This window comes from Streptacidiphilus pinicola, assembly GCF_003258295.1.
GTDB classification, from domain to species: domain Bacteria; phylum Actinomycetota; class Actinomycetes; order Streptomycetales; family Streptomycetaceae; genus Streptacidiphilus; species Streptacidiphilus pinicola.
The window spans coordinates 32,374-88,963 of the sequence record NZ_QKYN01000114.1 but is presented as its reverse complement, the minus strand read 5'-3'; the positions used below and the strand labels follow the sequence as shown (position 1 = coordinate 88,963).

General features: G+C 70.3%; 56 protein-coding genes and 2 pseudogenes (1 of these 58 cut by a window edge). 29 read left to right on the top strand and 29 right to left on the bottom strand.

Going from position 1 to position 56,590, the window contains the following annotated elements; all coding sequences use genetic code 11:
• A protein-coding gene (locus tag DN069_RS27790) for a hypothetical protein (RefSeq protein ID WP_111505490.1) crosses the window boundary here: on the top strand, positions 1-57 show its end. 249 nt of this gene lie to the left of the window's left edge; 57 of the gene's 306 nt are visible here — the last part of the coding sequence; the start codon falls outside the window, past its left edge; the stop codon is at positions 55-57.
• Between the two features lie 44 nt (positions 58-101).
• On the opposite strand, the gene DN069_RS27785 is transcribed toward DN069_RS27790, so the two are convergent.
• Positions 102-593: a Zn-ribbon domain-containing OB-fold protein gene (locus DN069_RS27785; protein ID WP_111505488.1), complete on the bottom strand. Its 492-nt coding sequence runs from the start codon at positions 591-593 to the stop codon at positions 102-104.
• Between the two features lie 228 nt (positions 594-821).
• On the opposite strand from DN069_RS27785, the gene DN069_RS27780 reads away from it, so the two are divergent.
• The 6 genes from DN069_RS27780 (at position 822) to DN069_RS27755 (ending at position 10,106) form a co-directional block, all read left to right on the top strand.
• Entirely contained in the window at positions 822-2,309 is a 1,488-nt protein-coding gene (locus DN069_RS27780) for an NAD(P)H-quinone dehydrogenase (protein WP_111505486.1), read from the top strand.
• Between the two features lie 239 nt (positions 2,310-2,548).
• Positions 2,549-5,068, top strand: coding sequence for a SpoIIE family protein phosphatase (locus DN069_RS27775; RefSeq protein ID WP_111505484.1), 2,520 nt, complete (start codon positions 2,549-2,551; stop codon positions 5,066-5,068).
• Between the two features lie 522 nt (positions 5,069-5,590).
• The gene (gene tal / locus DN069_RS27770; protein WP_165845662.1) at positions 5,591-6,742 is read left to right on the top strand and encodes a transaldolase; all 1,152 of its coding nucleotides are present in this window, start codon (positions 5,591-5,593) and stop codon (positions 6,740-6,742) included.
• Positions 6,743-6,826: 84 nt separating this feature from the next.
• Positions 6,827-7,411: a hypothetical protein gene (locus DN069_RS27765; RefSeq protein WP_111505480.1), complete on the top strand. Its 585-nt coding sequence runs from the start codon at positions 6,827-6,829 to the stop codon at positions 7,409-7,411.
• A gap of 47 nt (positions 7,412-7,458) precedes the next feature.
• Positions 7,459-9,759 carry an FdhF/YdeP family oxidoreductase gene (locus DN069_RS27760; protein ID WP_111505478.1) on the top strand — a complete coding sequence of 767 codons (2,301 nt, stop codon included), beginning with the start codon at positions 7,459-7,461 and terminating at the stop codon, positions 9,757-9,759.
• 20 nt (positions 9,760-9,779) lie between these two features.
• Positions 9,780-10,106 carry a DUF3040 domain-containing protein gene (locus tag DN069_RS27755; RefSeq protein WP_111505476.1) on the top strand — a complete coding sequence of 109 codons (327 nt, stop codon included), beginning with the start codon at positions 9,780-9,782 and terminating at the stop codon, positions 10,104-10,106.
• Positions 10,107-10,434: 328 nt separating this feature from the next.
• Here the strand turns inward: DN069_RS27755 and DN069_RS27750 are convergent, their stop codons facing one another.
• Both DN069_RS27750 and DN069_RS27745 read right to left on the bottom strand, forming a co-directional pair.
• On the bottom strand, positions 10,435-11,415 hold the full coding sequence (locus tag DN069_RS27750; RefSeq protein WP_111505474.1) for an amidohydrolase family protein: 981 nt from the start codon (positions 11,413-11,415) through the stop codon (positions 10,435-10,437).
• Positions 11,416-11,456: 41 nt separating this feature from the next.
• Positions 11,457-12,158, bottom strand: coding sequence for an SDR family NAD(P)-dependent oxidoreductase (locus DN069_RS27745; protein WP_111505472.1), 702 nt, complete (start codon positions 12,156-12,158; stop codon positions 11,457-11,459).
• Positions 12,159-12,452: 294 nt separating this feature from the next.
• Here DN069_RS27745 and DN069_RS27740 point away from each other — a divergent pair, with 294 nt between their 5' ends.
• Positions 12,453-12,911, top strand: a complete 459-nt coding sequence (locus DN069_RS27740) for a MarR family winged helix-turn-helix transcriptional regulator (protein WP_111505470.1) — start codon at positions 12,453-12,455, stop codon at positions 12,909-12,911.
• Positions 12,912-12,996: 85 nt separating this feature from the next.
• On the top strand, positions 12,997-13,830 hold the full coding sequence (locus DN069_RS27735) for a 2,3,4,5-tetrahydropyridine-2,6-dicarboxylate N-succinyltransferase (RefSeq protein WP_111505468.1): 834 nt from the start codon (positions 12,997-12,999) through the stop codon (positions 13,828-13,830).
• A gap of 53 nt (positions 13,831-13,883) precedes the next feature.
• Here DN069_RS27735 and DN069_RS42940 read toward each other — a convergent pair.
• The 3 genes and pseudogenes from DN069_RS42940 to DN069_RS27720 form a co-directional block, all read right to left on the bottom strand.
• Positions 13,884-13,991, bottom strand: a pseudogene (locus DN069_RS42940) (DNA-binding response regulator); the annotation flags it as partial.
• A gap of 88 nt (positions 13,992-14,079) precedes the next feature.
• The gene (locus DN069_RS27725; RefSeq protein ID WP_111505466.1) at positions 14,080-14,460 is read right to left on the bottom strand and encodes a sensor histidine kinase; all 381 of its coding nucleotides are present in this window, start codon (positions 14,458-14,460) and stop codon (positions 14,080-14,082) included.
• A gap of 397 nt (positions 14,461-14,857) precedes the next feature.
• Entirely contained in the window at positions 14,858-15,055 is a 198-nt protein-coding gene (locus DN069_RS27720) for a hypothetical protein (protein WP_111505464.1), read from the bottom strand.
• Positions 15,056-15,129: 74 nt separating this feature from the next.
• Between DN069_RS27720 and DN069_RS40355 the strand changes: the two genes are divergently transcribed.
• Positions 15,130-15,276: a hypothetical protein gene (locus DN069_RS40355; RefSeq protein ID WP_165845661.1), complete on the top strand. Its 147-nt coding sequence runs from the start codon at positions 15,130-15,132 to the stop codon at positions 15,274-15,276.
• Between the two features lie 903 nt (positions 15,277-16,179).
• A complete protein-coding gene (locus DN069_RS40350) occupies positions 16,180-16,749 on the top strand; it encodes a bile acid:sodium symporter family protein (RefSeq protein WP_243639811.1) in 570 nt (189 codons plus the stop codon).
• A gap of 248 nt (positions 16,750-16,997) precedes the next feature.
• Here the strand turns inward: DN069_RS40350 and DN069_RS27710 are convergent, their stop codons facing one another.
• The 3 genes from DN069_RS27710 to DN069_RS27700 all read right to left on the bottom strand — a co-directional run bounded on the left by DN069_RS27710 (position 16,998) and on the right by DN069_RS27700 (position 19,954).
• Positions 16,998-17,717, bottom strand: coding sequence for an SDR family oxidoreductase (locus DN069_RS27710; RefSeq protein ID WP_243639805.1), 720 nt, complete (start codon positions 17,715-17,717; stop codon positions 16,998-17,000).
• Positions 17,718-17,737: 20 nt separating this feature from the next.
• Entirely contained in the window at positions 17,738-18,865 is a 1,128-nt protein-coding gene (locus DN069_RS27705; protein ID WP_111505458.1) for an MBL fold metallo-hydrolase, read from the bottom strand.
• A gap of 78 nt (positions 18,866-18,943) precedes the next feature.
• Positions 18,944-19,954, bottom strand: a complete 1,011-nt coding sequence (locus DN069_RS27700) for an AraC family transcriptional regulator (RefSeq protein WP_111505514.1) — start codon at positions 19,952-19,954, stop codon at positions 18,944-18,946.
• Between DN069_RS27700 and DN069_RS42935 the strand changes: the two genes are divergently transcribed.
• The 5 genes from DN069_RS42935 (at position 19,921) to DN069_RS27675 (ending at position 22,974) form a co-directional block, all read left to right on the top strand.
• Complete coding sequence (locus DN069_RS42935) at positions 19,921-20,445, top strand: cupin domain-containing protein (RefSeq protein ID WP_133260057.1); 525 nt, start codon at positions 19,921-19,923, stop codon at positions 20,443-20,445. The genes DN069_RS27700 and DN069_RS42935 overlap by 34 nt on opposite strands.
• A gap of 160 nt (positions 20,446-20,605) precedes the next feature.
• The gene (gene lgt / locus DN069_RS27690; RefSeq protein WP_111505456.1) at positions 20,606-21,502 is read left to right on the top strand and encodes a prolipoprotein diacylglyceryl transferase; all 897 of its coding nucleotides are present in this window, start codon (positions 20,606-20,608) and stop codon (positions 21,500-21,502) included.
• Entirely contained in the window at positions 21,499-22,359 is an 861-nt protein-coding gene (locus DN069_RS27685) for a phosphatase PAP2 family protein (protein WP_111505454.1), read from the top strand. Before lgt ends, DN069_RS27685 begins: the two co-directional genes overlap by 4 nt.
• Positions 22,356-22,553, top strand: a complete 198-nt coding sequence (locus DN069_RS27680; protein WP_111505452.1) for a hypothetical protein — start codon at positions 22,356-22,358, stop codon at positions 22,551-22,553. The genes DN069_RS27685 and DN069_RS27680 overlap by 4 nt, the downstream gene beginning before the upstream one ends.
• 211 nt (positions 22,554-22,764) lie before the next feature.
• Entirely contained in the window at positions 22,765-22,974 is a 210-nt protein-coding gene (locus DN069_RS27675) for a hypothetical protein (RefSeq protein ID WP_133260056.1), read from the top strand.
• A 42-nt stretch (positions 22,975-23,016) separates the two neighbouring features.
• Here the strand turns inward: DN069_RS27675 and DN069_RS41010 are convergent, their stop codons facing one another.
• The 3 genes from DN069_RS41010 to DN069_RS27660 form a co-directional block, all read right to left on the bottom strand.
• A complete protein-coding gene (locus DN069_RS41010; protein ID WP_243639804.1) occupies positions 23,017-23,418 on the bottom strand; it encodes a DUF202 domain-containing protein in 402 nt (133 codons plus the stop codon).
• Between the two features lie 204 nt (positions 23,419-23,622).
• Positions 23,623-24,042 (bottom strand): hypothetical protein, encoded by a 420-nt coding sequence (locus tag DN069_RS27665; protein ID WP_111505446.1) that lies wholly within the window; start codon positions 24,040-24,042, stop codon positions 23,623-23,625.
• A 154-nt stretch (positions 24,043-24,196) separates the two neighbouring features.
• On the bottom strand, positions 24,197-24,556 hold the full coding sequence (locus tag DN069_RS27660; protein ID WP_133260055.1) for a hypothetical protein: 360 nt from the start codon (positions 24,554-24,556) through the stop codon (positions 24,197-24,199).
• Between the two features lie 104 nt (positions 24,557-24,660).
• On the opposite strand from DN069_RS27660, the gene DN069_RS27655 reads away from it, so the two are divergent.
• The 5 genes and pseudogenes from DN069_RS27655 (at position 24,661) to DN069_RS40335 (ending at position 28,194) form a co-directional block, all read left to right on the top strand.
• The gene (locus DN069_RS27655) at positions 24,661-25,155 is read left to right on the top strand and encodes a MarR family winged helix-turn-helix transcriptional regulator (protein ID WP_111505442.1); all 495 of its coding nucleotides are present in this window, start codon (positions 24,661-24,663) and stop codon (positions 25,153-25,155) included.
• 96 nt (positions 25,156-25,251) lie between these two features.
• On the top strand, positions 25,252-27,066 hold the full coding sequence (locus tag DN069_RS27650) for a chloride channel protein (protein WP_207892284.1): 1,815 nt from the start codon (positions 25,252-25,254) through the stop codon (positions 27,064-27,066).
• Positions 27,067-27,177: 111 nt separating this feature from the next.
• The gene (locus DN069_RS27645; RefSeq protein WP_111505440.1) at positions 27,178-27,564 is read left to right on the top strand and encodes a nuclear transport factor 2-like protein; all 387 of its coding nucleotides are present in this window, start codon (positions 27,178-27,180) and stop codon (positions 27,562-27,564) included.
• A gap of 122 nt (positions 27,565-27,686) precedes the next feature.
• A pseudogene (locus tag DN069_RS42930) lies at positions 27,687-28,010 on the top strand (cytochrome c oxidase assembly protein); the annotation flags it as partial.
• A 22-nt stretch (positions 28,011-28,032) separates the two neighbouring features.
• Positions 28,033-28,194 carry a cytochrome c oxidase assembly protein gene (locus tag DN069_RS40335; protein ID WP_165845658.1) on the top strand — a complete coding sequence of 54 codons (162 nt, stop codon included), beginning with the start codon at positions 28,033-28,035 and terminating at the stop codon, positions 28,192-28,194.
• Between the two features lie 621 nt (positions 28,195-28,815).
• Here DN069_RS40335 and DN069_RS27625 read toward each other — a convergent pair.
• Positions 28,816-29,055, bottom strand: coding sequence for a hypothetical protein (locus tag DN069_RS27625; RefSeq protein ID WP_111505434.1), 240 nt, complete (start codon positions 29,053-29,055; stop codon positions 28,816-28,818).
• Positions 29,056-29,592: 537 nt separating this feature from the next.
• A complete protein-coding gene (locus DN069_RS27620) occupies positions 29,593-31,011 on the bottom strand; it encodes a hypothetical protein (RefSeq protein ID WP_111505432.1) in 1,419 nt (472 codons plus the stop codon).
• Between the two features lie 301 nt (positions 31,012-31,312).
• On the opposite strand from DN069_RS27620, the gene DN069_RS27615 reads away from it, so the two are divergent.
• A complete protein-coding gene (locus tag DN069_RS27615; RefSeq protein WP_165845657.1) occupies positions 31,313-33,388 on the top strand; it encodes an ATP-dependent nuclease in 2,076 nt (691 codons plus the stop codon).
• An 806-nt stretch (positions 33,389-34,194) separates the two neighbouring features.
• Here DN069_RS27615 and DN069_RS27605 read toward each other — a convergent pair.
• The 8 genes from DN069_RS27605 to DN069_RS27575 all read right to left on the bottom strand — a co-directional run bounded on the left by DN069_RS27605 (position 34,195) and on the right by DN069_RS27575 (position 42,505).
• Positions 34,195-35,286 (bottom strand): hypothetical protein, encoded by a 1,092-nt coding sequence (locus DN069_RS27605; protein WP_111505426.1) that lies wholly within the window; start codon positions 35,284-35,286, stop codon positions 34,195-34,197.
• Positions 35,283-35,927, bottom strand: a complete 645-nt coding sequence (locus DN069_RS27600) for a plasmid partition protein (protein ID WP_111505424.1) — start codon at positions 35,925-35,927, stop codon at positions 35,283-35,285. The genes DN069_RS27605 and DN069_RS27600 overlap by 4 nt, the downstream gene beginning before the upstream one ends.
• A 70-nt stretch (positions 35,928-35,997) precedes the next feature.
• Positions 35,998-36,567, bottom strand: coding sequence for a helix-turn-helix domain-containing protein (locus tag DN069_RS27595; protein WP_243639802.1), 570 nt, complete (start codon positions 36,565-36,567; stop codon positions 35,998-36,000).
• Complete coding sequence (locus DN069_RS27590) at positions 36,564-38,039, bottom strand: helix-turn-helix domain-containing protein (protein ID WP_243639800.1); 1,476 nt, start codon at positions 38,037-38,039, stop codon at positions 36,564-36,566. The genes DN069_RS27595 and DN069_RS27590 overlap by 4 nt, the downstream gene beginning before the upstream one ends.
• A gap of 1,049 nt (positions 38,040-39,088) precedes the next feature.
• Positions 39,089-40,672 (bottom strand): flavin-containing monooxygenase, encoded by a 1,584-nt coding sequence (locus DN069_RS27585; RefSeq protein ID WP_111505422.1) that lies wholly within the window; start codon positions 40,670-40,672, stop codon positions 39,089-39,091.
• On the bottom strand, positions 40,654-41,628 hold the full coding sequence (locus tag DN069_RS27580) for an alpha/beta hydrolase (RefSeq protein ID WP_207892283.1): 975 nt from the start codon (positions 41,626-41,628) through the stop codon (positions 40,654-40,656). Before DN069_RS27580 ends, DN069_RS27585 begins: the two co-directional genes overlap by 19 nt.
• 25 nt (positions 41,629-41,653) lie before the next feature.
• On the bottom strand, positions 41,654-41,800 hold the full coding sequence (locus DN069_RS41005) for a hypothetical protein (RefSeq protein WP_207892282.1): 147 nt from the start codon (positions 41,798-41,800) through the stop codon (positions 41,654-41,656).
• A gap of 51 nt (positions 41,801-41,851) precedes the next feature.
• The gene (locus tag DN069_RS27575; protein ID WP_279387935.1) at positions 41,852-42,505 is read right to left on the bottom strand and encodes an SDR family oxidoreductase; all 654 of its coding nucleotides are present in this window, start codon (positions 42,503-42,505) and stop codon (positions 41,852-41,854) included.
• A gap of 121 nt (positions 42,506-42,626) precedes the next feature.
• On the opposite strand from DN069_RS27575, the gene DN069_RS27570 reads away from it, so the two are divergent.
• Complete coding sequence (locus DN069_RS27570; RefSeq protein WP_133260053.1) at positions 42,627-43,256, top strand: TetR/AcrR family transcriptional regulator; 630 nt, start codon at positions 42,627-42,629, stop codon at positions 43,254-43,256.
• 154 nt (positions 43,257-43,410) lie between these two features.
• Positions 43,411-44,856, top strand: a complete 1,446-nt coding sequence (locus DN069_RS27565) for an MFS transporter (protein WP_111505418.1) — start codon at positions 43,411-43,413, stop codon at positions 44,854-44,856.
• Between the two features lie 68 nt (positions 44,857-44,924).
• Here DN069_RS27565 and mftE read toward each other — a convergent pair whose 3' ends face one another.
• From mftE to mftA, 5 genes are read right to left on the bottom strand one after another with little or no spacing between them, the layout of a single operon-like run.
• Positions 44,925-45,629 (bottom strand): mycofactocin biosynthesis peptidyl-dipeptidase MftE, encoded by a 705-nt coding sequence (mftE, locus tag DN069_RS27560; protein WP_111505416.1) that lies wholly within the window; start codon positions 45,627-45,629, stop codon positions 44,925-44,927.
• Entirely contained in the window at positions 45,629-46,822 is a 1,194-nt protein-coding gene (gene mftD / locus DN069_RS27555; RefSeq protein ID WP_111505414.1) for a pre-mycofactocin synthase MftD, read from the bottom strand. Before mftD ends, mftE begins: the two co-directional genes overlap by 1 nt.
• Positions 46,823-46,856: 34 nt before the next feature.
• Positions 46,857-48,077: a mycofactocin radical SAM maturase gene (mftC, locus tag DN069_RS27550; protein WP_111505412.1), complete on the bottom strand. Its 1,221-nt coding sequence runs from the start codon at positions 48,075-48,077 to the stop codon at positions 46,857-46,859.
• A 28-nt stretch (positions 48,078-48,105) separates the two neighbouring features.
• The gene (gene mftB / locus DN069_RS27545) at positions 48,106-48,396 is read right to left on the bottom strand and encodes a mycofactocin biosynthesis chaperone MftB (RefSeq protein ID WP_111505410.1); all 291 of its coding nucleotides are present in this window, start codon (positions 48,394-48,396) and stop codon (positions 48,106-48,108) included.
• A gap of 10 nt (positions 48,397-48,406) precedes the next feature.
• Entirely contained in the window at positions 48,407-48,538 is a 132-nt protein-coding gene (mftA, locus tag DN069_RS27540) for a mycofactocin precursor MftA (RefSeq protein ID WP_111505408.1), read from the bottom strand.
• 72 nt (positions 48,539-48,610) lie between these two features.
• On the opposite strand from mftA, the gene mftF reads away from it, so the two are divergent.
• Both mftF and mftG read left to right on the top strand, forming a co-directional pair.
• Positions 48,611-50,122 carry a mycofactocin biosynthesis glycosyltransferase MftF gene (mftF, locus tag DN069_RS27535; RefSeq protein ID WP_207892280.1) on the top strand — a complete coding sequence of 504 codons (1,512 nt, stop codon included), beginning with the start codon at positions 48,611-48,613 and terminating at the stop codon, positions 50,120-50,122.
• A gap of 2 nt (positions 50,123-50,124) precedes the next feature.
• Positions 50,125-51,687 carry a mycofactocin dehydrogenase MftG gene (gene mftG / locus DN069_RS27530; RefSeq protein ID WP_111505502.1) on the top strand — a complete coding sequence of 521 codons (1,563 nt, stop codon included), beginning with the start codon at positions 50,125-50,127 and terminating at the stop codon, positions 51,685-51,687.
• A 28-nt stretch (positions 51,688-51,715) separates the two neighbouring features.
• Here mftG and mftR read toward each other — a convergent pair whose 3' ends face one another.
• On the bottom strand, positions 51,716-52,297 hold the full coding sequence (gene mftR / locus DN069_RS27525) for a mycofactocin system transcriptional regulator (RefSeq protein WP_111505406.1): 582 nt from the start codon (positions 52,295-52,297) through the stop codon (positions 51,716-51,718).
• Positions 52,294-53,820: an APC family permease gene (locus DN069_RS27520; RefSeq protein WP_133260052.1), complete on the bottom strand. Its 1,527-nt coding sequence runs from the start codon at positions 53,818-53,820 to the stop codon at positions 52,294-52,296. Before DN069_RS27520 ends, mftR begins: the two co-directional genes overlap by 4 nt.
• A 554-nt stretch (positions 53,821-54,374) precedes the next feature.
• Between DN069_RS27520 and DN069_RS27515 the strand changes: the two genes are divergently transcribed.
• From DN069_RS27515 to DN069_RS27505, 3 genes are all read left to right on the top strand, one after another.
• On the top strand, positions 54,375-55,328 hold the full coding sequence (locus DN069_RS27515; protein WP_111505402.1) for a hypothetical protein: 954 nt from the start codon (positions 54,375-54,377) through the stop codon (positions 55,326-55,328).
• A gap of 147 nt (positions 55,329-55,475) precedes the next feature.
• Positions 55,476-55,934: an ATP-binding protein gene (locus tag DN069_RS27510; protein ID WP_243639799.1), complete on the top strand. Its 459-nt coding sequence runs from the start codon at positions 55,476-55,478 to the stop codon at positions 55,932-55,934.
• 131 nt (positions 55,935-56,065) lie between these two features.
• A complete protein-coding gene (locus DN069_RS27505; protein WP_111505398.1) occupies positions 56,066-56,509 on the top strand; it encodes an acyl-CoA thioesterase in 444 nt (147 codons plus the stop codon).
• Positions 56,510-56,590 lie beyond the last annotated feature (81 nt).

The following is a 56,590-nucleotide window of genomic DNA, read 5'->3' as shown; positions in this document are numbered from 1 at the left end:
CTCCCGCACGCACGCAACCGGCGGCCATCGCTCCCTCCTGCGGTCCGGGAGGAGTAGCCGCCGGTGCTGCCCGAGGACGGCAAATCCGCCCACGGCCCGGATCACGCAGCCGAAGTCGGACTGGGCGAGTCGAATTCTGCCTCGTCCTGGTCGGGGGAGTCGAAAGTGGCGGGTGAATCGGGTTCGAGGTTGAGGCGGAAGACCGGCAGGCGCTCGCCCGGCGTGTGTGTCCCGTGAAATCGCACTTTGACACCGACCTTGACGGAGGCGGACCGGGCGCCTTCGATCACCGCCATCACGCGCGGGCCCTCGTCGAGTTGGACCGTCGCGGCGTGACGGGGTGGTTCTTCGCCGCGTATGGAGCCGTGGCGGCGGTTCACCCGGCCCGTTCCGCGGCTCTGCTGCCACCGCAGGTCCGCACAGCCGCAGACAGGGCACAGCAACGCTGCGGGAAAGACCGGGATGGAACACCAGCAGCACCGCTGGAACGACAAAGCGTCCGATTCGGCAGGGGAGCGACGCGGTGAATCCGGCAGGGGCGGGACGCCGGCTTCGCTGCGCGGCGGGTTCGTCTCGGCGTGGCCGACGATCACGGGTCATCGCCTCCTGGTTCGACCGGAGAAGAGGGCCCCGGCGTTCACGATTTCGTTCTCTGCTCGCCGCGCACCGTACGCGCCTGCGTCAGTGGACCGCCAGAGGCGGCACGATTGTGCTCATTGTTGAGTTCCTGAATCCTTTCGCGCTTTCTGCTCGTTCTGCGCGGTTGATTCGGCCTATTTCAACGGACAGAAAATGAGTTAGCCTGCACCCTGCGCCATGCGATCGATTCGGGGCAGGAAAAGGCGCGCTTTTTCGCGTTCGGTCGGTGCAAGGGAGTGGAATTCGTGACTCGGATCGTGATCATCGGTGGTGGCCCCGGTGGGTACGAGGCGGCGCTCGTCGCCGCGCAGCTCGGTGCGGAGGTGGTGGTGGTCGACCGCGACGGCTTGGGGGGAGCGTCGGTGCTGGCCGACTGTGTGCCGTCCAAGACGCTGATCGCGACAGCCGAGTTGATGAGCACGTTCGGATCCTCCCGCGAAGAACTGGGTCCGGTCGGGACCAGCCCCCTGTCCCACGTCGGCGCCACCCGCGGGCAGGGCGTCGATCTCGCCGCGGTGAACCGCCGCGTCAAGCGGCTCGCGCTCGCCCAGTCCCACGACATCGCCGCCTCCGTCACCGCGGCCGGCGTCCGGATCGTCCGCGGTCGCGGACGGTTGCAGCCGGCACCGACGCCGGACGGCACCCATCGGGTGGCCGTTGCCGCGGCGGACGGGGTGACCGAGATCCTGCCCGCTGACGCCGTCCTGATCGCAACCGGTGCCCGCCCGCGCGCGATCCCCGAGGCACGTCCGGACGGCGAGCGGATCCTGAACTGGACGCAGGTCTACGACCTGGAGGAGTTGCCCGAGGAACTGATCGTGGTCGGCTCGGGCGTGACCGGGGCCGAGTTCGCCGGGGCCTACCAGGCGCTGGGCTCGAAGGTGACGCTGGTGTCCAGCCGTGATCGGGTGCTGCCGGGAGAGGATCCGGACGCCGCCGCGGTCCTCGAGAACGTCTTCCGGAGGCGTGGGATGAACGTCATGGCCCGCTCCCGGGCGACGGCCGCCCGGCGGGTGGGCGACCGGGTGGAGGTGACGCTGGCCGACGGCCGGGTGATCACCGGCACGCACTGCCTGATGGCGGTCGGATCGATCCCCAGCACCGCCGGTCTGGGGCTGGAGGCCGCGGGAGTCCAGATCGAGGAGTCGGGACACATCCGGACCGACTCGGTCTCACGCACCAGCGCGCCGGGCGTCTACGCGGCGGGGGACTGCACCGGGGTGCTCGCGCTCGCCTCGGTCGCCGCAATGCAGGGTCGGATCGCGATGCACCATTTCCTGGGGCACGCGGTGGCCCCGCTCAACCTCAAGGCGGTGTCCGCCAACGTGTTCACCGACCCGGAGATCGCCGCGGTCGGCTACAGCCAGGCCGATGTGGACAATGGCACCATCGACGCGCGAGCGATCACGCTGCCCCTCCCGCGCAATCCCCGGGCCAAGATGCAGAACATCCAGGACGGCTTCGTCAAGCTGTTCTGCCGTCCAGGCACCGGCATCGTCGTCGGCGGGATTGTCGTCGCACCACGGGCCGGCGAACTGATCCACCCCGTCTCGCTCGCGGTCGACAGCAGCCTCACCGTCGAGCAGGTCGCGAAGGCCTTCACGGTGTACCCGTCGCTGTCCGGGTCGATCGCCGAGGCGGCCCGGCAGCTGTCCGGACGAGGAGTGTGAGGACGGGCCGCCCCCGTGCGGCCCCACCATGACCGCTCACCCGCCCGGGTCCTGGACAGCCCCGGGCGGGTGAGTGACCGTACAAAACGGCGCCATCCGACACCGGGCAACACTCACGGTGGTGCCCGCCGGACGCGGCGAAACGCCTTCGTGCCCGAACAAATCGGGGCGGACGTAGAATTCGGCTAAGTGCGCGTCTGAAGTGCTGCCGCTCGGTGGTGGCGGAAGATGGGGCACGTATGGCGCTCGGACGCCGACAAGGCGGGATCGCGCGACGTGGCCTGCTCGGGCTGACAGCCCTCGCGGGAGCGCTGCTGGCCGTGCTGGTCGCGGTCGCTTTCGGAGTGCTGTTCTGGTCGGTCCACGACATGCGGCAGGCCAACCTGGCCGTCCGGCAGTCCGTAGCCGCGGAAAACCAGGCCCGTCTCGTCGACAACCTGGTCCTCGACGTCGAGACCTACCAGCGCGCCTACGTCATCAGCCACCTCGCAGTCTTCCTCCAACCGTGGCAGACCGCCCAGGGGCACTTCCCCGCGCAGGCCCAGGAACTCATCCAGATCAGTACCACGCCCGCCCAGCGGCAGCTGGCACAGCAGATCGCCCAGAGCGGCCGGTCCTACATCCACGACTACTCGATCCCCGTCGTCGCCCTGGCACAGAAGGGCGACCCGCGCGCCAGCAGCGCAGCGGTGACCCTCGACGGCAAGCGGCGCGTCGACGCGCTGCGGAGCCTGTTCGACACCTACACCACGACCGAGGGCGCCACCGTGACGGCACGTGAGGCCACCGCCGACTCCGACGCCGGTCACGCGACCGCCGCCGCCACTGTCGGCATCGCGGCGTCGGTCCTGCTCATCGCCGCCTACTCCGGATACATGACCCGCGTCATCGTCTGGCCGGTCCGCCGAGCGGCCCATCTGGCGACCCGCCTGGCCGAAGGCGATCTGTCCGCGCGGATGCCGCGCACCGGCGCGCTGGAGATCGGGCAGCTGGAATCGGCGTTCAACACCATGGCCGAATCCCTGCAGAACAGCATGGACCAGGCCGAGGAGGCGCACCGGAGGCTCCGGCTCCTCTACGACGCCGGCGTCGCCGTCGGCACGACCCTCGACGTCTCCCTGACCGCGCAGGAACTGGTAGCGGTCGCTGTCCCCAGGTTCGCCGACTTCGCCACCGTCGACCTCGCCGTGTCCGTCCTGCGCGGCGAGGAGCCGGCCGCCGCCGATGCAGCGCCGCTGCAGCGTGTGGCCCGGGAGGGAATCCGGGAGGACGACCCGCTCGACAGCGTCGGTTCCCTGATCCGGCCGGCGCTCCCCTTCCTGCGAGACCGCCTGTCCGGCTCGGGCGCGGCCCATGTCGCCGATCTGCGGGCTTCCGCCGAGTGGCGCGTCGCTAACCCTCAGGAAGCGAGCAGGATCCTCGACTACGGCATGAACTCGCTCATCATCGCGCCGCTGCTGGAGCAGGGCGTGCTGATGGGCACGGTCACCTTCTGGCGACACGGCACCAGCCGACCGTTCGGCAAGGAGGACGTCGCCGACGCGGAAGAGCTGGCGCAGAAGGCGGCCGTCGCCATCGACAACGCCCGCCGCTACACCCGGGAACGCGAGACAGCGCTGACCCTGCAGCGCAACCTGCTGCCCCAGCAGATGGCCGAACAGCCCGCCGTGGACATCGCCTACCGCTACCTCCCCACCGGCACACGCGTGGGAGTCGGCGGCGACTGGATCGACGTGATCCCGCTGTCCGGCACCCGGGTCGCCCTCGTCGTCGGCGACGTCGTGGGCCACGGCATCCACGCCTCGGCCACCATGGGCCGGCTCCGCACGGCGGTGCGGACCCTGGCCGACGTCGACCTGCCACCCGACGAACTGCTCACCCAACTCGACGACCTAGTCATCCACCTCCCCGGCGCCGACGAGGCGACCGTCGGCGAACAGGGAGCGACCTGCCTCTATGCGATCTACGACCCCACCTCCTGCCGCTGCGTCCTCGCCAGCGCCGGCCACCCGCAGCCCTTCGTCATCGCCCCCGACGGCGCGGTGACAGCGGTGCGAGGACACGTCGGCCCGCCACTCGGCGTCGGTGGCCTGCCGTTTGAGACCACCGAACTGGAACTGACCCCGGGCAGCACCCTGGCCCTGTACAGCGATGGCCTGGTCCACTCCCGTGAGCTCGACCTCGGGGAAGGCCTCGACCGGCTCCGCGAAGCCCTGGAATCGATTACCTCGCTCGGCCTCGACTCCCCGCAGTCGCTCGACCGCGCCTGCGGCGCCGTCCTGGACGCGGTACTCGCCGGCCCTCAGGCCGACGACGTCACTCTCCTGCTGGCCCGCACCCGCGCGCTCTCCAGCAACCAGGTCGCCACCTGGGACGTCCCCCCGGGGCCCGAGCACGTGGCACGCATCCGCGCACTGGCCACCGACCAGCTGGAGACATGGCAGCTGGACGAGGCCTCATTCGTCACCGAACTCGTCGTCAGCGAACTGGTCACCAACGCCATCCGCTACGGCACCCCGCCGATCCAGCTGCGGCTCATCCGCAACACGCCGATCGACGGTTCCACTGCGGGCGCACTCATCTGCGAGGTCTCCGACGGCAGCAACACCGCACCCCACATGCGCCGCGCCCGCACCTTCGACGAGGGCGGCCGCGGCCTGCTCCTGGTCGCCCAGCTCACCCAACGCTGGGGCACTCGGCACAGCACCGCCGGCAAAACCATCTGGTGCGAGCAGACCCTGCCCATCGCCGGCGCATGAGTCCACGGCCCGTCCCGCTGCGCGAACTGCCGGACCCGGAGATACACCAGGCCGATCGGGCTCCCGACGAACTGCCACGGATGCCGTGGCCGTCGGCTGGGCCGTCCGCGCGCCCTCGTCTCCATCCGCTGGCCCTACGGCGACGAGGGTGTGGCCCGTGGCCGGTTGCCACTTGGTGAGGGCTGGACTCGGCGGCGGACCAGTTCGTGCATGGTTGACCGACTCGCCCAACACACCTCGGAACGGATCAAGGTCTTCGACGTCATCGCCACGATCCCACCGCAGCACACACCCGCAGTCCACAGGCGATCACCGAAGTCGTTCGCAGCTCAGCGTGATGTGATCACTGCGAAGATCCGGATCGCGAACAACTGTGAGCATTCGCAAACAAGCGTGTGCAGTCACAGCCCCCGACGTTGGCGCCGTGTCCCGGACTTGCACGAACCCCTGCCTGAAGCAACACTTGTCTTAAGCAAGGCTTCGCAGGGTGGCTCCGCTGCCCTGTCCTCTGGGAGGTGGTCGATGACCGTCCCACTTGCAAGGCTGCGGGACGCGGGAGTAGCGGTGCGGCTCGACGCGATCGGACGCGGGAGTCTCGGCCGGTTCGCCGGCACTCATCAGGTGCAGGGTGCCAGGACGAACCCCGTCGTGCTCAAGGCGGCGGTCGAGTCGAGCGCCCTGTACGACCGGGAGATCGCGGAACTGGCGCTGACCGGTGTCGGGATCGGGGACGCGATGCGTTCACTGACCGCGTGCGACGCCCGCTGGGCCTGCGACGTGCTGCGTCCGGTGTTCGACGCGACCGGCGGGGTGGACGGGTGGGTGTCGATCGAGATCGACCCGCGCCTGGCCCACGACGAGGCCCGGATGCTTGCGGAGGCGCGGACGCTGTGGCGGCTGGTGGACCGCCCCAACCTGCTGACGCAGGTCCCCGCCACCGAGGCCGGGCTGAGAGCGGCCAGTGCCTGCCTCGCGGAGGGGATCTGCGTCGACGTGACCTGGATTTTCTCCCCGGGCGCCTACGCGCGGGTCAGGGACGCGTTCCTGACCGGTCTCGAACGGGCCGTCCGCAACGGGCGCGGCCCGGCGCGTATCGCGTCGCTGGCCTCGTACGAGGTCGCCCCCGTCGACACGGCCGTCGACGCCCGGCTCGACCAGTTGGGCACCTCGCGTGCCCGGCACCTTCTCGGCGATGCCGCCATCGCCGGTGCCCGCCTGGCCTACCAGGGTTTCGAGCGGATGCTCGCCGGCCCCCGTTGGAAGGCACTGGAGCAGGCGGGAGCGCGGCCGCAGCGTCTGGCCTGGACCTCCACGAGCATCGAGGACCCCGCCTACGAGGACACCCGCTACGTCGAGGGCCTGGTCGCCCCGGACACGGTGTGCACCATGTCGCAGGCGCTGCTGTACGCGGTCGCTGACCATGGCCTGGTCCCGCAGGACTCGGTCCACGGCCGCTACCCGGCCGCCCGCGAGGTCCTGGACGAACTCGACTCGGTGGCCGTCGACCACGGCGCCGTCACGCGTACCCTGCAGCGCCGTGCCCTGAGCGAGGCGGGCGCCCGCTGGGCCTCCCTGGCGGAGCTGGTCGGCACCCTCATGAACGGCCAGGTCGCCCGCCACAGCGCGGGCACACCCACCCGCGTGGGCACTGCCACCGGCGAGTCCTCCGTCTGACGAGGCGCCCGCCGGCGCACCAACTCAAGATCGGGGCCGGCCGACCGATCGGCCGGGTCGGCCCCCTGTTCCAGGAGGGCGATCATGCTGACGTTCGCCACCTCGGTCTACCCGCCGCTGGCACTCGGCTTCTTCGGCCTGGGCACCGGCTACCTCATCTACGGACCCCACGAGCTGTTCGGCTATCCCGGCAAGAGCGAACGGGCCGACCGCGCGCTCGGCGTCTGGGGCGTGTGGATGCCCGGCTTCTGCCAACTGCTCACCGGGCTGATCCTGTTCATCGGCCTGACCTGGTTCCAGGTCTTCGCGAAATCCCCGCCGCTCTACATGGCAGCGCTCGCGTTCTCCGCCTATGGCATCCACTGGTTCGCCATAGGGATGAACAAGTACCGCGACAGCGACCCGCACACCAACGCCGGCATGTCGGTCGCCTACATGGTCATCTCCGCCATGGGCGCCACCGTGTTCTTCAAGGTCGCGGACTGGCCGGTCGGCCTGCTGTTCCTCGGGCTGTTCGCGATCTACCTCAGCGACTTCTTCGCCTCCATCGGCGTGGCGCTGGGCAAGCGGGCGCTGGGCTTGTTCCACCTGGTCACGGGCGCGTGGCTGATGTACCTCACCTACGCCGTGGCCGTCGACTTCTCCCTCGGCTACCACTGGCGCGTCTGACCCGCCTGGGCGGGTAAGAGACATCTCAGAGCATCAAGGAGGCGGCCATGGCCGAGCACGAGCGGTCGGGGGAGCCCCAGGGGCCGCGGACCGGCGCTCCGGAGAAGTCCAGCGTCGGTGTCCACGGCATCACCGAGACGGTGAAGTACGCCCGCGAGGAGATGGGCCCGGTCCGCGGCGTGCGGACACTGCTCGCACTGAACCAGGTCGACGGGTTCGACTGCCCCAGCTGTGCCTGGGGCGACCCGCCGCCCGGTGAGCGCAAGCACGCGGAGTTCTGCGAGAACGGCGCCAAGGCGGTGGCCTGGGAGGCCACCCGCAAACGCGTCGACGCCGCGTTCTTCGCCGCCCACCCGATCGCCGAACTGCGCGAGCGTGACGGCCACTGGCTGGAGTCCCAAGGACGCCTCACCGAACCGATGCACCGCGCACCGGGCGCGACCCACTACGCCCCGATCACCTGGGACCGCGCGCTGCGCCTGACCGCGGACCGGCTGCGGGAGATGGAGGACCCGAACCGGGCCGTCTTCTACACCAGCGGCCGCACCAGCAACGAGGCCGCCTTCGTCTACCAGCTCCTTGCCCGGCGGCTGGGCACCAACAACCTGCCGGACTGCTCGAACATGTGCCACGAGTCCAGCGGCGCGGCCCTCTCGGAGACCATCGGCGTGGGCAAGGGCGTGGTGACCCTTGAGGACATCACCGACCACGCCGACCTGATCATGGTGGTGGGCCAGAACCCGGGCACCTGCCACCCGCGGATGCTCACCGCCCTGGAGCAGGCCAAACGCCGCGGCGCGAAGATCATCGCCGTGAACCCGCTGCCCGAGGCGGGCTTCGGACGCTTCCACAACCCGCAGAACGTGCGCGGCCTGGCCGGACCCGGCACCCAGCTGACCGACCGCCACCTGCCGATCCGCATCAACGGCGACCTCGCGTTCTTCGCCGGGCTGTGCAAGGCCCTGCTGGCGGACGAGGAGGCGGCCCCCGGCTCGGTGCTGGACCGGGACTTCATCGACCGGTACTGCGACGGCTTCGAGCAAGCCGCCGAAGCATGGCGTGCCCTGGACTGGGCGCGGATCCAGGAGCTCAGCGGGCTGTCCCGCCGGGCGATCGAGTACACCGCGGCCGACGGCATGAACGCCGCCAACGTCATCGTCTGCTGGGCGATGGGACTGACCCAGCACCGCAACGCCGTGCCGACCATCCGGGAGATCGTCAACTTCCTGCTGCTGCGCGGCAACATCGGCCGCCCCGGCGCCGGACCCGCACCAATCCGCGGCCACAGCAACGTCCAGGGCGACCGCACCATGGGCATCTGGGAGAAGATGCCCGACGCCTTCCTCGACAAGCTCCGCGACGAGTTCGGCTTCGACCCCCCGCGCGCCCACGGCCTCGACACCGTCGACTCCATCCGCGCCATGCGCGACGGCAAGGTCGAGGTGTTCTTCGCCCTCGGCGGCAACTTCGCCGCCGCCACCCCCGACACCACCGTCACCGAACAGGCGCTCGCTAACTGCAAGCTGACCGTCCACGTCGCCACCAAACTCAACCGCACCCACCTGTGCGTCGACGGCGGCGAGGCGCTGCTGCTGCCGTGCCTGGGCCGCACCGAGCGCGACCTGCAGGACGGCGTCGACCGGTTCGTCACGGTCGAGGACTCCATGGCGATGGTCCACGCCTCACGCGGCAAGCTGCTGCCTGGCTCGCCGCAGCTGCGCAGCGAGGTCGCCATCGTCACCGCCCTCGGACGGGAGCTCTTCGGCGACGCGCTCGGCTGGAGCGCGATGGGCCGCGATTACTCGGTGATCCGCCGTCACATCGAGCACGTCGTCCCGGGCTTCCACTCCTTCGAGGCGCGGGTCGCGCAGCCCGGCGGCTTCATGCTGCCGCGCGGACCGCACGACTCGCGCACCTTCCCCACCGCGACCGGCAAGGCGCGCTTCATCGTCAACCCGATCACCGCCGTCGAGGTCCCGGCCGGGCGGCTGCTGCTGACCACGGTCCGCTCCCACGACCAGTTCAACACCACCGTCTACGGCTACGGCGACCGCTACCGAGGCGTCAAGGGCGGACGCCGCGTCGTCTTCCTCAACGACCACGACCTGCACGACCTCGGCCTGGCCGACGGGGATTTGGTCGACCTCGTCAGTGACTACCCCGACGGGGAACGCCGCGCCCCGGGCTTCCGCGCCACCCGCTACCCCACGCCACGCGGCTGCGCCGCCACCTACTTCCCCGAAGCCAACGTCCTCGTGCCGCTGGACTCCACCGCGGAGATCAGCAACACCCCCAACAGCAAGTCCGTCATCATCCGCATCGAACCCGCCCACGCGCCAACGCGCTGACACCAAGAGGGAGGCCCGGTATGGGACTGTCCATGGGTGACCGCCGCGCCTTGGACGACATCGAACGGCGCCTGACGGCCAGCGATCCGCGCCTGGCCGCCCGACTCGGAACGCTGAGCAGGTCACGGCACGGCGCCGCCGCCGTCCGGGGCGCCCTGTGGCGGCACAGTGCAGCGGTCGCCTGCTGGCTCACCGTCGCGCTCGCGGTGGCGATGTTCCTCCTTGCCGCCGCACTCCACGCCGGCATCCTCGCGGGCGTCGGCGTCGCGATCCTGCTCACCGGCGCAGTGACCGCCTGGTGCCGCTGGGCCCAACGCCCAAGCGACACGCACGCCCCACGTGGCTAACCCGGCCCTGCCCTGAGGTGCGTTTGCCTCGCCCGAGTGAATCTTCTTCGTCGAGGCGGCACGGCGCTACCGGGGATGTCCGAGGGCTCCCTGCGAGCGTACTCAGCGCCCGAGGCCGGGGAATACGGTGCGGCATGCCAGGTGTGCTCTCCGCCGGTAGGCGCGATCGGGTGGGGTCGGCACCTGTCCGTCAAGATCGGTGCCGTGAAGGGGGGGTGGGCTCGGCCGGTTCGTCCTCGCCGGCGATCGCCGTGCCCCCGAGTGGCGGGCTTCGTCCGGTGGCGCCGTCACAGCTGGTCGGGGCCCGGTCGGGGCGTTCTCGCCCTTGTCACAGGTGGAAGAGTGCCTCGGCATTGTGATGCGCGATCTTGGCGCGGTCGGCGGGCTCGGGGACGGCGGCGAGGAGTTGGTCGATCGCTGCCGCGTTGGGTTGGTGGAAGGGGTAGTCGGTGGAGAAGAGGACCTTGTCGGGGCTGGTGAAGTCGAGGGTGTGCCGCAGCAGCCGGGTCTGCGTCATGCCGCTGTTGGTGATGTGGATGTTCGTCTTGATGTAGTCGGCGACCCGGCGTTCGAGGTGCTTGGCGGCGTGGGTGAGGCTGTCGGCCCGGTCCATGGCGAAGAGCAGCATCTCGCCCCAGTGGCCGAGGACGAGCTGGAGGTCGGGATGCCGGTCGAAGGCCCCGCTGAGGATCAGGCGCAGGGCTGCTAGCCCGCTGTCGGCGTGCCACCCCCAGCCGTAGGTTGCGAGCGCGAGGTCGATCTCCTCGCCCAGGCCCCGGTAGGAGGCGTCGCGGAGTGCCTCGGTGGGGATCTGGGGGTGGATGAAGATCGGCTGGTGCAGGCGGGCCGCGGTGGCGAGCAGGTCGTCGTAGGCGGGGTCGTCCAGGGTGAGGGCACTGGAGCGTCCGTGGATCATGGTGCCGACATGGCCGAGCTGGGTGGCGCACCGTTCGAGTTCTGCCGCGGCGGCCTGCGGATCGCTGGTCGGAAGGGTCGCGAAGGCGCGCAGGCGGTCCGGGTGGGCGCGGACGGCGTCGGTGGCCTCGTCGTTGGCCTCCCGTGCGAGCGCGACGGCCTCGGCGGCGGGGAGCGGTTGGGTGGCGGGGGTGACCACCGACAGGATCGAGATGTCGATGCCGGCGGCGTCCATCGCCTGGATGCGGCCCTGGCCGATGTCTTCGAGTCGGCGAGGGACCTCGCCCTGGTTGTTGTGGGCGGTGCTCTCGTCTCGCACACCGGTCGGAAGCCGGTCGAGTGCGTCGCGGATGCGGGCGCTGTTCCAGTGCTCTTCGATAGCGATGATCTTCACGGTCTCGGTTCTCCGGGATGTCGGCGACGAGGTCGGAAATCTCACCAGTTGACGGGCTGGCCCTGGCGGTCCAGATAGTGCAGTCCGCCCTTGCCGGCGTGTGCCTCGATCGTGTCGACGACGCCGGGGATGCTCTCCTGGATGGTCAGGCGCGCGCTGGGGCCGCCCAGGTCGGTCTTCACCCAGCCCGGTGCCATCAGCAGCAGGGTGCGCGGGTCGTCGCGGTGGCGGGCGGCGAAGCTGCGCATGAGCTGGTTCAGCGCGGACTTGCTGGCCCGGTAGACCTCGAATCCGCCGTTCGTGTTGTCGGCGACGCTGCCCTGCCCCGAGGACATGACCCCGATGGTGCCGCTCGGCGGGACCAAGTCTTGCAGTGTTTCCACTGCGCGCATCGGGCTCAGCGCGTTGGTCACCATGACGTGCACGAAGTCGTTGGTGGACACGTCAGTGAAGGTCGCCGTGGGGTCGGTGGTGTAGTTCGTCCCGGCGTTGACGAACACCAGGTCGAAGCTCTGGCGGGCCAGGCGCCCGTGCAGCGCCACGAGCTGGCCGGGATCGGTGATGTCCACGTCCTCGACAGTCAGCCGGCCCCCCGACGATGCGGCCAGGTCGCGCAGTGCGGAGGGGGTCCGCTCCGTTGCGGTGACCCGCCAGCCGCGGCCGAGGAATTCCGCGGCCAGCGCGTAGCCGAGTCCGCGGGACGCGCCGATGACCAGAGCCTTCTTTTCGTTGTCCGTACTCATGACTACTCCTTGATCGCTGGAGGGTCGACTCGGGCTCTCGCGGGCCCAGATTCACGCGTGTCGCCCACGCCTGCTCGCCGACCGTCAGCCGGCGGTCGTAGGGCTCGCGAGCGGTGAGGTTGCCGGGGCTCAGGCCTGTGGCAGGGCCGCCGCGCGTAGGACGGGGCCGCGCGGCATTGCGGCCAGGTGGGGGCCGGCACGGCGATTAGCTATCAATCGATATCCAAATCTAGGGCGCGCCGAAATATATGTCAAACGATAGGTATCGATCGATATGGGAGCTAGGCTGGTGGGGTGGATGACAGGCAGAGCGAGCAGCTCTTCGAGCTCGCCGACAGAATCCTGGCGGTGGGACGGCACATCGACGCGGCCAAGGAGGCCGATGCCGAATCGGGCACCCCGATCGAGGGGGCCGTGATGCGGTACGTCGACCGGCATCCCGGCGCGACCGTCGGCGCAGCCGCCGAGGCCACCCGGATGATCTCCAGCAACGTCAGCAGAGCCGTTCGAGGTCTGGAGCAGAAGGGCCTGCTGCTGCGGGCATCCGATCCGCACGACGCCCGCCGGGTACGCCTCTACCCCACACCGAAGGCAGCGGAGAACCTGCAACGGCTCCGCGACACATGGACCCGCTTGCTCGACGGAACCATCGCCGACCCCGACGAAATCGACATCTTGATCGCCGCCCTGCGAACCATCGAGACGCGGATCGTTGCCCGGGCCCAGGGTCGGGACGCCACGGGGCGCGCCTGACACCCGCGCTGCGTGCGGACATGCCCAAGTTTCGTAAGGGGCAACCGAACCGATAGCCCATCACGCGTTGATAGGGTGTCGCGTCATGACACATGCGAACAGCCCTATCTCACCAGTCATCGACGACCTGTGGGAACACCGCACCGAGCTCTCCCCGCGCGATCAGGGAGCCCGCCACCACGTTGTGGAGGCGGTGGATCTTTTGGATACCGGAACCGCCCGGGTGGCACATGTCGACGCAAGCACCGACGAGGTGGTCGTCGACGAGCGCGCCAAGCGTGCTGTACTGCTTTCCTTCAAGGTGCTGGAGATGACCGAGAGCCAGGTCGGGGAGTTCCGCTACCACGACCGCACCCCACTCAAGAAGAGGCTCGGCGGCGTCCGCATGGTCCCGGGCGCCATCGCCCGCTGGGGTAGCTACCTGGCCCCGGGTACAGTGCTGATGCCGTCCTTCGTCAACATCGGCGGCTACGTCGACGCGGGCTCCATGGTGGACACCTGGGCCACCGTGGGCTCCGCTGCCCAGATTGGCCGCAACGTCCACCTGGCAGGAGGCGCCGGCATCGGCGGCGTACTCGAACCGCCCAACGCCGCCCCCGTCGTCGTCGAGGACGACGCCTTCATCGGGTCACGTGCGATGGTCGTCGAAGGCGCCCGGGTTCGAAAGGGCGCCAAGCTCGGAGCTGGCGTGATCCTCACCAAATCCACCCGCGTCTTCGACGCCGAAACCGGCGACGAACTGCCCCGCGGCGAAGCCCCCGCCTGGTCCGTATGCGTCGGCTCGACGCGCGTGAAGAAGTTCCCTGGCGGCGAGTTCGGCCTGCCCTGCCTGCTGGTCCTCAAGCGCCTGCCCGAGGGCAGCGGCCACGACAAGCTCGCACTCAACGAGATTCTCCGCGACCACGGCATTGCCGTCTGAGGCCATTTCGAGGCGGCAGGCAAGCAGTGGCGCGCCCCATGTGCGGGCCTGGCAGCTGCTTCGGCGACGACGTCGATCCGCTGAGCGGTCAGGATGAAGCGGAACCCGGTGCGCACGAGTTGTTGGTCGTCCGCGATCACGACCCGCAGGGCTTCGGTCACCGCTGTCCCTCCTGCGCCGGCTGCTGGTGCGCCGCGTGGTCCGGGTGCGTCGGCAGGACCGCGCGTACCGGAAGCCACCGGTGGGGCGCTACTCGGCGAGAACCGTGCCCTGGTAGAGGGCGAGGCGTGCGCGCAGGCCCGCGAGACCGTGGCCGCTACCGGGGCGAATGGCTGTGCCGGGCAGGCCCCCGGTGTCGGCTACGTCGACGGCGGCCGGCGCGTAGGTGATGGTGATCTGCACGCTCGCTCCTTGCGCGTGTTTGATCGTGTTGGTCAGGGCTTCTTGCACCGCTCGGTAGGCGGCCAGGTCGGCGCCGGGTGGCAGGGTGACCGGCGTCCCCGTGACGGTCAGGTCGATCGGCAGGCCGGTGCGGCAGACCCGCTCCGCCAATTCGGTGACGTCGGCCAGTGTGGGCTGCGGGGTCAGGTCCGCAGTGGTGAGTTCGATCTGTCCGCCATCCTGGCGCACGGACCCCAGCTGACCCGATGACGAGGGGAACGGGCTGGACAAGGGTCCGCGTGGTCACTCAAAAGGGTGAATCAATCCGGGTTCGGCACCGAGGGCGCACGCGGCCCGGACCGGAGCGGCACCCCGGACTTCACATGCCGCCCCGGGATACGCTTCGGCGCGGGCCTGGTGCCACCTTCCCCGTGAGTGGCAACACGCCGATCCCCGCAACGGCTCGACACCAGCGAAACGCGTACGCGGCCCGTCGCCTCAGGGTCGATGCGGCAGCTGATTTTCAGCCCCAGAGAGCCGGTCCGGCAGCGCAGGTCGCCGGGGGGCGAGGTGCGGGGCGGTTGCCGGCTTGACAGCGGCCCGGTCACACGGGCGTGGGCATGGTGTAGTCGTGCCAGTCGTTCGGCTACTGGCCGACGTTCAGGCCGCGCAGCTTGGCCAGCACGGACGGATCCTGGGCCTCGAGCCAGTGGACCAGCTGGCGGAAGGAGACCATGCGGACGTCGGCGAGGGCGGTGATGTCGCGCAGCGCGAAGCCCTGTCCCGGACCAACCGCCTTGAACGGCCCGACACCCGAGGTGTGCCAGCCGGTTATGCACGGCACTGCCGCGCTTCGAAGCGCCCTGCGACACTGAGCCGGCATCGCGTGGTGCATCCACAACAATCTGGGGAGGACTTGTGGCGAAGAGCTGGATCCGGCGCGTGCTCGGGGTCGGCGTTCTGGCGGTGACGCTGGTCGGGCTGGGCGCGACGATGGCGAGCGCGGCCGAGGTGACGACGGCACCGAAGGGGGCGCAGGCGAGCGGCGTGGAAGTTGCTGGCTGACGCCTGCCTGGAGAGCAGTTCCCGACGTGATCCTGACGCACTATCACGTGCTGCGGGCTGGCCGCTCCTCAGCTCCTCGGTAGGAAGAATGAGCGGAAGCGGCCAGGCCCGAAGCGACTTCACTTTGGAGAGCAGACGCTGACCCACGGACGCGTCTCCGCGATGCGGGATGCGACGTCTCTGGCCGCGTGTGGCCAAGGGTGGACGGTGGCGACAGTCTTCTGCCGCGGTTCGAGTTTGTCCTCGAACGGCCTTCCGCGCTCCCGGGGGCCCCCGCGCTCGCCGCGTCAGCCGCCATGTGCGTACCCGCAGCACACCCCACCAGGCGAGACGGCAGGCCCACACTCCGACCCTGGCGCACGCGAGCGCCACCGCGATCCGATCGACCCACGGAGCGTGGGTGACCACGTGCGCGAGGAGTGCGCCGAGCAGCGCGAGCCACAGCAGGCGGTCTGCACGCGCAGCAGCCGACCTGACGGGGGGCGGACAGGGGGCAAGGGGATTTCCCGGTGGGTCACGGCAGGGATGTGCCCATCATGCACGATGCCGAGGGAATGCCGGACCGGGCACCGGCTGCCAGCAGCCCCCTGGGTGGCATTCCTCGGATTCGGTCGGCCGCTGATCGCCCGTCACTCAGTCCCTGGAGGCGGTCAAGGAGTTGGCGTCCGGGTTGTACGTCCGCCCGGTGGCCGTGGCCACCCCCTGCTCTCGAGCCTCGCGGGTGCTCTCGTGCTCCTCTCACCCGCCCCGATGCCGCATCGCAAGCATGCCGTTACCCATGGTGACAGGATGCGTTGTATGGCGACGACAACCCGGCGGCCTCTTCCGTTCCTGACGCACACGGGCGCTGCGGGGTGCTGCGCCCGGTCGCTGGCTCCGCTTCTTGCCTGTTACGGCTTGGCCGTGCTGCTGCCGGGCCCCGGGCAGACCGTGCGGAGCCTTGAGGTCGCCGTGCCGGTCTCGGGCGGGCGGGTGAGTGCGCAGACGGTACTTCTCGCGATGATGTTGTTCGGTGCGGGGCTGAGCGTGCGGGTGGCGGCGCTGGGTGCGGTCGCGCGGCGCCCTGGGCGACTGGCTGTCGCGGTGGTGGTGAACGCGGGCTTGCCGGCGGTCGTTGTCCCGGTTCTGGCGGTGGGGTTGGTGCGGTGGAACGATCCGTCGGAGGCCGAGGCGCTGGCTGCGGGGATGCTGCTCATGGTGACGATGCCGGTCGCCGGGGGTGCGGTGTCCTGGGGGCAGCGCGGGCAGGCGAACATGCCGCTCATCGTCGCGGCCGTGGTGGGCTCGACCCTGCTCAGTCCAGTGACGATTCCACTCGGGCTGCGGTTGACCGGCCGGCTGCTGGGCCCGTCGGGGGCAGGTGCCCTCGACGACACGGACACCCTGTCCCATCTGGCCACCAGCGGTGCGGGGGCTTCGCCCTGGGCGCGGTGGTGGTGCCGTGCACGCTCGGCCTGGCGGCTCGGGCTGTGATCGGCGAGGCCCGGGCCCGCGCCGTGCTCCCCTGGGTCAAGCGCCTGAACTTCGCCATCACGCTTACCGTGAGTTATGTGAACGCCGTGGGCGCTTTCGCGCAGTTCCGGCGCCACCCGGACGCGGACCTGGCCGCACTGGCCCTGGCCGCGGCCCTGGCGGTGTGTGCGCTGTCCTTCCTGGCCGGTGCGTGGTCCGGGCGGCTCACGCGCAGCACGCCACCCGACGCCGACGAGACCAGCGAGCCTCTACGCCGACCGGTTCTTCGCCAGCATCTTCCGTTGTACCCGCCTGCCTTGCGCTACTGCGAGGGGGAGGGCACGCAGCCCGATCAAGGGGAGGGCGTCCGCCAGGCGGACCTGGAGTCCGCGCCAGCGCGGTATTGCGGTGACGGGGCGTGGCCGGTCCAGCACCTTGCGCACCGCATCGACGACCCCCTCGGGCGTGAGCAGCTTGCCGGAGAAGGACAACGCCGAGGCGGGGTCGTCGAGTTTGTCGTGCAGCATCGGCGTCCAGATGCCGTCCGGGCAGACGCACGAGATGTCGATGTCTTCGATCCCGGCCAGGCGCAGGTCAGCAAGCGTGCTCAGGCTGAATCCGATCGCGGCGTGCTTGGACGCGGCATACACCGCCTCGCCCGGGACCGGGGTCAATCCTGCCAGTGACACGATGTTGACGATGTGCCCGCCGGTTCCCCGCATGGCCTCGATCGCGGCGACGGTGCCGTTGACGGTGCCCAGCGCGTTGACCTCGATCATCAGGCGGCGTACGTCGGGCGCCTGCTCCCAGGCGGGCCCTGTGACGAGTACGCCCGCGTTGTTGACCCACACGTCGAGACGGCCGGCCTGGGCCAGGATCAGGTCCCGCGCCGCGGCCTCGTTGACGTCGGTGACCAGCACCCGGTGGCCGCGTGCGACCAGGGCTGCGGCGATCAGCCTGCCAAGGCCCCGGCCCGCCCCGGTGACCACCGCGCCGGCAGGGGCGCGGTTCATCGCCGACCGCCCTTGATCTCGCCGTAGGCGATCCCGCCGTGGACGTAGGTGGGCACCACCGGCCAGAACCGCCTCCACGGGGCCAGTTCGGTCGAGGGCAGGATCTGCAGCCAGCGCGGGTCCGCCTTGCACCGGTCGGCGAGGGTCTTCTCCTTGACCATCGAGTCGTACTGGTCCAGGGAGTCCTCCAGCGTGTTGGCGTTGGGGCAGATCTCGCGGCCGAAGACTTCGTGGTAGCGTCGCACGCCGGGGATCTTGGACAGTTCCGGCTGCCAGTTGTCCAGCGAGATGCCGTTCTCGGAGGACACCCACACGCCGTCGGGGGTGTTGAGCACCAGCGAGTGGTTGCCGTCGGTGTGCCCGGGGGTCCACAGCAGGGCGACGCCGGGACCGAGCTCGATGTCCCCGTCGAAGGTGACGAACTTGTCCGGGTCGACGCCGCCGAGTCCGCCGTCCACGTACCAGGCCCACTGCATCGGGTGCAGGGACTGCAGCGTCGCGAGTTCGCGGCTGTGCACGAGCATCCGGGCCCCGCCGAGGAGCGGCTCACGGGGCACCTGCTCGCCCGCGATGACCTCGGTCGAGCCCAGGATCATCCGCGGGTCCTGCACGTGCAGGTGGTCGAAGGTGCAGAAGTCGATGTCGTCCAGGGTGAGCCCGAGTTGGCGCAGCACGTCTCCGGGCTCGGCGTAGTACCTCAGGACCGTGCGCTCCAGCAGCCTGCCGCCGGGGACCTTGGCGGTCAGCTTCTGCAGATTGCGGTAGAACGGCGCCTGGGCGGAGCCGTCCGGCACGGTCGGCTCGAAGACCAGCGTGCGTGCCCGGCCGCCCCAGTCGTCGTACTGCACCACGATCATGCGGTTGATCATCGAGATCAGCGGGAGCGTGGGCACCGAGACGGCATCGTGGAAGGCGTACTTCACCGGGTACGGAGCCGCGGCGATGTCGACCGACTTCACTGCGCGCACCTGCCCTTGGGCCTTGAAGCGCTCCTTGTACGCCGCAGCGGCCTCGCGGACCGTACGCAGCCGTTGGCCACGCGGCCACACCTCGTGGACGCCGTCGAACTCCGGGATCGGCCGTGCGCCGATCCCGGCCAGGTGGTCGGTGCCCGCTGTCGTCATGAGCCACTCCTCGCAGTCGTCGCCGGGGCAGCAGCATGCCCTCCCGAGCCGCGCGGGATTTGTTCCAGCGCGACAAACTCAGGCGGCGCCGCGCACCCTGCGCCGAACCTCACGGGGAGTGGCGTCCTCCCACCGCCGAACGGCGTGGCTGAGAGCGGACTGGTCGCTGAATCCGGCCATCGCGGCCACCTGCCCGAGAGGGAGGTCGGTCGTGGTGAGGTAGCGCAGCGCGAGATCCCGCCGTACGTCGTCGAGGATCTCCTCGAAGCCGGTCGACTCCGCGGCGAGGCGCCGCTGCAGTGTGCGGGGATGCATCGACAGGAGCCGCGCGACAGACGCGATCATCGCGGGGGCGGCGCCGACGCTTGCGGTCAGTACTCGCCGCACCTGTGTGGAGACCAGGCGTTCCGGATCGGTGTGGTGGTCGGCGAGGTACTCGACGGCGAGCCGCCTGATCGTCGCGTCCGCGCTGTCGAACTCCTTGTCGAGCAGCCGTCGTTCCACCCGCAGCGCGGCGGTCGGGCATCCGAACTTCACGTCCGCGCCGAAGAACTCGGTGTAGCGCGACACCGGCGAGAGAGGCTGGTGCGGCAACTCCACCGACCGTAGCCCGGCCAGGCTGCCGACCAGAGCCAACGCGACGTGATGGAAGAGGCCGAGCCCGAGCTCCATGGCCTGAGGGGAGTACGGCGACTCGCGCAGATCCTTCCGGTACGTCAACGCGACCACTTCCCGGCGTCCCCGCGGGTCCGGCTCCACGCCCACGCTCAGCGCCGGGCTGTGCACGAACATGAACCGCGAGGCGCACTCCAGCGCCTGAGCCACCGTGGACGACGCCTGGACGGCCAGCGCCAGTCGGCCGAGGACGCTGAGATCCTGGGCGCACGCCAGGCGCAGGCCGAAGTCCGGGCAGCGAAGCTCGCGGGCAACCGTGTCGAGCATCAGGTCGTGGCTGGTGATCGGGACGATCCCCTCCTCGGAGGTGAGCGCCCGCGGCGGGATCGCGAACCGCTCCAGGAACTCCCTAGGGTCGCCGCCGAGCTCTTCGACAAGGCATGCGAACCCGCGCAGGCTGGCACCCCGAATCATCGCACCCACCAAGCGATGCTATCCGCAGGCCGGTGGAGATCCCTCCCGGCGGCGGCATGCCCGAACACGACCACGGCCCGTGTCAGATCGTCCTGGTCCCGCTCGCGGGCCCGATCGAAGTCCACCACGACGGTCGGACCACCACCCTGTCTCCCGGTGGGACCGCCCACGTCGGAGTCGGCGCATGGGTGCGTCTGGCCAATCCCGGCACCGAACCGCCGTCCGTGGTCGTTGCTCGGCATGGTGCTGGCGATCTCCTTCCTGGAGGCACCGTTGAAGTTGCGAGCGCCCGGCGTGACGATCCCGATCGGACTCGGCATCGGGCGCCTGGTACCTCGTCGTCGCCGGGCACGGCACCATGGGCACGGCCGAAGGGCCCGCGGCCTTGGGACCGCGCTCGGCGTCGCCGCCGCCACCCTCGCCCTCAACATCGCGGGCCAGGGCACCGGCGCGGCCCTGGCCGGCGAGGCCGGGCAGGGCGCGAGTGCTGAACGAGCCCCCCGCTGGCTGGTCCGCTCGCCCGGGGTCGCTCCGGCTGATCCACGGGGCCGCCACCGGATAGTGCGCGCACCGATATGCTCTGTGGCAGATATATCGAGCCCTTCCGCAGGCGGTCCCGCCGCCGCGCCCGAACGAAAGGGGAGCGGCCCGATGGAGCTCGCCTACCTGCCCAGCCCGTCACGAGGGGTGTGGCATCTGGGTCCCGTGCCGATCCGTGCCTACGCGCTGTGCATCCTGGCCGGGATCGCCGCCGCGCTGTGGCTGACCCGGCACCGCTGGCGCGACCGCGGCGGAAACCCGGAGGACGTCTTCGACATCGCCCTGTGGGCGGTGCCCTTCGGGATCGTCGGGGGCCGCCTCTACCACGTGGTCACCGACCCGGAGCTGTACTTCAAGGCCGGTGAGCAGCCGATTCGCGCCCTGTACATCTGGGACGGCGGCCTGGGGATCTGGGGCGCGGTCGCGCTCGGCGCGGTCGGCGCGTGGATCGGCTGCCGCCGGCGTGGCGTGCGCCTGCCTGCGTTCGCGGACGCCCTCGCCCCGGGGCTGGTGCTCGCGCAGGCGATCGGCCGCTGGGGCAACTGGTTCAACCAGGAGCTCTACGGCTGCCCCACCACGCTCCCCTGGGGCCTGCGGATCGACAAGGTCAACCCCGACGGCAGCACCGTCCACGGCGTCTTCCAGCCCACCTTCTTGTACGAGTCGCTGTGGGACCTCGCCGCGGTGTTCCTCCTGCTGTGGGCGGAGCGCCGCTTCCAGATGCACTCCGGGCGCCTCTTCGCGCTCTACGTCGCCGCCTACACCGTCGGCCGCGCCTGGGTGGAGGCGCTGCGCGACGACCACGCCAACCACATCCTGGGCCTGCGCCTGAACGACTGGACCTCGCTGCTGGTCTTCCTCGCCGCGCTCGCGTTCCTCGTCGCCACCCGCGGCCGTCCCGCACCCGGACACCGGCTCCACCTCCCGCCGCGCGGCGGCCCGGACACGCCGCGGGAGCCGGACACCTCGCCCGCCCAGCCCCACCGCCGGCACCAGGGGCGCGCGTGAGTTCGGCTGCCGCCGCTCCCCGAACCTCCCTCGACCACCGGCGCACCCCGCTCGCGGGAGCTCGGCGCCCTTGGGCGCTCGGCCTGGGTCGGCGCGGGCGGCCGCGCTGGTGGGCCGAACTGCTGCTGATCGCGCTCTGCTACGGCGCCTACTCCGTCACCCGCAACGCCGTCCCGGACCACCGCGCCGCCGCCCTGGCACGCGCCCAGCAGCTCCTTGACGCCGAACGCCGGCTGCACGTCAGCTTCGAGCTCGCGCTCAACCATGCCGCCGACCACGTCACCTGGCTGATCGTCGGCATGGACTACTACTACGCCACGCTGCACTTCGTGACCACCGTCGGCTGCCTGGTCTGGCTGTACGTGCGCCACCCCCATCACTACCGTGCGGCCCGCACCGCCCTGTACGCCGCCACCCTCGCGGCCCTGGCCGGCTTCTACGCCTACGCCCTGGCCCCGCCGCGCTTCCTTAGCGGCGACGGGTTCATCGACACCGTCGTGGTTCACCACACCTGGGGCTCGTGGGCATCCGGCCCGGTCACCGAGGTGTCCAACCAGTACGCGGCGATGCCGTCCATCCACATCGCCTGGGCCACCTGGTGCGCCGTCGTGCTGTTCCGCCTCGCCCGCACCCGGTTCGTGCGCCTGGCCGCACTGCTGTACCCGGTGGCCACCTGCGTCGTCATCCTGGCCACCGGAAACCACTTCGAGGCCGACGCGGTCGCCGGACTGCTCACCATCGGCGCGGGCTTCGCCCTCCAGCGAGCGCTGACCGGACGCCCGGCCCTGCCCCGCACCCGAAGGCCGGCACCCGCGACCTCGCAAGACAAGAGCCAAGTCGATTGGAGCGCCCGTTGACCGAGATCCTGTCCGCACTGCTGGTCGGCGGTGAGCTGCTCCTCCCGCTGGCGGCACTCGCCCTGGCCGGGTTCGCCCTCGCCCCCGGAACAGGCCGCACCCCGCGGCCCGGTGCGCGGCTGGTGCTCCTGACGACTGCCGGGTGCCTGGCCGCGGCCGTCGTGGGGCTGGCATGGCTGGGCAGACAACTGTGACGCCTGCGTCCAGGAGCGCGACCGCACTCGCTTCAGTGGTGACCGCGCCGCGCCTTCGCGATGCAGGGGCCTGCGCTCGGGAGGCCCCCAGACGCACGCGGGCAAAGCGCAGGCACAGGCGCAGCCTGGGTGCCATGCCGGTACCAGCGGCCGCACCGACCGGAAGGCCGCGCCGGACCGGGGGACAGCGTCCAGGCGACGGAGGGGGCAGGTGAGCCTTCCGCCTCTTCCCGCCCCGACCGTGGTGGACGACGCGGTGCTGCTGGTGCTCCCGCTGTCCGTGATGCTGCTGGTCGCGATCACCGGCTCGCCCGCCCTCCGCGCCCGTCTCGGACCCGGGATGGCCTTCGCCCTCGCGTGCCTGGCCGCCCCGCCCGCCCTCACCTACGTCGCGGTCATCGCCACCGGCCACGGATTCTGACGCGCACGCCCAGCGCACCCCACCGTCCCGCAGTCATCGTTGTCAGCGGTCCAGGTGGTGGGCGGTCGGCGGACGGTGCGGCCCGTCCCCGAACAGGCGCGCAGTGCTGGCCGCGCTCAGTGCGACCGCGGCGACGAGCACAGCGGCGGTGAGCACCTGCGCGGAGCGGGGACCGGGGACGAAAGGATCCGCCGCCGCACGACGCACCCGCCCCCAGGCCCGGCACGCGGAAACCGCCAGCGCGCCCGCGCAGCCCATGCATGCGACGCCGAGCACCGCCCGGGCCGTCGGATGCGGTAGCGCCGGGAAGGTGCCCAGCGCGGCGCCACCGGCCAGCAACGCCAGGCAGGTCCGGATCCAGGCGAGGAACGTGCGCTCCGCGGCCAGCACGTCACGCCGCTCGCCACCGGCGGGCAGCACGCCTCCCGCACCGCTGCTTTGCATGCGCCCGCTCGCAGCGGCCGTCGACATCGAAACCACAGGTATCTCCAGGCGCCGCACTCCCGCGGGGACACGAAGAATGGGAGCCGGCAGCACCCCAACGTAGCTCGCCAGCAGCTGCGATGACGCCGCGTGGACGAGGCGCGTGAGCCGAACGAGCGACCCCTGGCTGACCCAGGCGGGGCTGGCGGGCACGCCTGTCCGGGATCACTGCGCCGCGAAGCCGCCCAGGGGGTCCTGGCGGGGAGGCGGGAGCCTCTTGCTGTGATGGCTCCAGGCCTGTGCCTGCCGGAACTGGTGAACCGACAGGCCGGCCTCGCACCGCAGTTGCTGCTCGGTCAGCCCGGCCGGATGCCGGCGGCGGGCACGCTCGATCTGGCCCGCCCACAGTTCGGCCTCGACGAACGGCCTCCGCTCGTAGGAGGCGCGCCGTTCGGTCAGGTGCTGGTCGCAGCAGGCCAGAACGATTCGCTGACCGTCCAAGTGGTCGCTCTGGTCATGGACGGCGGACGAGTCCGCGACCACGGCGAAGCTCACGTAGTCGCCGTCGAGAAGAAGCCCGCACAGATCGCAGATGTCCTCCGGCTCCTCGCTGTCGTCGTTGTCGTCCGCCGTGCCCAATGTCATACCGCTGCCCTCCGTTTGGGGGTGCCCGCGTGAGAGTCGACCGACCACGACGGAGGCCGCACTGTACGACGGGATCTTCCCCCAACGGAACCGGAAGGAACCGGCCGGGACGGCGACCCTGAGCCCGTCTCCCGGCCGGCCCGCCCTGTGGGCGTCACTCGCCGACGGTGGTCCGCGGGCGACGTGCTCGCGCCAGTGCGGCGGGCAGGGCCACGCGCTGGGCGCGGTCGAGGTCCCCGACGCGGGTGGCCTCGCCGGCGTGGAGGTGGCCAAGGATCTCATGAGCAGTGATCGGGCCCATCCCCGGAACGGCCCGCAGCAGGGCACCGAGGGTCATGCCCGCCGCGACGGTATCGCCGCCGTCCCAGGCGTCCAGGCAGATGTGCGCCAGCCGCGCCGTTCCCTCCTGCGACACCGCGGCCAGCAGCAACTCCCGGGCCCGGTGCAGCCCGGGACTGACCTCCGGCTCCGGAACGGGACTGGCCGACACCACACGCGATGCACGACGGAGCATGAACCCCACCTCTCGGTCCGGGCAGCAGCAGCCCACCGGCCACAATGGCTTGCTATAAACAACACTACCTCGAAGCAAGCCTTGATACATGCAATACTTGGGCCATGGCGAACACAGTGACGCGAGCCCCGCGGGCGACCCCGGGCGCGGACGAGATCCAGGCCTTCCAGCGCGCGACCCGCGATCTGATCGGCGTGGCCCTGCACAGCCTGGAGGCCGCGGGCGGTGGCATCTCGCTGCCGCAGATGCGGATGCTGCTCGCGCTTGGCGACCTCGGGCGCTGCCCCTCCTCGGCCGTGGCCAAGGCGCTGGGCCTGGGCGCGTCGTCGGTGACCCGGCTGGCGGACCGCCTGGTCGGCTCCGGTCACGTGCTGCGCGGTTCGGACCCGCACCACCGCAGCGTGGTCACCCTGCAGCTCAGCCCGCTCGGCCAGACCCTGATCGACCAGGTACTGGCCTGGCGCGAACGGGAGCTGGCCCGGATCCTGTCGCGGATCGACCCCGCGCTGCGCGCTGCTACAGCGGACGGCCTGGACGCCCTCCACCACGTCGTGGGCGAGGACTACGCGGCCGACCTGCACGGCCCCGTCCCGCTGTAGACACCGCAAAGACCCCCGGCCGGTACGGCGCCACGACAGCTGCTGCACGTCGTGGGCCGGCTTGCCTGTGCCCTTCCGAAGAGAATCCGGAGCAACATGCGTACCGCGCACGCCTCCAGCCATGTCCATCTCGGTGACTTCACCGTCCGACCCCGCATGCTGGCCATCACAGCCCTGGCGCTCGTCGTCGGCGGCTTCGGTGCGCTGGCCGCGCTCGTGCTGCTGCGGCTGATCGGGCTGGTCACCAACCTCGTCTTCTACCAGCGCTTCGACACGGCGCTGATCGCGCCCGGTTCGGTGCACCACCCGTGGTGGCTCATCCTCGGGGCGCCCGTGGCGGGCGGCCTGGTCGTGGGGCTGATGGCCCGCTACGGCTCGGAGAAGATACGCGGGCACGGCATGCCGGAGGCGATCGAGGCGATCCTGACCGGCGGCAGCCGGGTCCAGCCGAAGGTCGCGGTGCTCAAGCCGGTGTCCGCCGCGATCAGCATCGGCACCGGCGGCCCGTTCGGCGCCGAGGGGCCGATCATCATGACCGGCGGCGCGATAGGCTCGATCCTGGCCCAGCTGCTGCACCTGACCGCCAACGAGCGCAAGACGCTGCTGGTCTCCGGCGCCGCCGCCGGCATGGCCGCCACCTTCAACTCCCCGCTCGCCGCGATCCTGCTCGCGGTCGAACTGCTCCTGTTCGAGTGGCGCCCGCGCAGCTTCGTTCCCGTCGTCGCCTCCGTGGCCGTCGCCACCGTGTGCCGCGGCTACCTCCTCGGCACCGCGCCCGTCTTCCCGGTGAACGCCTCCGGCCTGCACCTCACCCCGACGCTCGACGTGCTCGCCGCGGTCGTCGGGCTGACCGGCGGGGCGCTGGCCGTGGCCGCGACCTGGCTGGTCTACCGGGCCGAGGATGCGTTCGCCCGGTTGCCGTTCCACTGGATGTGGTGGCCCGCCCTCGGCGGCGCGATCATCGGCGTCGGCGGCCTGATCGAGCCCCGTGCCCTGGGTGTCGGCTACGACGTCATCGACCAGCTGCTCACCGGCCGCGCCACGCTCGGCCTGATCATCGGCATCCTCACCGTCAAGACGCTGATCTGGGCGCTCTCGCTCGGCTCCGGCACCTCCGGCGGCGTGCTCGCACCGGTCTTCATGATCGGCGGCGCGCTCGGCGCCTGGGAGGGCATGCTCTTCCCGCACGCGATCCCCGGATTCTGGGGCATCCTCGGCCTCGCCGCCGTGGTCGGCGGCGTCATGCGCTCCCCACTCACGGGCGTCGTCTTCACCCTCGAACTCACCCACGCCTGGGGCATGATGCTCCCGCTGGTGGTCTCCGCCACGGCGGCCTACGCGCTGTCCGCGCTGGTGCTCAAGCGCTCCGTACTGACCGAGAAGATCGCACGACGCGGCCTGCACCTCACCCGCGAGTACTCCACCGACCCGCTCGAGACCTTCTTCGCCCGCGAGGTCATGCACCCCCTCGCCCACGACGAGGCACTCACCGAACACGACGACATCACCGAGATCCTCCTCGGGCGCCTCACCGGCTCCGCCGACGCGCTGTTGCCCGTCGTCAACACCCTCGACGGCACCCTTGTCGGCGTCACCACCCGCCGCCGCCTTACCGGCATCGCCTCCCCGCACACCGTCCCCAGCACGGTGCGTGAGGCCACGCTGCCGTGCCGGTTGGCCGTCCAGCAGGACCAGACCCTGCGCCAGGTCGCCTACCTGTTCGCCGAGACCGGCCTGACCAGCGCCCCGGTGATCGACCCGACCACCCGGCGACCGACCGGCGTCATCACCCTGCAGCAACTGCTCCACGCCCGGCTCCACGACCTCACCGAGGAACACCACCGGGAACGCGTGCTGCCCCGCCAAGCCGACGGCGAACCCACCCCGGCCCTCGGTGTGACGGCCGGCTGAGACCGGTGCCCGGCGGCGCCCCCGAATCCGCCGCCGGGCACCACCCCACCCCAGCATCCGCTGTGCCGCCCCCACCAAGGGGTGGCGGCCCCCGTCTCCGAGGAGCACCACGTGAGGATCCCCACCACTGCGATCGCCGCCCAGCTCCGTACCGCCCTGCACCACGGCGACAGCAGCACGCTGGCCGCCCTCTTCCACCCGGACATGCACTTCCAGCCGCTCGAACCGGCCGGCCTCGTCGGCAGCGGCTCCGCGGCGGCCCTGGCGTGGTCCCAAGAGCGCCGCGACCGCGGCTTCCGCACGCTCGTCGAGGAGCTCTTCACCTACCCCGGGAACATCGTCCTCGGCCTGCGGATCAGCCACCCGGAGGGGAATCAGGACCACCCGGCGCTGCTCTACCGGCTCTTCCGGCTCAGGGACGCCCAGATCGTCCACATCCGCGACTTCACCGACCGCGCCACCGCCCTCGCCACGGCCGAGAACTCGCCCATCGGCTGAGCCGTCGGACCCGCCCGATCCTCCCCTCGGATGGAGGCCTCATTCCCGCCGCTCTCGGCTACGCGGGGCCGCCGGCCTGGCACCTCTCCAAGGTCGTCACGAGCTGGCAGGTAGAGCCGGTCGTGCTCACCGTCGCCGCGGTGTCAGTCGCCTGCTACCTGGGCGCACTCCGCGCCTGCGCCATGGGGGGCGAGAACTGGCCGGTCCAGCGCACTCTCGCGTTCCTCTGCGGCCTTGCGCTGTGGATCATCGTGTGCTGCTCCGGCATCAGCGTCTACGAGAGGTACCTGTTCACCGACCGCGCCGTCCAGGCCGTGCTGCTCCTGATGGTCGTCCCTCTGCTGCTCGCCCTCGGCGCACCCGTCAGCCTGCTCCTGCGCGCGGCGCCCCAGCGGCTGCGGAGCCCGCTTGAGTCGCTCCTGGCCGGCCGTGCCTCGCGGATGCTGATGTTTCCTGCTGGTCTCGACCGTGCTGCTGATCGTGCCGCCGCGGCTGTTCTATTTCACCTCCTGGTACACCCGTTCCCTCACCGACCCGGCCTGGAACACGGCCTTCCATCTCGCCTTCGTTGCCTTCGGATTGGCGTACTTCTGGCCCCGTCTGCAGATCGACCCGGTCCCCCGCCACTAGCACCCCCTCCTCGGGGTCGTGATCACCGTGGCCGAGGTCGTCTTCGACGCCGCCCTCGGCTGCGTCCTCGCCTTCGGCTCCCACCTGCTCGCCACGCACTACTGGGACGCACTGCACCGCCCCCGGGGGCTGGACGCCGGCCCAGGACCAGAAATGGGGCGGCGCCGTGCTCTGGGGCCTCGGCGACATCGCCGGAGTGCCGTTCATGGTTGCCCTGATCATCCACGTCCTAAATGAGGAGCGCGCACCCGCACCGTCGACGAGGAGCTCGACCGTCAAGAGCGCGCCACACGCGAGGACGTACCGGCCATCCCTGTCGACTCACTCCCGGCGGCAACGCCAGACGTCAGATGGCGCTGCCCGATTCGGCACGCCCATGGTGGGAGACCGACCCGCAGCTGGCACACCGCTACGGCAGCCGCGACCGCCGAGAGTGATGCCAGTCGGTCCGACCCACCCGGTGCCGCTCCTGACTTGCGGTGAGGGCAACCGGTTGTGCCGCCCACCGGCTTTTCGTTCACCGACCCACGACCGTGATCGCCAGTAGCTCAGCCGGCCAGTGCGCCCAGCGCCGCCTGCACCAGCGGTACCAGCTCGTCGGGGCCGCGTCGGCCAGCTCGCCTAGCGCGCCTGCTCCAGGCCCTGATGGCGGAACCGCTCCTCCAAGGGTTCGTCCAGCCGCACGAGCAACCGCTCACGCGCGGCCTCCCGAGCGGCCGCGTCGCCGTGGGGCAGCACTGCGGCCTGGAACATCGGCCCCGGACCGCGCCGCCCCACCCGGTCGAACAACGCGTACAGGCGCTGCGCATCGAGCAGGTCCGGCGGCGGAACCGGCCCCGTCTCGGCCTTCAGGGGCAGCACGTAGAGGCCGCGCTTCCCGCCGAAATGGCACGCGATGAATGGCCATCAGCCCGGCCCACAAGCCCGCGTTCCGCGCAATTCGGAGCCTCTGGAGTAACGAAACGCCTGCTGGCCTGCGGCTTCGCCTTGTCGGGCGCCGCAGGCCGTTTCTCTAGTGCTCGATGTTTCTGCAGGTCAGGAGGGGTTCCGCGAGCGGCCCTGGGGGCGCTTGGAGGTGCCCTCGGCCGAGCCGAACCCGGCGCCAGGATAGAGGCGCAGTACCGTGCTCTACTCGAGAGACGTCAACTTGCCCCATCTTGCCGGGGTTTGGCCATCTGATCTTCGCTGCATTGTCGGCGGATAGGCGCACATCGGCACCTCGCTGACCTGCGCGTTTCTCTATGCCTAGAGAAACGCCTCAGCAGTGCCAGCAGAGGTGTTTCCGCAGGTCACGTGCCACATATGAGCTCTAGGCGCAGCGAATTACGCGGAACGCGGGACAAGGATTCCGCGACGATCAAGGGCAACAGGCCGTACAGCGCCACCTCGGCGCCCGGGCTATCGCTGTTCGCGCTCCGTATTCTCGTCGCCCTTCGGCAGGATGCGCAGGGCCATGACGGTTCCGTCGTCGCGGAAGCTTGCGGGACCCCACCCGGGGGTACTGGTCGCTGTGGGCCAAGAGCCGCTGTGGTCGTAGGCATGGCGACGGTATTCCTCGACCTTGCCGTGCTCCAGCAACTCGTACAGGTCCTTTGCGATCCCGGAGAATGCTTCGACGCGCTGGCCTGCGAGGCGGAAGACCTGGTCGGTACCGACGAACTCGTCGTCGCCGAAAGTGTGGTGGGCGTCGCGAACGCTGGCCGCGCCGGCGAAGGTCCGCTCCTGGTAGTGCCTGCGGCCCTGCGGGCTGGTGAGGTAGCGCGCGATCTCGCGGCCGGCCCCGGCCCAGGCCAGCTGACTGGCCGCATCGGTGGATGCCAGAACCTGTCCGAACCAGGCGAGTTCCTTGACCGGGACGAAGAACGCGTCGTGGAAGTGTTCACGGGGATCGCCGTCCGTGCAGGGTACCTGGACTGTGTCCACGTATTTGAGGTTCCGCTTGAGCCGCCGGTCGATGTCGACGTCATCGGGGACGTCCAGGTGCTCGCTGCGCAGCCGGGCGCTGCCGGGGGCTTGGAGGGCGTGGACGGTGATGCCTCCCGGCGCTAGGAGTTCGGTGGCCATCATCAGGCAGGGGGTGGTGTTCCATGAGCCGAGGTGAAGGTGTTCGGCCCGTTCGCTGGCTTTGGCGAGTTGCCGGAACGAGGTGCGCTGGGCCTTGCCGGTCTTGCTGGTGGCGACTTGGTGGTTGCCGTTGACCGTGACCGCGTAGATGACGGACGGTTCCTCGGGCCGCCAGGCCTCGATGAAGTAGTCGGGTCGGGGCCTGTTTCCGAGAGTGGGCTGCCTGTCGCTGCGAGCGAAGCCGGCAAGGAGCACCGCCTCGGCATCGATGACGGCAACGATACGGTCGGGGTGACGGTGGCGGACGGTGCGCTCGGCGACGGCAAGGCCGAACGCGCGTCCCAGCTCGCGTGCCTGCATCCCGCGGTATGACCTCTCCGGGCTCTGCCCTTCCGATGTGACCGACAGCGGGCCCCGGTCCTCGGGGGCGGCCAGGGCGCGGCAGTACTTCAGGGACTGCCAGTGCTCGGCCAGCCCTCGGCCGAGTCCGTGACGGGCCAGAGTGGTCGCGCGCGCGAGGGTGCCCAGCGCCTGCCACGCGGTGATCTCAAGGTCCCTACCGTCCGGCTCCTGCAGCGGCTCAACCTGGGGCTTGCGGAAGACTTCCTCCTTGCTCTTGGCTCTCCGTGCACGTTCGCGGTCCATGCCTGCGGCGGCTCTGTCCGTGTCCTGCACCAGCTGGCCGGTGGAGTGGACGTGGATTCGGGCGGGACGTGCGAGCTCGGCCAAGACCCTGTCGGTCTCTGCGGACACCTGCGGCTCCTTCGCTTCCGGTGCATGGAGGACAGGCGTGGGTGACGTAGCTGGGTGACCGTAGAGCAGGCAAAGGGGGCGCACACAAGTGCGCACGAACTGTTCGACGGAGCAAGGGCAGCGCAGGAGCGGCCGGCCGACTCCGATCAGCTAGCTCGCCTCAGGCACGCAGCGGCAGCTCTCAAAACGTCACAGATCACTCGGGCACAGCGAGTATCGTCTGGCAGCACTGGCCCGAGAGTGACCTCCAGGGCGCACAGAGCAACAGACGGTGAGGTAACCGGTCTTGCGCATATCGCAGTTGAGCGTCAAGAACTTCCGCGGGATCAGGGAGTTGACGCTTCCGATGTCGTCCTTCGGCTGCATCATTGGGGAGAACAACGCCGGGAAGTCCACGGTGCTCCAGGCTCTGGACGTGTTCTTCAACGGCCCGCCACTCAAGCCGACCGACTACTACGACCATGGCGCAAGCCTGCAGGTCGAAGTCACCTTCAGCGAGATCAGCGAGGGCGATCTCGCCCGCCTTGCCGATGAGCACCGCCAGAGGATCACGCAGGTCGTCAGCGACGGTCGGCTCGTGCTCTCCCGCGTCTACGGCGACAGCGGCAAGAGTTCGCTGCGGTATTTGGCCAAGGTGCCGCAGGCCGAACGCTTCCGGCCGTATGCGGTCGATGCGCTCGTGGCTAAGAAGTCCAACCCCGAACTGCGCCAAGGCGCCGTCTTCACGCACCCCGAGCTCGACTCGGTGCTGCCTGCCAAGCCCACACAGAAGGCGATCCGGGAGGCGATCCAGGCCCTGGTCGATGGATTGCCCGAGTCGGAGTTCGTCATGGAGGCCGACAAGCTCCCCACGGGCGTCGACAGTTCCATCCAGGCTCTGTTGCCGGAGGTGATCTACATCCCGGCGGTCAAGGACCTCGGCGATGACCTCAAGACCAACGAGGCGTCTTCCTTCGGCAAGCTGCTGAGCATCCTGTTCAACCAGACCCGGGGGCAGCTCGGCGAGATGGAGGACCTCTTCCTCGGACTCCACGCCCAGCTGAACGTGCAACGGGAGGCGGACGGGACGGTGAGGGACGACCGCCTGCCCGAGGTTAGAGCGATCGAGGACCTGCTGGAAAGCCACCTTAGGTCAGGGTTCCCTCGCGCTTCGGTCAGCATCGAAATCCCCCCGCCCGAGCTGAAGAGCGTCCTGTCCAATGCACGGATCGCCATCGACGACGGGATCCGTAGCGACTTCAAGAGCAAGGGCGACGGTCTTCGCCGCTCGGTGACCTTCGCGATCCTGCGTACCTACGCCGACCTTCGCGCCCGCGAACGCGACCAGAATCCCGCTGCTGCCTCACGCCCCTACATGCTCTTGTTCGAGGAGCCAGAGCTGTTCCTGCACCCACAGGCACAGCGCCAGCTGTTCGAGTCACTGAAGGTCTTCGCCCAGGAGAACTACGTGCTCGTCAGCACCCACTCCAGCAGCTTCTTCAGCCCCCAGGCCACCGGGACCTTCATCAAGCTCACCAAGGACTACTCGGCGATGCCACCGAAGGCCATTGCCTACCCAGTCGACCTGTCGGACCTCACGCTGAACCACCAGTTCCAGCTGATCCGCCAGGAGAACAACGACGCCGCGTTCTTCAGCAACGACGTCCTTCTGGTGGAAGGCGACAGCGACCACATCCTGATCCCTCATATCGCCAAGGCCCTGAACGAAAAATGGGACTTTCAGGAGCAGTCGATCGCCATCGCGAGGGTCGGCGGCAAGGGCTCCGTGGCCCGATACCGGGAGTTCTTCGAGCGGTTCGGTGTGCGCGTCTCGGTCCTGGTCGATCTGGACGCGATCACTGAAGGCTTCGACAAGCTGGGCGCGTCGGACGAAACCACCGCGCTTCGGCAGACGCTGATGAAGGCCTTGGTCGACCTCGTTTCTTGCTCGACCGAACTGCCCCGGTCTCAGCTGAAGTCGATGCAGGGGTCGGGCGAGATCCGCAGCCAGTGGAACGCCGTCAGGGAAGCCCGAGACAAGTTCGCCGCGGGCACAGGCACCCACGACGAGGTGATCACGGCGATGGAAGCCTTCTTCGAGCGCCACGAGGGGCGCAACCAGCGCCGGGCCCAGCTCGCCGCCGCCACCGATGTCGAACTGCGTGAACTGAAGACCCAGTTGCTGGAGCAACTACGAACCGAACGCATCTACGTCCTGGAACGTGGAGCGATCGAAAGCTACTACCCGGCCGGGACGCAGAACGACAAGCCGGCGCAAGCTCAGCATTTCTGCGATCAGTACCCCGACGGCGACGCCATCCGAGCCTTGCTCAACGAGGGGACTCCGACAGAGAGCTGCGAGTTCGACCTGATCTTTGCCAGTCTCTTCTCCACCTGATCAACATGTTGCGGCAATCTGCAGTGAGATCCTGATCGCACCGCCACGCGGCTCACCACAGAGTGAGCGGTAGACCGTCGAGTTCGGCGGCGCGGACTCGGTCGTCAATGAGGCCGGTCGATTCGCCACGGGCCATGCCGATCCGAACGGCTCGGGCGATCGCACGGGTCCGCCCCGCCGGGCCGCGCACGTCCGCCAGTGGCCCGGCGGGGTCGCGGTGGCGGTATGCCCATTCGGATCGGTTCTCGGCTGCTGTGCCGAGCCGTAGATGGTGGGGGCTGACGCAACCGTGAGAGTCGCAGCGGTGGCACACGACGGGATCCTCCGCCCCCGACCAGCCCAGTCGCGGGATGACACCGTGGACCAGCTGATAGGCGAACAGGTGCGCCGGGACGGTTCCACGCCGGGAGGCGCCGGGGAGGCTCGCCGCTCTGAAGCTCCCGTGGCCGGTGTCGCTAACCGCGCCTAGCCAGGGCCAGCACTGCTCATCGCGCCGGATGTACCGCTTGGCCTCGAAGCGTGCCACCACGGCGGGAGTTGCGAACCAGGAGTGCCAGAGCTCCGCGGGCAGTCGCACGGGAACCGGATGTCCCAGCAACGAAAGCTGGACCGCGGCAACCACCTCGGGCTTGATATCGCCGGGGCCGAGCAAGGACAACTGCTCCGCCCTCGCGCCGGCCCGGGACGGCACTGCGAGGTCGGTTGGCGGCGCGGGCCTCTTCGACATGGCTTGCTCCGAGTAGATGCGGACCGGTGATCGCGGAGGGGCCGCGGTCCGCAGGTGGGCGGACCGCGGCTACGTGAGTTCACGCCTCGGCAGTGAGCGAGTGCAGGACTTGGGTGAGTCGGGTGGTGATCTGCACGTGGAGCCGGTCGAACTCGGCTTCCTCGTCTGGTCCGTTCGGTACGAGGCACGGCGAGCTGGCGAGCCGCTCGATGGCCAAGATGTGGCTGACGATGTCCCGGTACAGGCCGACCGCGGTCCTCGCCGTGCCCACGTTCGGAGCCGTGACGGGCGCTGCACCGAGCTCTCCGCTCGACGCCCTGTCATCCGTCGGCGCGGAGTTCGCCGCCGCCGGACCGGCTTGCGCGGCTCCGGTGTTGTCCGCGATCAGCGGTCCCGGCTGCGCAGCGGGCCGCACCGCCGTTATCTCCGCGTGATGTCCTGCAAAATTTTGCGGGCCCGGGTCGTCAGTGGCCACGGCCAGCCGCTCGCGAGACGCAAGAGAGCGTGGGCGCTCGACTCGCGTGTCGGCCAGTGAGGTCTGAGCTGTGATCAGCTGCCGTGCTGCCTGGGTGAACGCGATGTGCTCGGCCTGCTGGCCGGCGCGCTTGAGGACCGCCCTGGCGATCTGGCCGGTGATCTGTGCCGTGAGCCGCACGCCGTCTGTCTGGGCGCGGGTTCGGAGCTGCTGGTAGAGCTCGGTGGCGGCGTCGAGGCCGAAGCGGGCGGCGACGGGGAGCAGGGCGCGGATGTGGGAGGCGGTGACGGGCTTGCCGTAGGCCTGGTTGAGGTGTTCGGCCAGGGGCCATTCCTCTATCATCTGGTAGGCGGCGCGTTCGCTGATGTCCCAGCGCTCGGTGATGTAGTCCTCGAAGCGGGCGTGGGTGTGGCGGTAGAGCTTCCCGTCGCGGATGGACTGCAGGGCCTTTCCCGCGAGCCAGGTCGCGGTCGCGAGGTTCTCCACCGCGCGCTCGCACACGCCGAGGTCGTGGAGCTCGACCTCGCTCAGCGGGCCACTCCCCCGCCCGTCGGCGGGGGTGGGGATCAGCTCGCTGGTGATCACCAGGTCCGCCGGCCTGGCCGTGGGCGCCATGGGGAACGTCGCGTCGGAACGGATGGCCGCCGTGTCGGTGGTGCGGGCGCGCAGGGGTGCGCTGCGGTCGGTGGGGGTCACGTCTGGTCTCCGATCGTGGGCAGCAGGCCGAGGTGGGTCATCTCGGTGACGAGTTCGTCGTAGGCGGAGCCGCGGGCGGTGACGGGGCGCAGCATGGACTGGGCGTAGAGCTGGGCGTTGGGGATGGTGGTGGTGAACACGTTCCAGCCGCGGTCGCGTAGGTAGTTGCGGTGGTCGTTGGTGGCCTTGGCCCCGGCGGCGGTGCGGTTGAGCAGCACCCATGTCGCGGGCGGCTTCCCGTCGGGTCGCAGGACGGCGACGTCGTCGATGAGTTGGTCCATCGGCAGCCGCTCGATGCGGTCGATGTCGGCGATGGTGGGCGCTGTGTTGAGGATGGCGAGGTCGGCGATGCGCAGGACGGACTGGACGATGGTGCGGTGGTCCTCGGCGTGGCCGCAGTCCACGACGCCGATCTGGCCGGGGCGCAGGGCGTGTGGGGCGTTCTTGTAGAACAGCGGGGAGGCCTGCTGCAGCACCGGGAAGGGGAATCCGCCGGCGCAGGCGTCCCATTCGGCGAGTTGGCGGCTGTAGTCGGCCTCGAACGCCGCCACCTGGTGGCCGCGTTCGTGCAGCGCGTGGCTGTGCCAGCCGACGGAGGTGGTCTTGCCGCCGGTGCGCGGGCTGATGTGAGCAATGATCACGAGTCGATTCCTTGGTTGGGTGCGAGGAGTTGTCGGCGGGCGGCGCTGAGTGGCCGCATCGGTCTCCCGTTCACGGTGGTGCGCTGGCGGGGCCGGTGATGGTTCGGCCACGTGGGCGCAGGGTGGTACCTGCGAGGTGCAGCAGCCGGTAGACGGTCGAGGGCGAGCACTCGTGCACGGCGGCGAGCGCGGGCACGCTGACCCCGGCCTCGTACCAGCGGCGCAGCTCGTCTATCTGCCGCTGGCGCTCCGCGTCCTGCCCGGCGCGGGTGAGCCGGCGGGTCTCGGCGCTGGAGCGCAGAACAGTGCCTGCCTCACGGAGCAGTCGGCGCACCGTCCGCGCCGACAGGCCGTGCCGGTCAGCGAGACCTGCGACCGTGGCTCCGCGCTGGTAGTCGCTGCGCATCTGGTTGGCCAGGCGGGCGCGGTCGGGACCCTGGCGAAGTGCGCGGGTCTGCTGCGCAGTGCGCATGGGGGTGTCGACCAGCCTCAGCCGGTTCAAGATGGTCGCGCGGGACAGGCCGGTGGCGGTGGCGAGCTCGCGCACTGTCTCCCCGTGGCGGTAGCGGGCGGCCAGGTCCAGGGCCTGGCGCTGGCGGGCCGGGCTCCAGCCGGTGGGGCGGGCGGGCGTGGTGGTCATGCTGCGGTCTCCCATTCGTGCAGGGCGGTGGTGTGGGCGGCGACGAGTTCGTCGTAGCTGCGGTCGTCGCCGGGGCTGAGGAGGATGAGGCGCCCGTCGGTGGCGACCTGCCAGCCCGACACGGCCCGTCCGGTGACCGGGTCCAGGACCGTTCCATCCGGGCCGTGCCAGCCGGCGGGGATCTCGTCGGCGCGCGGGCCGGGCACCAACACGGTTCGGCCGTCGACCACGGCCGTCAGGGCGGGGCTGCGCCGCTCATCCATGGCGGCCAAGGCGGCGCGGTAGGCGGCGCGTTCCGCCGCGTGCATAGCGCGCCGGACCGCGGCAACGCCGGCGGTGCCGTAAGCCGTCGCGAGCGCGCCCCAACCGCTGACCGCGTGCTCGTGTTCGGCAGCCGGCGCGGGCGTGGGCGCGGTAACAGCCTCCGGAAGGCTGTCACCGACGCCCTGCAGTGCCTGGACGGTGAGCGACCAGCCCGCGCCGGACCGCTGGACGAGACCGTGACCTTCCAGGCGGGCGACGGTGCGGTAGGCGGTCGCCCGCGACAGCGACGCGGAGACCGTGAGCTCGGCGGGGGTCTGGCCGGGGCGAGCGTGCAGAGCGCCGATGACCATCAACGCGGAAGAACCCAGCGCGTGGTGGGCGAACGCGTCGTGCCCCATCAGCAAGCCGATGACCCGGGAATCGACGTCGGCCCCGGTGTCCGTCTCAGGGGTGGTCCACTCCCCAAGCTCCCCGTCGGGGGGGCACTGACTGGGCTGATCACGAGACACAGCGGCAGGTTGAAGGGCGGCGGGGCCGTCGGCGAGGTACCAGGTCGATCCCTCGGTGCCGGAGCCAACCCGCAGCCGGCGCAGCCAACCGCCCGGCTTCAGCACCAGCTCGTAGGCCTGCCGCAGGGTCTGCCGGGAGATCCCAGCCTCCTCCGCCGCCTGCCGCTCACTCGCGAAGTGCAAACGGCCACCGGCGGCCTGGGCGAAGTTCAGGTGCGCCCGCAGCACCCGCAACGCGGTCCGGCCACGCTCACCGCGCCACGACGTCGTCTCGATGCACTCCCGCAACCGCGCCAGATCCTCATGCGCCTCGCCGCGGGACGCGACATCCGTGGTGGACTCGACCAGGGCCAGCGCGCTGGCCCAGACACGTTCGACATACCCCTGGGCGCGGGCGTGTCCGGACCGCAGCGCGATCACCTGCGCGTGGCGGCCGCCCTCGTGCTCCGGATGCAACAGCAGCCAGGTCAGCTGCTCGACCGTCCCGCCGGCGCGGGCCACGTGGCACGCGATGGCCGCCGTGATCCGGTGACCGTGCTCGGACTCCGCCTGCCGCCGCTCCCGCGGCCGGACCACACCGTCGCCGCCGAACCGGGAATAGGCACCGGTCGCGTACCGGCCACCGAGATCACCCAGCAGGATCAGATCGGCCGCCGCCGGCGGGAGGCTGCCCAGCCCGAGACCGCCGGGTGCGGCCACCTGCAGGCGATGAGACTGGGTCGAAGGCGCTTCCTCGGACCGCTGCCGAGGGAAGACAGGAGATGGCATCCTGGTCGTGTCTCGCAAGGACAAGGACACCACCCAGGCCCGTCAAAACCGCGGGTGGTGCCCGGAACCGACCTCCAATCGGTGCCAGCGAAGCCTCCAGGACTCCACTCCTGGGGGCATTCGTGCGTCCGGCACCGCTCGGAGGCAGGCGAGCGCTCACAGCATCAGCCCGGGGCCAAGCGGGGGCCAGCGGGGCCAATCAGGGGCCAAGCAGCATGACTGCCTGTGACGCCCTCTGACTGCCTCTGACTGCCCTTCCCGCAGGTCACAACCGGTTCGCTACCCCATCGGTGCAGGTCGGAAAGGTGGGGCGGAAGAACCCGGCGTACATGGCCGACTCGTCCGCCGCTATACAACGCCGCAGGTCAGGCGAATGCCTGAGCAGTCAGGAAAAGCCCGGGTCGAATCGGGGTCGAAAGGCGCACGCCTCGCGCTCCCACAGACAGTCGGCAGCGGCCCGGGCGATCGCCTGATCTGCGGGGTCCAAGCGGACGGAGCAGAGGGAAGAAGCCCTAGTCAGGTGGTGCGACGACGGCACCTGGACGACCGCGATCACAACAAGACAACCGTGAAACGCGAGTGCCGGACGGAAGAGACAATACTGTCGGCACAACGACTCAGTCGACCAAGCGCGTCCGAGTGACTTGCGGCGTCCATCCTCGTGTGTCCGTGTCCGCAGCCCTTGCCGCGCTGCGCCAGGGTCTGTGGTGCCGGTCGAAGACCGTAAGGTCGACATGGAGCCGTGGCGCCGGAAGGCGCCCGCGGCCGCGGCGAACAGAGCCGCGGACCCCGGCGTCGCCCACGCACTGGCGCGGCGCCGACGGCGGCAAACCAGGACAGGTCCCACGTGGAACCGAGTGGAGTGGGAGCGACGCACTTCGCCAGCGGCTGCCTCATCGGTGTCCCGCTGCTGACGGAGCTGGACCTCCGGCGAGCACCCGAGGGGCCGCCCCCTCCAGGCCAGGCCGATTGGCTGCCGGTCAGCTCAACTCGAATCCGTGGTAGTACGACATCGCCACTGCTTCACCGATCTGCCGGTAGGTGCCGACACCGCCGACGAAGGGCATGAAGACCCGTTGCTTGCCCGGGATGTTCGCGCCCATGTACCACGATGCTGCCCGCGGCATGAGCGTGAGGGCCGCGAGGTCGTTGGTCGTGTTCACCCAGTTGTCCTCCGCCTCGAGCGTCGGCTCCATCCGACTCAGGCCATGCTCGCGCAGATGTTCCAGGGCGCAACTGATCCAGTCGACGTGGTACTCGATGGAGGTCATCATGTTGGACAGCACAGACGGGCTCTGCGGGCCGGTGACCGTGAACAGGTTCGGGAACCCGGCGGACATCAGGCCCAGGTAGGTGCGCGGGCCGTGGGCCCATTTCTCCCTCAGCGTCCGGCTGCCGTGGCGGATGTCGATGGCGCCCAGGGCACCGGTCATCGCGTCGAATCCCGTCGCCAGAACGATCACGTCGAACTCGTGCTCGGTGTCGCCCGCGAGGATCCCCCGACCGGTGATGCGCCGGATCGGTTCCTCCGAGAGGTCCACCAGCGACACGTTGTCCTGGTTGTACACCTCGAAGTAACCGGTGTCGACGCACATCCGCTTGCTGGCGATCGGGTACGCGCGCGGCGACAGCTTCTCAGCCAGCACCGGATCCTTGACCTTCTCGCGGATCCGGCTGCGCACGTACTCGGCGGCAGCCTCGTTGGCGGCCAGGTCGGTGAGGATCTCCTGGAAGGCGTCGGTGAAGCACAGGCCGCCATCGGCCCAACGCCTGTCGAACTCGCGCCGGACGTCCTCGGCATCGGCTTCCGCCAGGAGCCGCGTGCTGTCAGGGCACTGGAAGCCGCTGGACGACATCCGGCTCGACGCCCGGATCTCGCGGTAGCGGGTTCTGGCCTCGGCCAGTCGCTCGTCGTTCGGCCCGTTGTGAGCCGGCACGGCGAAGCTCGCCGTGCGCTGGAAGACGGTGAGTTCACCGACGACCGGCGCGATCGCGGTGATGGTCTGCAGGCCGGACGATCCGGTGCCGATGACGGCTACTCGCTTGCCCGCCAGGTCGACACCGCCATGGGGCCAACTCGAGGTCCAATACAGCTCTCCTGCGAAGTCCTCGAGCCCTTCGAAGACCGGCCGCGACGGTACTGAGAGACACCCGGTTGCCGCGATCACGAACTGCGCGGCCCGGGTCTCGCCGTCGCCGGTCATCACCGTCCACCGGGTCGCGTCGTCGTCCCAGTCCAGCCTCTCGACGCGGGTGTCGAAGGTGATGTCCTGACGCAGGCTGTACCGCTCTGCGACGTGCTGGGCGTATGCGAGAAGTTCTGGCTGCGCGGAGTACCGCTCGCTCCAGTCCCACTCCTGCTCGAGGCGGGGGTCGAACGAGTAGGAGTACTCGATCGACTCGACGTCGCAGCGTGCCCCGGGGTAGCGGTTCCAGTACCAAGTGCCGCCGACGTCGCCGCCGGCCTCGAGGACATGGGCGTCGAACCCGAGCTGCCGGAGCCGGTGCAACTGGTAGAGGCCGGAGAATCCGGCGCCGATAACGATCACGTCGTGGTCGCGCATGGGTCAGGTTCCTTGTCGAAGGCGGCGACGAAGCTGTTGATGTGGCCGGCGACGAGCTGCATGCCGTCGTCGTATCCGGGCAGGAGCTTCGCCATCTGGAAGTAGGCGTGCATCTGCCCTTCGGCCACCGCGAACGTGACCGTCACGCCGGCGGCCTCCAGAGCCTTGGCGTAGGCGACGCCTTCATCGTGCAGGGGGTCGTACTCGGCCACGTAGACCAGCGCCGGGGGCAGCCCGGCGTGGCTCTCCGCGCGCAGCGGAGACGCGTCCGGGTGCTTGCGGACCTTCTCGTGGCCGAGGTAGTGGTCCCAGAACCAGATCATGGCGTCCCGGTCCAGCAGCAGCTGGTTCTCAGGCGCGAGGTAGGACGCCGTGTTCACGTCGCAGTCGGTCACCGGATAGACCAGGACCTGATAGTCGATCTTCGGTCCCGCCTTGTCGCGCGCCCACAGCGTCATCACCGCACTGATGTTGCCGCCGGCGCTGTCGCCGGCGACGATCAACGGGACGCCCTCGGAGGCCAGCTCCGCGGTATGCTCGGCAGCCCAGTTCAGGGCGACATAACTGTCCTCGATGGCGATCGGGAATGGATGCTCTGGGGCCTTTCGGTAGTTGACCATCACCACGGTCGACCCGGTCAGGTTGGCCAGCCGTCGGCCCACGTGGTCGTACTGCAGGTCGATGTCGCCGACGACCCAGCCGCCACCGTGGAAGTACACGAGGACCGCCTTCGGCTCGCCCTCGGGCTTGAGCACCCGCACCCGGAACTTCCCTCCCTTGCCGTCGAGTTCAAGGCTCCGGACCGATCCGACCGCGGGGCCCGGCCCGCTCAGGCCTGCGAGGATCAGATCGCTCATCCGGGCGATCGCGGGTGTCCAGTGGTCGACCGCCGGGCCCCCGGCCTCGGCCAACTGGGCCAGAAAATCTCGGGATGCTGGTTCCAGAGGCATGGTCATGTCTCCTGTCTCATGTGTCCGGTGGTCAGGTCGTCGTGGGTCGGCCGAAACGTTCGAGCAGGCGCTCGACCTGGCGGAGGACCGTCCAGTAGTGCGTCGGCGTCAGGCGGCTGACGGCGTCGAAGGCACGGGCGTCGGGGCCCACGAGGATCCGGGCCTTGCCTGCGTCCACGCCCCGGTGGATGATCGCCGCGGCCTTCTCCGCGGTCGTGGGGGCGGCGGCCTAGAATCCGGCAGCCAGTTCGTCGTGCGAGCGGCCCTCGGGGTCGCGGGTTCGCCCGTTGCGCACGATCTCGGTCTTCGCGAAACCCGGATGGACGGTGACGGCCCGGACCCCTGTGCCGGCGAGCTCGTGCCGCAGCGAGTCGGTGAATCCCCGGACGGCGAACTTCGAAGCGCAGTAAGCGGTGTGGTACGGAACACCGGCCAGCCCGTAGATGCTGGAGGTGTTCACGACGGCGCCGGACCCCTGGCGGAGCAGCAGCGGCAGGTAGGCCCGCACCCCGTTCACGACACCGTCGATGTTGATGCCGAGCAGCCACTCGTCGTCCGCGACGTCCTCGGCCGCGAAGGGCGCCGCCACGAAGACGCCCGCGTTGTTGAACACGGCCCCGATGGGCCGCGGCGCCCAGCCGGCCACTTCCGCCGCGAATTCGAACTGCCTCTCCCGGTCGCGGACGTCGAGTTGCTGAGCCAGGCACGGTCCGTCGATTGAGGCCGCTGTGTCCCGCAGGCCGTCCTCGTCTTGGTCGACGAGGGCGACCGGTGAACCGTGCGCGGCGAGCCGCTGTGCGAGGGCGCGCCCCATGCCCGAGGCGGCACCTGTGATCACCACTGTCTGTCCGGCGAGCGGTCGGGGCCGGCATCGCTTGACCATGAAAGCCATCACTCCGTTCCGAATGCCGAATGCGATGTGCCCCCCGTTCCCGGCCTGGTACTCATGAGTACCAGACTCGAGTGGGGTATGGTAACCATGGGTACCAAAGCTCCGTCAATCCTTGGGAACGAACCGCAGCAACGTGATCGAGAAAACGTCGACCCCACAGTCCGCCGCGTCTCCGGCCGCCCCCATGCGTCGGCGGCTGCTCGACGGCCTGGCCCAGTCGATCCGCGAAAAGGGCCTGCAGCAGACCCAGGTCTCCGACATCGTGCGCAACGCGCGGACGTCGAAGCGGTCGTTCTACGAGTGCTTCGCGAGCAAGGAGGCATGCCTGGCCGATCTCGCGGACGACTGGGCGGAGACCTTGCGCCGAGCGGTGGCCACAGAGGTGGACCGGACGGCTCCCTGGGACGAGCAGATCGACGCTGCGGTGGACGCCTTCCTCGCGGCGGTCGCGCGTGATCCGGCGCTGTCGATGACGATTCCGCGCGAGCTGGTGCTGCTTGGCGGGCAGTACTCCGAAGTGTGGGAGAAGGACACCGAGTTCTACTGCGCGTTCTACATGGAACTCTCGCGGGGCCCGATGATGGCGAGTGCGGGCGTTGAGCCGCTGTCGTGGGAGCGGGCCGTCATCCTGGTCGGGGGCCTGACTGAGCTGATCAATCGGGTCCTGCGCGCGGGCGGCTCGCTGGAGGGCGCCGGCGACGCGATGAAAGAGTCGATGAAGCGGCTGATCGGCCCGCGCTGAGCGGTCCCCCGCAGCCTCCCTTGCCAGGGGTTCTCCCCCACCTGGGTGTGTTCCTGGTCACTGTGGCCTGGTCGTCCTGGCTCAGCCGTACTGTCACCGGACTTCGGCTGGTTCCCCCCTGACCTGGAGGTCACAGTGACCGTAGGAGACGCACATGGCTGAATCCACAGAAGCCGCTGAGGTTTCCGCCGAGCCGACGACGAGCCCCCGGCGGGGCCCGCTCATCGCCGTCGCGGCCGTGCTGGCCACCGTCACCAACGCAGTCGCCTTCATGCTGCCGCCGCTGCTGCCGCTGATGCAAGCACAGTTCAGACTCGGCGTCTCGGCGTCCACCTGGATCTTCACCGCCCTCACGCTGGGCGGCGGAGCCGGGTTCGTCGTGATCCCGCGGCTCGCCGATGTGCTCAACGACCGCATCACCTGTCTGCTGTCCGGTGGCTGTCTGACGGTCGGGGCGCTCATACCCGCCGTCGGCGACTCCTATCCGACGCTCCTCGTCGGCTCGGTACTCCTCGGCTTCGGCGGTGCGGCACAGTTGCTTCCGCTCGGCTTCCTGCGCAGGCACCTGAGCGGCGGCGCGGTCGCCACGGCGGTCAGCGTGCTCATCATGGCCACCGGCTCCGGGACCGTCCTCGGCATGGTCGGCGGCGGACTGACGGTCAAGACCCTGTCCCTGTCTGCCTTCTTCTACATCCTGGCCGCAGCCTTCGCGGCCACGACGGTGGCGTTGCTCGTCGTCGTCCCCGCGTCCCGGCCAGAGTCGCATGAGCGGATCGGCGTACTCGGCGCCGTGTCGATGATCGGCTGGGTCACCGCGGTGCTGCTCGCCCTCACCCAGGGGCAGATCTGGGGCAACGCGGCGCTCTACCTCCTGGTCGGCGGCGTCGTCGCGGGCGTCGTGTGGGCCGTGGTCCAGCGCCGGGCCAAGCACGCGGTGTTCGACCTGACGGTGTTGAAGGAGCGTTTCGTCACCCCGGCCTGCTTCGCCGCCGGTCTGTTCGGCGCCATCGACGCCGCGTTCCTGGTGTTGGTGAGCTACTACACGCAGACCCCCAAAGCGGCTGGATACGGCCTCGGGGTCGATGCTCTGGGCACTGGCCTGCTGATGCTGCCGTTCGCGCTGATGATGTTCGTCGGCGGCAAGGCCGCCGAGCGGGCCGTTCACAAGGGCCACGCGGCCAGCGTCCTAGTCGTCGGTGCCGGGGTGTCCGTGCTTGGGCTCGGCTGGCTCGCGTTCGCGCACCAGCAGGCGTGGCAGTACCTCGTCGGCGCCGCGCTCGTCGGCGCGGGCAGCCGCGTGGGCTACAGCGGTGCCTTCGCGGTGCCGCAGCTGGTCGTGCCGGAGCACAAGGCCGGCATGGCCGCGGGCATTCCCGGCACGGTCATGGCCATCGGTTTCGCGTTCGGCTCGGCGCTGATCAGCGGGCTGCTCACGGTCGCCACTGTCCCGCAGGTCGGCGTGCCGGAGCCCTACCTCTACACGGACGGCTTCCTGATCACGTGCGGCCTCGCCGTGCTGGTCCTGGTCGTCACCGGCGTCTCCCGGCTGCGCCACCGGGGCGAGCACCTCGTGTTCGCCCAGGAAGCCCAAGAGGCATAGGAATCCGGTCCGGCTCGCCGGACCGGACAACACCGCGCGGACTGCCGCGTGTTCGGAGGATCCGACCCTCACCCGGTCCCGCCGAACACGCGGCAAGCGGCATGTCCGGCCACCAGACCCGCGAGCTCGGCCCCGGCCCGCTGGAGCAACCATTCGCCCTCCTCGGCGTTCGCGCCGGCCGGATCGCCGAGCACGCCGTTGGCCGTGACGCCGAGCAGACCGTGGACCTGGAGCCGCGGGAGAAGGCTCTGGATCGAGTCGGTATTGCCAGCCTCTGCGGCGTCGAGCCGCACGTTGTGAGGCGCGAGGGCGAGCATCACGGAGGTCTCGGTGCGGCCCGCGTGGGCGTCCCCGCCGAAGCGCGGGGCCCACGCCAGGACGCACCGGCCCTCCCGACGCAGACGCCGCACAGCCCGGACGACGGGCTGCGCGTTTCCGCCGTGCGCCGAGACCAAGACCACGTGAGGAAACGTCAGGGCCGCCGACCGGACGAGCTCGACCAGCAGCAGTTCGACAGCGTCCTGCCCAATGGACAGCGTGCCGGGGAATCCCTGGTGCTCCCCACTGGAGCCGAACGCCACGACGGGGGCCACGACGATGCCGGCGACCTGATCGGCCAGGCGCAGAGCCAGGGCGACGGCGATGTCGGTGTCGGTGGACATCGGCAGGTGCAGGCCATGCTGCTCAGTCGCACCGACGGGCACGGCGAGGACGGTGCCTCGCCGTGCCCGGTCGGCGACCTCGGTCCAGGTGAGCGACGCGAGTTCGGTCATCACCGTGTCCCGCTCGGCCCCGGCAGTCCGAGGGGGCGGGTGAAGCCCTGCGGCAGGACGACGTCCTCGGGCGTGAGCTCGTGGATCGAGGAGCGCCCGAGGCCCAGCAAGGCCGAATCGATGCCGCCGCGCAGGATGTCGAGCACGTTCTCCACGCCCGCCTGCCCGCCTGCAGCCAGACCCCACAGGTAGGCGCGTCCGATCAGGACGGCGCGGGCGCCGAGCGCCAGGGCTTTGACGACGTCGCTCCCCCGCCGCACGCCACCGTCGAGGAGCACCTCGATCTGGCCGCCGACGGCCTCGGCGATGGCGGGCAGGACGCGGATGGTCGCCGGCGTGGTGTCGAGGTTGTTGCCGCCGTGGTTCGAGACCGAGAGGGCGTCCACGCCCACGTCCACGGCGCGTTTGGCGTCGTCGACGCGGCAGACGCCCTTGAGCAGGAACCGCCCACCCCACTGCTCGCGCAGCCAGGCGACATCCTCCCAACTGGGCGGCGGCGTCTGCATCCACTGGCCGTACGCGCCGAAGAAGGTCGGACCCTTCTCGCCGACGGGGGTCAGGTTGGGGGCGGTGAGGTTGGGCAGCCGCCGTGACCGGGCGAAGGCGAGGAGCCAGCGCGGGTGCGTGATGCCCTCGGGGGCGAAGCGCGCCATGGCCTTGAGGTCGAGGCGCTCGGGGATGTGCGGGCTGCCCCAGTCGCGGCCGTGCGAGAAGGACCAGTCTAGGGTGACGATCAGACCCTTGGCGCCGGCCGCCCGGGCGCGCGCCATCTGCCCGAGCATCGAGTCCTTGTCGCCCATCCAGTACATCTGGAAGAACGTCTGCGGATTGGCCGCGACGACCTCCTCGATCGGCTTGCTGGCGAAGGAGCTGAGCCCCATCGCCGTGCCCCGTGCCGCCGCGGCGCGGGCGACGGCGACCTCACCGTCGGGGTGTACGGCCTGCACGCCGGTCGGTGAGATGATCACCGGCAGGGAGATCGACTCACCGAGCACGGTCGTGGCCTGGTCACGCTTGGCGGGAAGCCCGGCGACGTGCGGAGCGAATCCGGCCTCCGCGAAGGCGGCCATGTTGTCCTCGTAGGTCGTGCCGCGTTCGGAGCCTGCGAGCAGAGCGGCGTAGACGGACGCCGGGAGGCGGCGCTTCGCCCGTCTCTGCGCTTCGGCGACGGTTTCGAACCATGCGTTGGGCATGAGGCCCCTTTCAGGTCGTGAGTGTCGGGTGAGCTCAGGCCAGCGGGCTCTCGTCGCACATGCGCGCCGGGCGGCTCTCGCGCCGGGCGGGCAAGCCGAGCAGTACCGGCTGCCCGCGTACCGGGCCCCGGTGGGAGTGGTCCTGACTGGGGCGAGGGGCAGACGCGGCACGGTCACCGCCCACCAGCAGTGCCTCGGCGTGGCCTTGGACGCACTCGGGGTCGGGGCCGTCCAGGGGCAGGCCGGTGAAGAACTTGGCGGCCATGCAGCCGCCCCGGCAGGCGTCGAACGCCGAGCACTTCGTGCAGGCGCCGCCCGTCTGCGGTTGCCGCAGCTCCCGGAACAGCTCCGACTCGCGCCAGACCCGGGTGAAGCCACCCACGTCGCGGACGTTGCCGGCCAGGAAGGTGTCGTGGATCGCGAAGGGGCAGGCGTAGACGTCGCCCACCGGGTCGATCAGGCAGACCACGCGCCCGGCGCCACACAGGTTCAGGCCAGGCAGCGCCTCTCCGTAGGCGGAGAGATGGAAGAACGAGTCCCCGGTGAGGACCTGGTCACCGTTCGCCACCAGCCAGTCGTACAGCTGCCGTTGCTGCTCCGCGGTGGGATGGAGCTCGTCCCACACGTCCGCGCCGCGACCGGAGGGCCGCAACCGGGTGAGCCGCAACTGCGCGTCATACCGGTCGGCGAGCGCCTTGAACGCGTCCAGCTGGCCGATGTTGTGACGGGTCGCGACCACCGAGATCTTGAACCCGCGCATGCCCGCCGCCGCAAGGTTCTCCATGGCGCGCAGCACGGTCGCGTAGGAACCGGCGCCGCGCACGGCGTCGTTGACCTCGGCCGTGGCTCCGTCCAACGAGAGCTGCACGTCCACGTAGTCGCTGGCCGCCAGCCGCCGCGCGATCTCCGGGGTGATCCGGACCCCGTTGGTGGAGAACTTCACTCCCACCCGGTGGGCGGTGGCGTAGTCGACCAGCTCCCAGAAGTCCGGGCGGACGGTCGGCTCACCACCGCCGATGTTCACGTAGAAGACCTGCATGCGCTCCAGCTCGTCGATGACGGCCTTGCACTCGTCGGTCGTCAGCTCACGCGGGTTGCGCCGCCCGGAACTCGACAGGCAGTGCACGCACGCCAGGTTGCAGGCGTAGGTCAGCTCCCAGGTCAGACAGATGGGCGCGTCGAGACCGTACTGGAAGTGGTCCACCAGGCGGCCCGCCTGCACGGGCCTCGGGGGTGCCTCGGACGAGAATGCCATGTCGGTCCCTCTCAGGTCCGTTCAGTGATCATGTGCGGGCGATCATGTGAGAGTGCGCCAGCCTGGCCAGCGCGGCGCGGTAGCGCGCCAGGGTGGCGGGCTCGACGCCCGCCACCCGACAGGCCTCCGCGGCGCTCGGGCAGTCGGCCAGCTCCTGCACCACGGCCAGCAGCCGGCGGTCCTTGAGGAAGGACAGCTGCCGGGTGCCGAAGTGGTACAGCAGCGCCCCGAAGGGCTCGGGCCGGACCGCGACCTGGGGATGCAGCCGCCAGGCGGCGTCCAGATCGAAGTCGGCGTCGGCGTGGATCTGCGCGGACATGGCCGGCTGCTCAGTAGACGCCGCACATGCCGTCGATGGAGACCTCCTCGACGAGCAGAGCCTCCTCGATCAGCTCCTCATCCCCGCTCGGGGGGAGGTCCGCGGCGGCGGTCGGCGCGGCGGCCGGGGGCTCGTTGGTCATGGGAGTCCTCCTTGTTGTCCGGTCGGGACGCGACGGTCCGCCGCGTCCACGGAGGCCAGCTAATGACACCGGGTGCCGAAAGCGGTGAGCGCGGCGCACACCCTGCCCACCTGGGGGATCGACGCGGAGGACGCCGCCGGGAACGCTGGTGGGATGATCGACGTCCCGCCGCTCCCCGCCGACTTCCGACTGCACCCGGACCCGAGCCTGGGCATCCGGCAGGACGGGCGGGTCCTTCTCGGCGGCGCCCCCTACCGCCTGATGCGCCTCACGGCCCGCGCCGTCCCGATGATCGGCGCGTGGCTCGACGGCAAGCCCGTCGGGGCAGGGCGATCGGCCGGGCTGCTGGCCCGCCGACTGGTCCAGGCGGGCATGATGCATCCGGTGCCGCCGTCGGACGCGACCCGCCCGTCGGTGACGGTCGTGGTGCCGGTCCGGGACCGGAGCGAGCAGCTCGCGCGCTGCCTGAGCGGCTGTCGAGGCACGGAGGTTATCGTCGTCGACGACGGCTCGGCCGATCCCGCTGCTGTGGCGGAGGTCGCACGCGCGGCCGGCGCCAGGCTGGTGCGCCGTGCCTCCAACGGCGGGCCGGCTGCCGCGCGCAACACGGGACTGGCCTGTGCGACGACCGAGTTGGTCGCCTTCGTGGACTCCGACTGCCTGCCGCGTCCGGGCTGGATCGATGCGCTGCTCCCCCACTTCGCCGACCCCGCCGTGGCCGCCGTCGCACCGCGCATCGTGGCGGACGGGCCGGGGAGCGGGCTGCTCGGTCGCTACGAAGCCGAGCGGTCGGCCCTCGACATGGGTCCTGCGGAGTCGATCGTGCGGCCGGGCGCGGCCGTGCCCTACGTACCGAGCGCGGCGCTGATCGTGCGCCGCTCGGCAGCAGGCACGGGCTTCGACGCGACCCTGCGGGTCGGGGAGGACGTCGATCTGATGTGGCGGCTCGCAGCCGAGGGCCACCACGTCCGTTACGACCCTTCGGTGTCCGTGGCGCACCAGCACCGGACCCGTCCGCGCCAGTGGCTGGCTCAGCGCGTCCAGTACGGCACCTCCGCCGCACCGCTCTCGGTCCGGCACCCGGGGCTGCTGCCGGCTGCCTCGATGGCTGGCTGGAGTGCGGCGGCGTGGGGGCTGGTTCTGGCGCGAAGGCCCGTCGCAGGTGCGCTGCTCGCCGCCGGGACGACCGCGCTTCTGGCCCGCAAACTCTCGATCTGGTGTGACCGACCGTGGACTATGGCGGCCCGGTTGAGCGGCGGCGGCACGCTCCGGGCGGGGGAACAGCTCGGCCGGACGCTGACCCGGACGTGGTGGCCGCTGGTGCTCCCGGTGGCGGCCGCCGTGCCGCGTTCGCGGCTGCCGTTGGCCGCTGCCACCGTGCTGCCCGCGTTGCTGGAGTACCGGCGCTCGCGTCCCGGGACTCCGGTCGTGCCCTGGGCGGCGATCCGCCTCGCCGACGATGTCGCCTACAGCGTCGGTGTCTGGCGCGGCTGTCTCCGGGAGCGCACGACTGCCCCGCTGCTGCCGCGGTTGTGGTGGTCGTCGGCCGACGGCATCACGCCCCCGACCAGCCAGTCGGACTGACGATGGGTCATGTATTCACCAGGCCCTGTACGCCCGACGTCATCGTGGTCGGGGCCGGAGCCGCGGGCGCCGCGCTCGCTGGGCGCCTGAGCGAGGACGCCGGGCGCACGGTACTGCTCCTCGACGCCGGGCTGATTCCCCGTCGTCCTCCATACTTTCCTTTCGACTTGCTCGACGCGCGGCAAGTCCCCGGCGCGCAGCCGGGCCACCCGGCCGTCCAGCGCTATGCCGCGCGTCTGACGCCCGAACGGCCCTGGACGGTGGTGCGGGGCCGGCATCTCGGCGGCTCGACCACCGTAAACGGAGGCTATTTCGTCCGGGCCCGGCGCGAGGACTTCGACCGCTGGTCCGCAGCCGGCAACCCGGCCTGGAGGTACCACCGGGTACTGCCTTTCCTGCGTGCCCTGGAGACGGACCTCGACTACGGCCTGAGCGATCTGCACGGGGGTTCCGGTCCGGTCCGGATACGCCGAGGGTCACTCACCCACCCCGCCGCGCTGGCCTTCCGCGCGGCGGCCGACGAGCTCGGCCATCCCCTGGAACCCAACAAGAACGACCAGGCCGCACCGGGCTTCGGCCCGGTGCCGAGCAACTCCGTCGACGGCCTGCGGCTCAACACCGGTGTCAGTTACCTGCTGCCGGCGCTCGGCCGTCCCAATCTCACCGTCGTGGGCAACTGCGAGGTCCACCGGGTCGTCGTCCGGAACGGACGCGCCACAGGCGTCGTCGCGCGGCAGAACGGGCAGGAGGTGGCCCTGCACGCGGGCGAGGTCGTCCTGTGTGCCGGGGCGTTCGTCTCCCCGCAGCTGCTGCAACTGTCCGGCATCGGGCCTCGGGCCGACCTGGAACGACTCGGGATCCATCTCGTCGTGGACTCCCCTACTGTCGGCCGCCGATTCAGCGACCACCCCCAGGTCGTGCTGGAGTGGGCTCCCAAGCGCGACCTGGGCGCGCCCGCCGACTCATGGCTCGGCGGCTGTCTGCACCTGTCCTCGTCGGACCGGACGCACCCCGGCGACCTGGAGATCCTGCAGTCCCTGGTACCGATGGCAGGCCTCGTCGGCGGCACGGTGACCGTACCCGGCGCTCCGTTGGCCTTCCTCGTCTCCGTCCAGACTCCCCGGCTTGGCGGTCGCCTCTCCCTGCGCTCCGCCGACCCCGCCGCTCCCCCGCGCATCGACTACGGGTACCTCACCGCCCCGCGCGACCGCCGCCTTCTGCGCGAGGCCGTGCGGGCTACCGCGGAGCTGATCGCCACGAGCGCCTTCCAGGATGTCTCCCAGGGGCTGCTGGGGCTAGGCCGTGAGGTGCTCGACAGTGACGACGCGCTCGACGAGTGGGTCCGCCGCAATCTCGGTACCGCCCACCACACCTGCGGGACGGCGCCCATGGGCTCTGATGAGAGGTACGCGGCGGTCGACCAGTACGGCCGGGTCCACGGCGTCTCGGGGCTGCGGGTCGCGGACACCTCCGTCCTGCCCACCGCGCCGCTGCGCGGCCCGGCCGCGACGGCGGTACTTGTCGGGGAGGTCGTCGCCGACGCCATGCGGCGCGGACTCTCCTGACGGCCCGTTCCGGGCCAGGACGCCACGGTCAGGGCGTCGCAGTCAGACCGTCGGCGAGTCGTCGCACAGCCTCGTCCAGCAATGCGGCCAGATCGGCGTCCGCGTCGGCTAGCCAGCACTCGTACGCCGTGAGTGCCGCGCCGAGGGCGGCGTGCCCGACCAGACGTGGCGTCATGTGGGAGGGCGGCAGCCCGGCGCGCGTCGCGACGAACCCGGTGACGATCCGGCGCCACGCCGCGTAGCGCAGCGTGGCGTCCGCCTGCAGGGTCGGGACGGTGAGGATCAGTTTCATACGCTGCCGGTGCCACGGCACTTCGGCGGGGTCGAAGCGGTTGAACTCGATGACGGCCCGGCGCAGCGCGTCCATGGGCGGCAGGGCCGGGTCCGAGACCGCGAGCAGTCGCTCCAGTCTGGCCAGGTGGCCCCCGAAGTCGCCCCACACGAGATCGTTCTTCGAGGCGAAGTAGCGGAAGAAGGTCCGGCGTCCGATGCCCGCCACAGCGGCGATGTCGTCGACCGTCGTGTGGTCGAAGCCCTGCCGGGCGAACATGTCGAACCCCAGCCGCTCCAGTTCGCCGCACGACGTCGCGGGCGGACGCCCACCGTTCATTCGACGGCCTGGCCGTCCTGCTCGCCGATTCGCGCCCACGTGTGCGGGCGTCCGGTTTGCAGCCACGCGGCGTAGAGCATGGCCGCGACGGCGACGGCCACGACGGCGAGGATGCAGCAGGTCGCCACGGCGGAACTGCCACCGATGAGCACGCCGCTGTTGAGCGTCGCCTGGGCCACCACGCAGCCGAAGCCGATGACCGCGAGCGAGGGTGCGGTCCAGGTCTTCCACGTTGAGCTTTCCAAACCGGGGCGATTACGGAAGAACAGGACGACTGCGAACGATGTGACGAACATCAGCAGGATGGCCGTCCAGATGCCGAGTCCGGCCATCGCCACATAGGCGGTGACAGGGTTGACGTGCAGAACCGCGACCAAAGCGAGCGGAACGAAGATGGCGAGGGCGACAGCGGCCGCAGCCTGAGTCGGCGAGTGGTGGCGGCTGTTGACGCGCCCGAGCCAGGTGGGCAGCACGCCGTCGCGTCCGAGCGTGAAGCAGTAACGAGCGGTGATGTTGTGGATGGCCAGCAGAGCCGCGAAAGCGCTGGTGAGAAGCATGACGTTGGCGAGGTCTCGGACCACGGCCCCGGCGTACTGCCCGAGGCTGCCGAGGAAGCTGGCCGCCGGCGAAGCCGCGCTGGCGAGCGCCGGACCGGTGCCGAAGGCCACGAGGTAGGAGTACGAGCCGAGCGCGTAGAAGCCGGCCAGGCAGACGACGGTGAGGTAGCTCGCCCGGGGGATGGTGCGGAACGGGTTGTGGGTCTCCGCGCGGAACACCTGGAGCGACTCGAAGCCGATGAGGCTGGCCACGCCGAAAAGCAGGGCTACCCCTGGCGACCCGGTGCCCAACTGGGCGGTGACGTCCAACCCGAGCCCCTGCGGACCGCCGTTGGCCAGCACTCGCGCGTCCCAGATCAGGACGATGGCCACCTCGATACACAAGAAGACGCCGAGCACCTTGGTAGAGACGTCGATGTTGAACAGCGACAGGACGGTGACCAGTCCCCACACCACGACCGCCCAGAGCCACCAGGGCAGCGACGGCCCGTGCAGGAAGCCATGGAACAGGTTGTCCGCAAGGATCGCGGAGAGTACGTACGAGCCGCAACCGAGCAGGAGATAGCCGGTGAGGGCGAGAAATCCAGCCCCCAGGCCAGGGATCCGTCCGAGGCCAGCCGTGATGTATGTGTAGTACGCGCCGGGCTGCCGCATGTGACGCGCCATCGTCACCAGTCCCACGGCGAAGACCAGCACCAGCACCATGACCACGAGGAACACGAGCGGCGTGGCGGAGCCGAGCCCCAATCCGATCTGGACCGGCATGAAGCCGGCCATCATGGCCAGCGGTGCGTTCAGTGCCAGCGCGGTGAGGAGCAGACCACCGGTGCCGAGATTGCCCTTGAGGCGCGGGGAAGGTTCCGCAGGCGGTCTCGCCCGGTCGAACGCAGAGGGGCTGTGCACGATATTGGGTCTCCGATCTCGGAAGGCCTGTGTCAGCCGGGAAGCGGCCGAGGATCGCGACACCGTAGGGCGGCGCCTCGTGGCCCGGGCACCGCTTGTCGGGTCGACACCCGACTGGGGGATGTGCGCCCGCCCTGAGCGCCCGCCACGGCGCCGGGACCTCCCCCGGAATCCCCCATCCGGGTACCGAAACGGTCCCCGTCGCGTGGATCTCGGGGGCGAGCCGTAGCTTCGGACCGCGGAGCGCGAGTCGGGTGGTCGGCGCGGCGGGGATCGACCAACCGAGGCGGACCACCGAATCACCGAGGACGACGGCCCAGGGATCCTCCCTCGCCCCTGGCCACGGACGCTCGGTGCGGGGCTGGACCGCGGGGCCCTGCAGGTTTTAGGCAGGCCCGCGGCCGGCACCCGTTTCGACTCTTGGTAGGCTCCCGCTCACCCCCGGTGACCGGAACAGGTCATTCCGGGCCGAGGCTGCGCCATCTCTCGCCCCAATAGGGCTTCCTCCTGCCTGAGTTGCGCGTCAGCTGCCCTCACACCAGGGCTCATTCCGGACTCCAGCCACCCACCCCCACGCGACGGACGAGCTCACTGACGCATGATCAGGAGTGGCGACAATGGCCTTGTTCGGGAAGAGCACCCCGCGTCTGCAACCGGAGCTGAACGACGCGGGGCTGGGTCGGATCTGCAAGAAGATCCAGCGGCCGCCGGCGATGCCGGACGCGCGGGACTTCCTCGTCGAGTTCGCCGAGCAATTCATCGAGGAGGCCGGTATCGACTGGGACCGGCGATGGCACCGGGTCTCCGTCATGGCCGAGACCTCGATGGAGTCTGGGTTCGACCGGTCCTGGCTGTCACGCCGGCCGAACAGCGCGAACGCGCTGGTTCTCAACGCCTGGACCGAGGGCCTGCGCGTCCGTCACGGCGAGTCGGCCGGTGAGCTGCCGTCGGCGGTTCAGCGATGCCATCAAGCCGGCGCTGCACGACCCCACGATCCGCTGCCGCTGGTCGCGCTGATCGGACTGCTCCGATTGCTGCGCAGCCCTCAGCGGCAGGTCGAGCTGGTCTGGCGTGAGACAGTGCGGCGAGACCCGTGGAACCGTGAGGCGCACCTGCAGATGCTCGGATACTTCTCGGAAGCGGAGTTCGGCGGCCCCGGGCTCGCGCGGGAGTTCGTGGAGGTGCAGCGTGCCCGGATGCCGGCCGACGCGCCGGCGGCGGCCCTGGAGCTGACGGCTGCCGTCGAGGCCTTCCACCGCGCGACCTCCAAGGACCAGCTCAATGCGATCCTGGGCGACCTGTGGTGGCGCCGCCCGAACGCCCAAGGGGTGCTGGACCGAGGGGTCGAGCTCGCGGCCAGGCCGGACTTCCTCCAGCACGCCGCCGCGGCGGCCGATCTGAACGTCCTCGCCTACGCGCTGGTCCAGGCCGGGCGTGTGCCGGACGCTTCGCCGGTGTTCCGCCTGCTCGGTTCGACCGTGGTGCCGTGGCCCTGGAACTGGCAGGGGGACTCGGTCGAGGAGTTCACCCGCTGGCGCGCCCGCGCCCGCCGCTCGGCGGCACTTCGGTAAAGCGGACGCTTTGGCCAGACCGGGCGACACGTAGCGGAACAGGTAGTTCCACGCTCACCCGAACGCTGCGGGACCGGCAGATTGGACGCAGTTCCATCCCCAGCACTGCCGGAGGCGGTCGCCATGTACGCCACGATCGATTCCCGTGTGAGTGGTTCTCACACCTGTACCGTCCTGCCGGCTTCCGCGACGGCGGGCGACCGCCCCTCCGCCTCGACCGCAGCACATGAGTGGACCCTGCCGCACCACCCCGAGGCCGCGGGCATCGCCCGCCGCCTGACCCTCGCCGCGCTGCGGGCCTGGAACGTCGGGGAGGAGGCCGCCAACCAGGTCGTCCTGGCGGTCTCCGAGCTGGTCACCAACGCCGTCGAGCACGCCCTGCCCCCGGTCGCCCTGCACCTGGCGCAGCCGTGCGGGCACCGGCTGCTGCGCATCGAGGTCACCGACGGCGGCCCGGCTCGCCAACCCGGCGCATGGACCTCGAGCTGCGAACCCGACGAGCACGGACGGGGCAGCATGATCGTCGACTTTATGGCGGCCGCCCACGGCACCCGCCTCACGGGCAGCCGCACGACCCACTGGGCGGACCTGCCGGTCGCGGCATAGCCCCTCCCACCAGCCATGACGTACCTCACTCCCGGGCCGGAGGCACGTCACCCCCACGCAACATCGACGGGCCGGGGACGCAACATCGGCTTGGCAGGCTTACGGCAGCACCCGCAACCGATGGAGATCCCGTGGCTCGCCGCACCTACACCTGCCCCCTGCGCTGGTCCGACATGGACGCGTTCGGACACGTCAACAACGTGAACTTCCTGCGCTACCTCGAACAGGCCCGCATCGACTTCACCCTCTCTGGAGCGGGGAAAACCACGCAAAGAACCTTCCCCGAGGTCTCGGTCGTGGCGCGTCACGAAGTCGACTACCTGCGACCGCTGGTCTACCGGGCGGAGCCGGTCACGGTCGAGACCTGGCTGACCGACCTGGGCGAGAAGTCGTTCACGGTGGCCTACGAGATCAAGGACACCCCGGGCGTCGCGGGGGCCGGGAACACCGTGTACGCAAGGGCGGCGACCGTCATGGTCCCTTACGACCTCTCCGAGGCCCGGCCGCGACGGCTGACCGCTGAGGAGCGGGCCGTCCTGACCGACTATCTGGAGGACCAGCCCGTCGCGGTCTGAACGCCGACTGCCCCTCGGCCGGAGGCCGAGGGGCAGTGCCCGGGCAGGGTGGTTACGCGGCGCGGGGGCCGAGGCGGACCG

Coding starts and splice junctions, on each gene's coding strand:
- DN069_RS27775 (WP_111505484.1), top strand. CDS start 2,549: ATGGCGCTCGGACGCCGACAAGGCGGGATCGCGCGACGTGGCCTGCTC.
- tal (WP_165845662.1), top strand. CDS start 5,591: ATGACCGTCCCACTTGCAAGGCTGCGGGACGCGGGAGTAGCGGTGCGG.
- DN069_RS27765 (WP_111505480.1), top strand. CDS start 6,827: ATGCTGACGTTCGCCACCTCGGTCTACCCGCCGCTGGCACTCGGCTTC.
- DN069_RS27760 (WP_111505478.1), top strand. CDS start 7,459: ATGGCCGAGCACGAGCGGTCGGGGGAGCCCCAGGGGCCGCGGACCGGC.
- DN069_RS27755 (WP_111505476.1), top strand. CDS start 9,780: ATGGGACTGTCCATGGGTGACCGCCGCGCCTTGGACGACATCGAACGG.
- DN069_RS27745 (WP_111505472.1), bottom strand. CDS start 12,158: ATGAGTACGGACAACGAAAAGAAGGCTCTGGTCATCGGCGCGTCCCGC.
- DN069_RS27735 (WP_111505468.1), top strand. CDS start 12,997: ATGACACATGCGAACAGCCCTATCTCACCAGTCATCGACGACCTGTGG.
- DN069_RS27705 (WP_111505458.1), bottom strand. CDS start 18,865: ATGACGACAGCGGGCACCGACCACCTGGCCGGGATCGGCGCACGGCCG.
- DN069_RS42935 (WP_133260057.1), top strand. CDS start 19,921: ATGCGAACCCGCGCAGGCTGGCACCCCGAATCATCGCACCCACCAAGC.
- DN069_RS27700 (WP_111505514.1), bottom strand. CDS start 19,954: ATGATTCGGGGTGCCAGCCTGCGCGGGTTCGCATGCCTTGTCGAAGAG.
- lgt (WP_111505456.1), top strand. CDS start 20,606: ATGGAGCTCGCCTACCTGCCCAGCCCGTCACGAGGGGTGTGGCATCTG.
- DN069_RS41010 (WP_243639804.1), bottom strand. CDS start 23,418: ATGCAAAGCAGCGGTGCGGGAGGCGTGCTGCCCGCCGGTGGCGAGCGG.
- DN069_RS27665 (WP_111505446.1), bottom strand. CDS start 24,042: ATGACATTGGGCACGGCGGACGACAACGACGACAGCGAGGAGCCGGAG.
- DN069_RS27660 (WP_133260055.1), bottom strand. CDS start 24,556: ATGCTCCGTCGTGCATCGCGTGTGGTGTCGGCCAGTCCCGTTCCGGAG.
- DN069_RS27655 (WP_111505442.1), top strand. CDS start 24,661: ATGGCGAACACAGTGACGCGAGCCCCGCGGGCGACCCCGGGCGCGGAC.
- DN069_RS27650 (WP_207892284.1), top strand. CDS start 25,252: ATGCGTACCGCGCACGCCTCCAGCCATGTCCATCTCGGTGACTTCACC.
- DN069_RS27595 (WP_243639802.1), bottom strand. CDS start 36,567: ATGACCACCACGCCCGCCCGCCCCACCGGCTGGAGCCCGGCCCGCCAG.
- DN069_RS27585 (WP_111505422.1), bottom strand. CDS start 40,672: ATGCGCGACCACGACGTGATCGTTATCGGCGCCGGATTCTCCGGCCTC.
- DN069_RS27580 (WP_207892283.1), bottom strand. CDS start 41,628: ATGACCATGCCTCTGGAACCAGCATCCCGAGATTTTCTGGCCCAGTTG.
- DN069_RS27575 (WP_279387935.1), bottom strand. CDS start 42,505: ATGGTCAAGCGATGCCGGCCCCGACCGCTCGCCGGACAGACAGTGGTG.
- DN069_RS27565 (WP_111505418.1), top strand. CDS start 43,411: ATGGCTGAATCCACAGAAGCCGCTGAGGTTTCCGCCGAGCCGACGACG.
- mftE (WP_111505416.1), bottom strand. CDS start 45,629: ATGACCGAACTCGCGTCGCTCACCTGGACCGAGGTCGCCGACCGGGCA.
- mftD (WP_111505414.1), bottom strand. CDS start 46,822: ATGCCCAACGCATGGTTCGAAACCGTCGCCGAAGCGCAGAGACGGGCG.
- mftC (WP_111505412.1), bottom strand. CDS start 48,077: ATGGCATTCTCGTCCGAGGCACCCCCGAGGCCCGTGCAGGCGGGCCGC.
- mftB (WP_111505410.1), bottom strand. CDS start 48,396: ATGTCCGCGCAGATCCACGCCGACGCCGACTTCGATCTGGACGCCGCC.
- mftA (WP_111505408.1), bottom strand. CDS start 48,538: ATGACCAACGAGCCCCCGGCCGCCGCGCCGACCGCCGCCGCGGACCTC.
- mftG (WP_111505502.1), top strand. CDS start 50,125: ATGGGTCATGTATTCACCAGGCCCTGTACGCCCGACGTCATCGTGGTC.
- mftR (WP_111505406.1), bottom strand. CDS start 52,297: ATGAACGGTGGGCGTCCGCCCGCGACGTCGTGCGGCGAACTGGAGCGG.
- DN069_RS27515 (WP_111505402.1), top strand. CDS start 54,375: ATGGCCTTGTTCGGGAAGAGCACCCCGCGTCTGCAACCGGAGCTGAAC.